This is a genomic window from Chryseobacterium antibioticum, assembly GCF_012927325.1.
Taxonomy (GTDB): domain Bacteria; phylum Bacteroidota; class Bacteroidia; order Flavobacteriales; family Weeksellaceae; genus Chryseobacterium; species Chryseobacterium antibioticum.
Genome location: NZ_JABBGI010000024.1, coordinates 1 through 57,671 on the forward strand (window position 1 = coordinate 1; position 57,671 = coordinate 57,671).

42 protein-coding genes and 1 pseudogene (1 of these 43 running past the window's edge) are annotated in these 57,671 nt (G+C 36.2%); 11 read left to right on the forward strand and 32 right to left on the reverse strand.

Annotated features, from left to right (window positions below; all coding sequences use genetic code 11):
* Positions 1–430 precede the first annotated feature (430 nt).
* The 7 genes from HHL23_RS16860 to HHL23_RS16890 form a co-directional block, all read right to left on the reverse strand.
* The gene (locus HHL23_RS16860) at positions 431–1,339 is read right to left on the reverse strand and encodes an AEC family transporter (RefSeq protein ID WP_169235958.1); all 909 of its coding nucleotides are present in this window, start codon (positions 1,337–1,339) and stop codon (positions 431–433) included.
* A gap of 107 nt (positions 1,340–1,446) precedes the next feature.
* Complete coding sequence (locus tag HHL23_RS16865) at positions 1,447–3,930, reverse strand: beta-mannosidase (RefSeq protein WP_169235959.1); 2,484 nt, start codon at positions 3,928–3,930, stop codon at positions 1,447–1,449.
* Complete coding sequence (locus tag HHL23_RS16870) at positions 3,923–4,309, reverse strand: GxxExxY protein (RefSeq protein WP_169235960.1); 387 nt, start codon at positions 4,307–4,309, stop codon at positions 3,923–3,925. The genes HHL23_RS16865 and HHL23_RS16870 overlap by 8 nt, the downstream gene beginning before the upstream one ends.
* Before the next feature lie 89 nt (positions 4,310–4,398).
* Positions 4,399–4,596, reverse strand: coding sequence for a hypothetical protein (locus HHL23_RS16875; RefSeq protein ID WP_169235961.1), 198 nt, complete (start codon positions 4,594–4,596; stop codon positions 4,399–4,401).
* A gap of 120 nt (positions 4,597–4,716) precedes the next feature.
* Entirely contained in the window at positions 4,717–5,379 is a 663-nt protein-coding gene (locus HHL23_RS16880; protein WP_169235962.1) for a copper homeostasis protein CutC, read from the reverse strand.
* A 34-nt stretch (positions 5,380–5,413) separates the two neighbouring features.
* Positions 5,414–6,406 carry an isoaspartyl peptidase/L-asparaginase family protein gene (locus tag HHL23_RS16885; RefSeq protein ID WP_169235963.1) on the reverse strand — a complete coding sequence of 331 codons (993 nt, stop codon included), beginning with the start codon at positions 6,404–6,406 and terminating at the stop codon, positions 5,414–5,416.
* Between the two features lie 197 nt (positions 6,407–6,603).
* Positions 6,604–8,814, reverse strand: a complete 2,211-nt coding sequence (locus tag HHL23_RS16890; RefSeq protein ID WP_228464814.1) for a glycoside hydrolase family 20 protein — start codon at positions 8,812–8,814, stop codon at positions 6,604–6,606.
* A 159-nt stretch (positions 8,815–8,973) separates the two neighbouring features.
* Between HHL23_RS16890 and HHL23_RS16895 the strand changes: the two genes are divergently transcribed.
* On the forward strand, positions 8,974–9,789 hold the full coding sequence (locus tag HHL23_RS16895; protein WP_169235965.1) for a DUF4197 domain-containing protein: 816 nt from the start codon (positions 8,974–8,976) through the stop codon (positions 9,787–9,789).
* Positions 9,790–9,968: 179 nt separating this feature from the next.
* On the opposite strand, the gene HHL23_RS16900 is transcribed toward HHL23_RS16895, so the two are convergent.
* Entirely contained in the window at positions 9,969–10,622 is a 654-nt protein-coding gene (locus tag HHL23_RS16900; RefSeq protein ID WP_169235966.1) for a CoA transferase subunit B, read from the reverse strand.
* 290 nt (positions 10,623–10,912) lie between these two features.
* Between HHL23_RS16900 and HHL23_RS16905 the strand changes: the two genes are divergently transcribed.
* Positions 10,913–12,718 carry an ABC transporter ATP-binding protein gene (locus HHL23_RS16905; protein WP_169235967.1) on the forward strand — a complete coding sequence of 602 codons (1,806 nt, stop codon included), beginning with the start codon at positions 10,913–10,915 and terminating at the stop codon, positions 12,716–12,718.
* A 184-nt stretch (positions 12,719–12,902) separates the two neighbouring features.
* Here HHL23_RS16905 and HHL23_RS16910 read toward each other — a convergent pair whose 3' ends face one another.
* The gene (locus HHL23_RS16910; protein WP_169235968.1) at positions 12,903–13,601 is read right to left on the reverse strand and encodes a CoA transferase subunit A; all 699 of its coding nucleotides are present in this window, start codon (positions 13,599–13,601) and stop codon (positions 12,903–12,905) included.
* A gap of 162 nt (positions 13,602–13,763) precedes the next feature.
* On the opposite strand from HHL23_RS16910, the gene HHL23_RS16915 reads away from it, so the two are divergent.
* Positions 13,764–14,255, forward strand: coding sequence for a DoxX family protein (locus tag HHL23_RS16915; protein ID WP_169235969.1), 492 nt, complete (start codon positions 13,764–13,766; stop codon positions 14,253–14,255).
* A gap of 284 nt (positions 14,256–14,539) precedes the next feature.
* Positions 14,540–16,063, forward strand: a complete 1,524-nt coding sequence (locus tag HHL23_RS16920; protein WP_169235970.1) for a toxin-antitoxin system YwqK family antitoxin — start codon at positions 14,540–14,542, stop codon at positions 16,061–16,063.
* 298 nt (positions 16,064–16,361) lie between these two features.
* Here the strand turns inward: HHL23_RS16920 and HHL23_RS16925 are convergent, their stop codons facing one another.
* Positions 16,362–19,100 (reverse strand): fibronectin type III domain-containing protein, encoded by a 2,739-nt coding sequence (locus HHL23_RS16925; RefSeq protein ID WP_169235971.1) that lies wholly within the window; start codon positions 19,098–19,100, stop codon positions 16,362–16,364.
* 291 nt (positions 19,101–19,391) lie between these two features.
* Between HHL23_RS16925 and rplS the strand changes: the two genes are divergently transcribed.
* On the forward strand, positions 19,392–19,748 hold the full coding sequence (rplS, locus tag HHL23_RS16930; protein WP_076505873.1) for a 50S ribosomal protein L19: 357 nt from the start codon (positions 19,392–19,394) through the stop codon (positions 19,746–19,748).
* Between the two features lie 412 nt (positions 19,749–20,160).
* Here rplS and HHL23_RS16935 read toward each other — a convergent pair whose 3' ends face one another.
* The 6 genes from HHL23_RS16935 to HHL23_RS16960 form a co-directional block, all read right to left on the reverse strand.
* Positions 20,161–21,156: an alpha/beta fold hydrolase gene (locus tag HHL23_RS16935; RefSeq protein ID WP_169235972.1), complete on the reverse strand. Its 996-nt coding sequence runs from the start codon at positions 21,154–21,156 to the stop codon at positions 20,161–20,163.
* An 82-nt stretch (positions 21,157–21,238) separates the two neighbouring features.
* Positions 21,239–22,219 (reverse strand): EamA family transporter, encoded by a 981-nt coding sequence (locus tag HHL23_RS16940; protein ID WP_169235973.1) that lies wholly within the window; start codon positions 22,217–22,219, stop codon positions 21,239–21,241.
* 127 nt (positions 22,220–22,346) lie between these two features.
* The gene (locus tag HHL23_RS16945; protein WP_169235974.1) at positions 22,347–24,950 is read right to left on the reverse strand and encodes a T9SS-dependent M36 family metallopeptidase; all 2,604 of its coding nucleotides are present in this window, start codon (positions 24,948–24,950) and stop codon (positions 22,347–22,349) included.
* Positions 24,951–25,234: 284 nt separating this feature from the next.
* Positions 25,235–27,034: a 30S ribosomal protein S1 gene (rpsA, locus tag HHL23_RS16950; protein WP_169235975.1), complete on the reverse strand. Its 1,800-nt coding sequence runs from the start codon at positions 27,032–27,034 to the stop codon at positions 25,235–25,237.
* A 159-nt stretch (positions 27,035–27,193) separates the two neighbouring features.
* Positions 27,194–29,767 (reverse strand): DEAD/DEAH box helicase family protein, encoded by a 2,574-nt coding sequence (locus HHL23_RS16955; protein ID WP_169235976.1) that lies wholly within the window; start codon positions 29,765–29,767, stop codon positions 27,194–27,196.
* A gap of 3 nt (positions 29,768–29,770) precedes the next feature.
* Positions 29,771–31,708 (reverse strand): DNA methyltransferase, encoded by a 1,938-nt coding sequence (locus HHL23_RS16960; RefSeq protein ID WP_169235977.1) that lies wholly within the window; start codon positions 31,706–31,708, stop codon positions 29,771–29,773.
* Positions 31,709–31,839: 131 nt separating this feature from the next.
* Between HHL23_RS16960 and HHL23_RS16965 the strand changes: the two genes are divergently transcribed.
* Positions 31,840–33,147, forward strand: a complete 1,308-nt coding sequence (locus HHL23_RS16965) for a DEAD/DEAH box helicase (protein ID WP_169235978.1) — start codon at positions 31,840–31,842, stop codon at positions 33,145–33,147.
* Between the two features lie 239 nt (positions 33,148–33,386).
* Here HHL23_RS16965 and HHL23_RS16970 read toward each other — a convergent pair whose 3' ends face one another.
* From HHL23_RS16970 to HHL23_RS16985, 4 genes and pseudogenes are all read right to left on the reverse strand, one after another.
* The gene (locus tag HHL23_RS16970; RefSeq protein ID WP_169235979.1) at positions 33,387–33,623 is read right to left on the reverse strand and encodes a hypothetical protein; all 237 of its coding nucleotides are present in this window, start codon (positions 33,621–33,623) and stop codon (positions 33,387–33,389) included.
* A gap of 252 nt (positions 33,624–33,875) precedes the next feature.
* A pseudogene (locus HHL23_RS16975) lies at positions 33,876–34,121 on the reverse strand (hypothetical protein); the annotation flags it as partial.
* A gap of 683 nt (positions 34,122–34,804) precedes the next feature.
* Positions 34,805–35,569, reverse strand: coding sequence for a sugar phosphate nucleotidyltransferase (locus tag HHL23_RS16980; protein ID WP_169235981.1), 765 nt, complete (start codon positions 35,567–35,569; stop codon positions 34,805–34,807).
* 43 nt (positions 35,570–35,612) lie between these two features.
* Positions 35,613–36,281 (reverse strand): LicD family protein, encoded by a 669-nt coding sequence (locus HHL23_RS16985; protein ID WP_169235982.1) that lies wholly within the window; start codon positions 36,279–36,281, stop codon positions 35,613–35,615.
* Between the two features lie 252 nt (positions 36,282–36,533).
* On the opposite strand from HHL23_RS16985, the gene HHL23_RS16990 reads away from it, so the two are divergent.
* Complete coding sequence (locus HHL23_RS16990; RefSeq protein WP_169235983.1) at positions 36,534–37,352, forward strand: GLPGLI family protein; 819 nt, start codon at positions 36,534–36,536, stop codon at positions 37,350–37,352.
* A gap of 324 nt (positions 37,353–37,676) precedes the next feature.
* Here the strand turns inward: HHL23_RS16990 and HHL23_RS16995 are convergent, their stop codons facing one another.
* Positions 37,677–38,570: an SMP-30/gluconolactonase/LRE family protein gene (locus tag HHL23_RS16995; protein ID WP_169235984.1), complete on the reverse strand. Its 894-nt coding sequence runs from the start codon at positions 38,568–38,570 to the stop codon at positions 37,677–37,679.
* A gap of 268 nt (positions 38,571–38,838) precedes the next feature.
* On the opposite strand from HHL23_RS16995, the gene ccoG reads away from it, so the two are divergent.
* Positions 38,839–40,281 carry a cytochrome c oxidase accessory protein CcoG gene (ccoG, locus tag HHL23_RS17000; RefSeq protein WP_169235985.1) on the forward strand — a complete coding sequence of 481 codons (1,443 nt, stop codon included), beginning with the start codon at positions 38,839–38,841 and terminating at the stop codon, positions 40,279–40,281.
* 127 nt (positions 40,282–40,408) lie between these two features.
* On the opposite strand, the gene HHL23_RS17005 is transcribed toward ccoG, so the two are convergent.
* The gene (locus HHL23_RS17005) at positions 40,409–41,290 is read right to left on the reverse strand and encodes an AraC family transcriptional regulator (RefSeq protein WP_169235986.1); all 882 of its coding nucleotides are present in this window, start codon (positions 41,288–41,290) and stop codon (positions 40,409–40,411) included.
* A 196-nt stretch (positions 41,291–41,486) separates the two neighbouring features.
* On the opposite strand from HHL23_RS17005, the gene HHL23_RS17010 reads away from it, so the two are divergent.
* Positions 41,487–41,831 (forward strand): MerR family transcriptional regulator, encoded by a 345-nt coding sequence (locus HHL23_RS17010; protein WP_073335058.1) that lies wholly within the window; start codon positions 41,487–41,489, stop codon positions 41,829–41,831.
* A gap of 198 nt (positions 41,832–42,029) precedes the next feature.
* On the forward strand, positions 42,030–43,304 hold the full coding sequence (locus HHL23_RS17015) for a helix-hairpin-helix domain-containing protein (protein WP_317174708.1): 1,275 nt from the start codon (positions 42,030–42,032) through the stop codon (positions 43,302–43,304).
* A gap of 80 nt (positions 43,305–43,384) precedes the next feature.
* On the opposite strand, the gene HHL23_RS17020 is transcribed toward HHL23_RS17015, so the two are convergent.
* The 7 genes from HHL23_RS17020 to HHL23_RS17050 all read right to left on the reverse strand — a co-directional run bounded on the left by HHL23_RS17020 (position 43,385) and on the right by HHL23_RS17050 (position 48,889).
* The gene (locus HHL23_RS17020) at positions 43,385–44,605 is read right to left on the reverse strand and encodes a YncE family protein (protein WP_169235987.1); all 1,221 of its coding nucleotides are present in this window, start codon (positions 44,603–44,605) and stop codon (positions 43,385–43,387) included.
* Between the two features lie 240 nt (positions 44,606–44,845).
* The gene (rluF, locus tag HHL23_RS17025; protein WP_169235988.1) at positions 44,846–45,568 is read right to left on the reverse strand and encodes a 23S rRNA pseudouridine(2604) synthase RluF; all 723 of its coding nucleotides are present in this window, start codon (positions 45,566–45,568) and stop codon (positions 44,846–44,848) included.
* Positions 45,569–45,630: 62 nt separating this feature from the next.
* Positions 45,631–46,329, reverse strand: coding sequence for a tRNA pseudouridine(55) synthase TruB (gene truB / locus HHL23_RS17030; protein WP_169235989.1), 699 nt, complete (start codon positions 46,327–46,329; stop codon positions 45,631–45,633).
* A complete protein-coding gene (locus HHL23_RS17035) occupies positions 46,329–46,778 on the reverse strand; it encodes a hypothetical protein (protein WP_169235990.1) in 450 nt (149 codons plus the stop codon). The genes truB and HHL23_RS17035 overlap by 1 nt, the downstream gene beginning before the upstream one ends.
* Positions 46,779–46,782: 4 nt before the next feature.
* The gene (locus HHL23_RS17040) at positions 46,783–47,601 is read right to left on the reverse strand and encodes an undecaprenyl-diphosphate phosphatase (RefSeq protein WP_169235991.1); all 819 of its coding nucleotides are present in this window, start codon (positions 47,599–47,601) and stop codon (positions 46,783–46,785) included.
* Between the two features lie 89 nt (positions 47,602–47,690).
* Entirely contained in the window at positions 47,691–47,987 is a 297-nt protein-coding gene (locus tag HHL23_RS17045) for a DUF3098 domain-containing protein (RefSeq protein ID WP_169235992.1), read from the reverse strand.
* 2 nt (positions 47,988–47,989) lie between these two features.
* Positions 47,990–48,889, reverse strand: coding sequence for a cell division protein FtsX (locus tag HHL23_RS17050; RefSeq protein ID WP_169235993.1), 900 nt, complete (start codon positions 48,887–48,889; stop codon positions 47,990–47,992).
* A 91-nt stretch (positions 48,890–48,980) separates the two neighbouring features.
* Here HHL23_RS17050 and rsmA point away from each other — a divergent pair, with 91 nt between their 5' ends.
* Positions 48,981–49,751, forward strand: coding sequence for a 16S rRNA (adenine(1518)-N(6)/adenine(1519)-N(6))-dimethyltransferase RsmA (gene rsmA, locus HHL23_RS17055; RefSeq protein WP_169235994.1), 771 nt, complete (start codon positions 48,981–48,983; stop codon positions 49,749–49,751).
* A gap of 69 nt (positions 49,752–49,820) precedes the next feature.
* On the opposite strand, the gene HHL23_RS17060 is transcribed toward rsmA, so the two are convergent.
* The 3 genes from HHL23_RS17060 to HHL23_RS17070 form a co-directional block, all read right to left on the reverse strand.
* Positions 49,821–52,202: a choice-of-anchor L domain-containing protein gene (locus HHL23_RS17060; RefSeq protein ID WP_169235995.1), complete on the reverse strand. Its 2,382-nt coding sequence runs from the start codon at positions 52,200–52,202 to the stop codon at positions 49,821–49,823.
* Between the two features lie 108 nt (positions 52,203–52,310).
* A complete protein-coding gene (locus HHL23_RS17065; protein ID WP_169235996.1) occupies positions 52,311–55,904 on the reverse strand; it encodes a choice-of-anchor L domain-containing protein in 3,594 nt (1,197 codons plus the stop codon).
* A gap of 172 nt (positions 55,905–56,076) precedes the next feature.
* Positions 56,077–57,671, reverse strand: the 3' portion of a protein-coding gene (locus HHL23_RS17070) for a choice-of-anchor L domain-containing protein (protein ID WP_169235997.1). Its footprint extends 766 nt past the window's final position; 1,595 of the gene's 2,361 nt are visible here — the last part of the coding sequence; its start codon lies beyond the right edge, outside the window; it ends in the stop codon at positions 56,077–56,079.

Genomic DNA, 57,671 nt, shown 5'->3' on the forward strand with positions numbered 1-57,671 from the left:
ATTCCTATAAGACCTCAGAGATCAAACAAAAGAAATATAGGTAAATATAGAGCAAGAGCTAAACCCATAGTCTCTAAAAATCAAAAGGATAGCTTGTGATATTTTACTAACTTAATGACATTGGGCTAAAGCCCGTTCCTATTGAATACAATTGTCTTGTTTACAAAATCTGGACATTAATATGTTGCTAACAATCCGCGAGAGGTTATTTCAAATGTAATACGATGCAGTTTTTTAACGCAAAGTCTGATATTTGGAGCTTTTGATTTTAAGGAAGGCAAAGGGTTCGGCTGCGCCGATGATGAAGATGTATGGATAAAATATTCGTTTAATCAAAGAAATGCTCATTGATTTTTCTCTTTGTTTAAGGTTTTAAAATTAACCTTTTCTTCGCTATGAATGACAGTATTCTATCTGTAGAGGATTAATTTTAGAAAAGCCATTCGGTGATGTGATACCAACCCGCAGAAGTGAGGAATCCTACAATAATACTGAAACCGATGATGAGATTGGTAAGCTTGGTATTGAGTCTGAACTGTTCTGCAATAATACTTGAGGTGACCACGGTAGGCATTGCGGCTTCAAACACAGTAATTTTTGCCACATCTCCTTTTATATTGAGAAGCAGTGCCAATCCCAAAACAATAGCCGGAGCTAAGATCAATTTATATAACATGGAAGCAGACATCTGTGGAATCAATTTTTTCCATCCGTTGAATTTCAACTGGAGCCCTACTGAGAATAATGCCAATGGACTTACCGTGGCGGCCAGTTTATCAAAAAACGGTTCTGCCGGCGTGAAATCAATAAACTGCGATAATACCAATGCTGCGATACATCCTACTAAGGGTGGAAAGGTAATCAGTCTTTTCAGAATAAATAAAGCGCTTATTTTTCCGGATCTGCTTCCGCCTTTCACCGCTGCAATGATTCCTAGCGTGGAAAGTGCAAAAAACATGGTCTGATCACAAATAATGGCAATGCTTAAAAGACTTTCGCCATAAAATGCACTGATCAGCGGAAAACCTATAAATGAAGTATTGCTATACCCGCTCGTCAGTTCCAATGTACTTCTGGAACGCCTTGAGTAGCCTTTGCTTTTGCTGTAAAACATCATAAAGAAGAAACAGAAAACAGAGATAAGAAAAGTAGCTGCAATCGGGAACAGCATTTCTGTTGTCCATTTAACTTTCGGCAGGTATTTAAAAGACACTGCGGGCAGCGCAAGATAAAGAATCCAAGTGTTGATCCCTTTATGAGCATCGGGATGGATAGATTTTGTTGCTTTGAATACCATTCCTGCGATAATACACACTGCAATCAGAACAAAATTTACCATACTATTTTAAAATATAATACGAAGTTACGGTTGATTTTTTAGTTGGAAGTAGAAAAATCAGCCTTTTTATATGCTAAGCTGAAAGGTTAATTTTTTGTATTTGTATTTTAATCTTGCATGGTATCCCAAAGGCTCATGACTTGTATGTTTTCCGCAGGTTTTGAAAGTTTGATCTTTTTTGAAGTATTCGGAAGGAGGTCAAAGAAATTATCACTACAGTGAGTATCTCCTATCAGATAAACATCTTTTGCTAACACATCTGTGGAAATTTCAATCTCATCTGTTGCGCTTCTTTTAATCTTAATATTCGGTTTTGTCAATTGCAAATCTTTAGGCCTGGAAAAGAAATGATGATTGACAGCAATGATTTTTCCCTTCTCATCTCTTAGAGTAAGCTGTAAAAAGACTTTACTTTTATCAGGTTCAGCTATTAAACTTTTAATTTCAACCGGATCAAATTTCAGAATACTTCCCAACGTTTTTTCTTTTGAAGTTGCTTTGGTTTCTTTTAAAACCTTTCCGTCAAAACTTATTGTTTTAATCTCTACATTAACACCATTAAAATTCTTCAATCCATCGTTAATGGCATAGAAATTTAGCATCCCCTCTTTTTCTTCAGTCAAAATAACCTGTTGCTCAAAGCTTCTTTTCATTTGATATTGAAGCGCCTTCCAGTTCCCTAAATAATCAATGGAAGACCAAGAAACGACCGGCCAACAGTCGTTCAGTTGCCAGTATAAGGTTCCCATATTATAGGGTTTTGCCCGGCGATGAGCCTCAACAGCAATTCTCATTCCACGGGCCTGCAGCAATTGAGAAATGTAATTGTATTTCACAAAATCCATGGGAAGCTTATAATCTCTCTTGATATACTCATTGATGATCTCCCAACCCCGTCCATGCTTTTCGTGAGCTTTGACCGTAGGATTCTGAAGATTCAGATCCGGGGTTCCGGAAAACATAGATTTCACAGCTTCCAGACTCGGCATTCCCTGAAAACCATATTCGGACATGAATCGGCCTACTTTTTCATTATAGATTTCAAAAGGCTGCTCTCCCCACCAGACACCCCAATAATGAGAATCTCCTTCTGTGAGGCTTTCTTTATGTCCCCAACCAATAGACGGCGAACTTGGCCAGTAGATATTTTTATCCGGAGTCAGGCTTTCCTGTAATGCATTTGGAATCACTTCATGAAACAGCTTTTTATAATCTTTCCAAACCTGCAGGGAATCATCTTTTGAATATTTGAACTGCTTCTGATATCCCCAGTTAACGATGGCTTCATCAACTTCATTATTTCCACACCACAAAGCAATGGAGGGATGATTCTGAAGTCTGTTGACCTGATCTTTTACTTCTTCTTTTACATTGTTTAAAAAAGCATCGTCAGCCGGATAAAAACTTCCCGCAAACATAAAATCCTGCCAGACTAAAATACCGTTTTCGTCGCAGGCTTTGTAGAATTCATCATCTTCATAGATACCACCACCCCAGACACGAATCATATTCATATTGGCGTCTTTGGCGTCCTTGATCAGTTTCCTGTATTTTTCTTTGGATGTTCTGGGTGAAAAACTGTCGGCAGGAATCCAGTTTGTTCCTTTTGCATACAAGGGGTTTCCATTAACTTTAAAATAGAAAGATTTTCCAGCTGCATCTTTTTCCTGAACGAGTTCGATCGTTCTAAGACCAACTTTTATATTCTTTTGGTCTAGAGCGTTATTACTTTTAAAAAGTTCAATTTTAAAATCATGAAGATTCGCCGCTCCCCATCCGTTGGGTTGCCAAAGTTTGAACCCACTCATATCATAAGGAACACGAATTGTATTCATTCCTTTTTTAAGAGAAATGGTCTTGGTCAATTGATTAATCTTCAAGCTATAATTTCCGGATTCCTGTGCATTAATTTCTATTTCAAAATTAAAGTCCAACACTTCTGAGGAAAAATGCTGATGGTATTTAACGTTCTCAATTTTTGCGAAATTCCAAAATTCCAACTGTATATCTTTCCCTATTCCAGCAGTCACGAGCCTTGGTCCCCAATCCCAGCCAAACTGATATTGAGCTTTTCTCACAAAACTCCTGGGCGATTCCGGCATGGTAAACGGAACTTTCTTGGCCAGTTCTTTTCCTTCTTCAACTACAGATTTGAATGTAATTTTCAGTTCGTTATCTCCTTCTTTCAGAAAGTATTTTACAGGAATTTCCCATTTCCGGAACATATTGTCTGTTTTCTTCAGCAGCTTTCCATTCAGATAGATCTCTGAGAAAGTATCAAGACCATTAAAAATCAGATCAATATGATTATTCCCCAGCTCTTTTGATGATACTTTAAAACTGGTTTTATATTCCCAATTCTCATTTTCTACCCACTGTACTTTTTTTTCATTTTCATCTTTGAAAGGGTCCGGAATAATTTTATTGTCCATCAGATCAAGATGAACGGTACCCGGAATTTTTGCAGACAGCCAGTTCTGTTCTTTCGTGTTTTTGAACTGCCATTTCTCCGAAGACAAACTTCGTTCTGTTATCTGTGCAGCCATAATCGTTTGGATAAAAAGGAAAGCTAGAAGGATAGATTTATTCATTAATAAGTTTGTTTACAATTCTGTGAATCCCGTATTTGATAAGCTCACTATTGAAATTGATAAGAAGTCCTAATTTAATATTGGTGAGTTTCAGATAGGTCAATACCTGGGAGTAGAAAACAGGATTCAGTTCTAGAACAGATTTTATTTCAACGATAACTTTATCTTCTATGATCAAGTCAATTTTATAGGCATTTTCTATAGTAATTTCTTTATACTTTAAAGGTAAAGAAATCTGTTGTTTTACATCCGTTCCCAGTTGTTTCAATTCATACGCCAAAGCTATTTCATAGGCGTTTTCCAATAATCCGATTCCAAGATTCCTGTGAACCTCTATGACGGCTCCTATTATTTTATAGGATAGTTCGTTCTCTGTCATTCATTTGTGTTTTATAATTAGATTACTTATTATTTTTTAACGCAAAGTTTTATTTGAATACTTCGTATTTTAAGTTTGCAAAGCCAGAATCAATTAGCATTGATTCGATTAAGCGAACGTTTGATCCATAAAGCTTCATCAGCGACGTAGTCGAATTCTTTGCTCTCCTCAAACTGAACATTTTCCAAATAAACCTTTGCGTTGAAAAACACTCTACATATTTTAGCGCAAAGATTTATTTTCAATACTGCATATTGTAAGTCTGCAAAGCCAGAATCAATTAGCATTGATTCGATTAAGCGAACGTTTGATCCATAAAGCTTCATCAGCGACGTAGTCGAATTCTTTGCCTTCCTCACAATTGAACGGTTCTCCAAATAAACCTTTGCGTTAAAAAAGTAAGTGCTTTATTTATTTTTCAAAGCAGCCACCTCATCTGCACTGGCAAAAGCTCCTCCATCCGTGATTGCTGAAGAATGAAAATAGCCTGCATTTGTACATTCCCTGATCTCTTCAATATTTGTTGACCGGAGACCGCCTCCAACCAGGATTTCGATCCTTCCATTGGAAAGTTCAACCAGCTTTTTCAAATTTTCTTTGCCTTCTGAAACATTAGATTTTTGACCTGAAGTAAGGATGGTCTTAAAACCACAGTCAATTACTTTTTCCAGCGAGCTTTCAAGATCGGCCGCTCTGTCAAAAGCGCGGTGAAAGGTACATGGAAAAGGATCTGCCAATTCAACCAGAGCTTTGTTTTGTTCTACATTCACTTCATCATTTTCGTCTAAGATTCCAAAAACAAAACCATCAACATTTAAAGATTTTAAAGAGATCAAATCTCTTTTCATTTGCTCAAATTCTGCTTCTGAATACGTAAAATCTCCTCCTCGTAGCCTGATCATCACAAAGATTGGAATATCTATTTTTGCTCTGATACTTTTTACCGTTTCAAAATCCGGAGTTGTTCCTCCTTCGCTTAATCCATCACACAATTCTATTCTGTCGGCTCCGTTTTCAAAAGCTATGATTGCTGATTCAGGATTAAAACACGCTATTTCTATTTTTGACATTTATTTTTTAATTGAGATTGTAAGAAAATTATGGTTATTTCAGGGCAAATTCCGGTTTTTCAAGACGGTTTCCTTTCTGATCATATACTGCAAAATTAAATCCGTCTTGAATACAATAAGAACCGTACTCGCCTTTTTTATTCAAAGCAATAAAACCAACCTGAATATCTTTAAGGTTTTTATTTCTTCTTTTAGTAATATTGACAATTCTTTCAACCGCTTCTTTGCAGGCTTGCTGAGGATTTCTGCCCTGTCTCATCAATTCAACCACAAGATGCGTTCCTACTGTGCGGATCACTTCCTCACCGTGGCCGGTAGCTGTGGCCGCTCCTACTTCATTGTCAACAAATAAACCGGCACCAATGATCGGGGAATCTCCTACTCTTCCATGCATTTTAAAAGCCATTCCGCTGGTGGTACAGGCTCCTGAAAGATTTCCCTGAGCATCAAGAGCAATCATTCCTATAGTATCATGATTTTCAATATTAGCAACAGGCTTGTACTCGCTGGTTTTCAGCCATTCTTTCCACTCTTTTTCTGATTCCGGAGTGAGAAGATTTTCTTTTTTAAATCCCTGCGATAATGCAAACTGAAGCGCTCCATCTCCCACCAACATCACGTGCGGTGTTTTTTCCATCACGGCTCTTGCCACAGAAATAGGATTTTTGACATGCTCTAAACATGCAACGGAACCAATATTATAATTTTCGTCCATAATACAGGCGTCAAGGGTTACCCTTCCATCTCTGTCCGGACGTCCGCCATAGCCTACACTTCTTTCAGTGGGATCCAATTCTACAAGACGGACTCCTTTTTCCACGGCATCAAGCGCTTTTCCTCCTTTTCCCAGAATGGCCCAGGCTTCTTCGTTGGCTTTCAGACCAAAATTCCAGGTGGAAAGAACGATAGGTTTCCCTATTATTTTATGGTGATCTGGCAGTTCTTTAGCCATCAGATCCAGTGGATTTACGGCAAGTGCCAGAGAAGCGGCAGCCGTTTTTTTAATGAAGTTTCGTCTACTTTGCATGTGGGATGTATTTGGCTTCCAAATTAGCAATTTTCCGGCTAGTAGAAAAGAAAAAAGACCATGGTAACGAGTCCGCGGTCTTTTTCTTATTTTTTAATAATTAGTGAGGTAGTTTACCTCTGAAATAGCCATACACCCAGGCATGACAAATTATGAGGAAAGAATATCATTTGTATAGTGTTTATTCAACTGTAAGATTAGTTTACGCCAATTTCATCAACAAAAAGCCAAGCTTTTGAGTCAGCTCCGGGATTTCCGGCAGGAATGATGCCTGCATTTTCTATTTTAAGCTTAATATATCTTGAGTTCTGGTTTCCTATGTTCAATTTTATTTTCCCTTTTGAGCTCTGGATCTCTTCTTTTCCGATTTCTTTGATCATTTTAAACTTCTGACCGTCGTCTGAAACAAAAATCTGTGCAGATTTCGCCAGATGAATCCAGCTTCCTTTGTTTTCTAAGGTATTAAAATAAACTTCTGAAAAGCCTGTCTTCTGCCCAAGATCAATGGTTGCTACAACATCTTTTCCCTGAAAGCCAAGCCATGTTTTGCCAAGCTGCCTTGTATTTCCAATAATTCCGTCCACTAAAGTAAAAGCTCCGCCGAAAGAATAGTTTTCACTTGGCTGTTGGTCTAATGTGATTTTTTTTCCTGTCGTTTTCGAAACTGTAAATTCCTGTGAAGAAACAGCACTTTTAAGCTTTCCGTTCTCAAAATAGACAGATTTAACCGTCATAGATTTAATAATATTGACAGGCCCCTGATAAGTTTTTGAGTTCAGAGAGGGTTCTGTTCCGTCTGTTGTATATCGGATTCCTTTCGGATCCTGTGATACCGTAAGTTCATAAGCAATGGCGCTGCTGGCAGGAATAACCTTTCCGGAGATATTGTAAATACTCCTGGCATAATTGACTCCCATTTTATCCAAAACCTTGAACTGACCAATTACTCTGCTTTCAAATTCTTTATAATTTTTAGGGTCTGCTGTTCCCCATCCCACTTCGGAAAGCGCCATTAGTCTTGGAAAAATCATGTATTGCACCTGCTTAAAATCTGTGATATATTCTGTCCACAAATTGGCCTGAACACCCAGTATATATTTTGCCTGTTCTGCGTTGAGTTCTACCGGAACAGGATCATAGGAATAGACTTTCTCTAAAGGGGTAAAACCTCCGAAAGCATTCGGTTCGGACTGCGGATCTCCCTGATAGTGGTCAAAATAACAGTAGGCACCAGGCGTCATCACTGCGAAATGCCCTGATTTTGTCGCTTCAATTCCTCCGTTTACGCCTGTCCAGCTCATAACAGCAGCATTTGGTGCGAGACCCCCTTCCAGAATTTCATCCCAGCCGATGATCTTTCTCCCTTGGCTATTGACATATTTTTCAATTCTGTGGATGAAATAGCTTTGCAAGCCATGCTCGTCTTTCAGATTATTTTTCTTAATGAGTTTCTGGCAGTGGGCGCATTCTTTCCATCTTGTTTTCGGGCATTCATCACCACCAATGTGAATGTACTGGGAAGGAAATAATGTCATAACCTCATCCAAAACGTTTTCCAGGAAGGTGAATGTTTCCTCTTTCGGGCAGAAAACATCATCAAAAACACCCCATTTTGTGGCGGATTCAAATGGTCCTTTTGTGCAGGCCAATTCCGGATATGCGGCTAAAGCGGCTAAAGCATGTCCCGGCATTTCAATTTCCGGAATAACGGTGATGTGTCTCTCCTGAGCATATTTAACGACATCTTTGATCTGCTCCTGAGTATAAAAATAGGGACCGTAAGGTTTTCCGTCGAATGTATTGTCTACGTAAGCTCCAATCATTGACTCTTTACGTTTTGAACCAATCCCGGTCAGTTTCGGATATTTTTTAATTTCAATTCTCCAGCCCTGATCATCCGTAAGGTGCCAATGGAAAGTATTCAGCTTGTACATGGCAAGATAATCGATGTACTGTTTAACCTCATCAACGTTGAAGAAATGGCGGCAAACATCCAGATGCATTCCGCGCCAGGCAAATTTTGGACTGTCTTTTATTTCCATAGCCGGAATAGCACCGTCTTCTTTATGTTCTTCAAATAGCTGAATCAAGGTTTGAAGGGCAAGAAAATAGCCCTGTTTGGTATCTGAACTTATGAAAATTTCTTTTGGAGAAATGTCAATAGAATAACTTTCTTTCTTCCCTTCAGGATTAACCGGAATTTTTGGCTGTGGAATCTGCATATACATTACATGGACTTTTTCCGTACTGCTGATGGATTGAAATTTAACCTGAGAACCCAATCGTTTTTTGAAATACTCTGTCTCTTCTTTCGGAAGTTTATCGTTCAGTATCAGGGTTTCAGGAATGATAAATTTACCTTCCTGCAGGGTTAAACTTTGAGGATAAGGAATTAAATTAGGTTTCATCTGAGCATTAAAAAAAGTGGAAAAAAGAGTTGAAAATATAAAGAGAAAACGTCGCATCTGAATATGATTAAGGTTTTAGCTAATATAATTATTTTCCAAAACTCTTTTACCTATTTAACTTATTAAATAATAAAACATCTAAATTTGTAAAAAAATACAATGAGAAAAAACATTTTACTAGCCGCAGGATTATTATTTTCAATTTCTTCACAGGCACAACTCTTAGATATCATTAAGTCTACTGTGAAAACTAAAACAGGTGTTGATCTTGATAATCCTTCGCAAACTAAAAGTTCTACAACCAAAACAACGACTACCACAACGACAGCTCCAGCCAAAACTTCTCCTATCAACCTGGGAAGTCTTACTTCAACACAGATTTCTTCGGGATTAAAAGAAGCTTTAAGCCTTGGGGTAACTGACGGGGTAAAGAAATTGGCTTTAACTGACGGATTCTTAAAAAATGAAGCGGTAAAAATTTTAATGCCTGAAAAATTAAGAAAAATCGATACCACACTTCGTTCTCTAGGAATGGGAAGTCTGGCTGATGAAGGGGTAAAGCTCTTAAACAGAGCTGCTGAAGATGCAGTGACGGAAGCTGCTCCTATTTTCACCAAAGCGATTACTTCCATGACGATTACGGATGCTAAAAATATTTTATTAAGCACAGATAATGCAGCCACCAATTATTTACAGACCAAGACGCAAAGTCAGCTGTTTACTGCCTTCCAGCCAAAAGTGAAAGCTTCATTAGGAAAAGTAGGTGCGGATACGGTGTGGAAAAATCTGATCTCCAAATACAATACATTTACGGGGCAGTCTGTAACGACCGATCTTAATGAATATGTTACAACAGAAACCATCAACGGTGTCTTTAAAATGGTGGCAGACAAAGAAAGCGGCATCAGAAATACGCCAGCGATGAGAACGACTTCTATTTTACAGAAGGTTTTTGGGGCGCAGGATGCGAAATAGATGTCAGATATGAGACACTAGATATTGGACTTACACAGTGGAGGTTTAAAATTTAGTTGAGATTAAAATACAAAAAAGGCTGTTTCAGAAACTGAAACGGCCTTTTTTATTTTATGTTTTGAAACAAAAATTATATGATATGCTTCGTGAACTTCGTTCGTAAAGTATCTTCAATTATATTAGAATTGCATTTCAGGAATTTCTCCCTCTATGATAAGATCTGCTTCTGTAGACTGTACAATATGTTCCACTGAAACGCCCGGCGCTCTTTCTACTAATTTGAATCCTTCAGGAGTTACGTCTAACACCGCCAGTTCGGTCACTACTCTTTTCACGCAGTTAACGCCAGTAAGCGGAAGTGTGCATTTTTTCAGGATTTTGCTTTCTCCAGCTTTGTTCACGTGCATCATGGCAACGATAATGTTTTCTGCGGAAGCTACCAGGTCCATTGCGCCTCCCATTCCTTTTACCATTTTCCCCGGAATTTTCCAGTTGGCGATATCCCCATTCTCTGAAACTTCCATAGCTCCAAGGATGGTAAGATCTACTTTCTGGCCGCGAATCATCCCGAAACTGAAGGCTGAGTCGAAAAACGAACCTCCAGGCAGAATAGTGATCGTCTGTTTTCCAGCATTGATGACATCTGCATCTTCTTCACCTTCGAAAGGAAAAGGTCCCATACCTAGAACTCCGTTTTCACTTTGGAATTCTACGGAAATACCTTCTGGAACGTAGTTGGCGACCAAAGTAGGGATTCCAATTCCCAGGTTTACATAGTAACGGTCTTTCAGTTCTTTTGAAATCCTTTTAGCAATTTGTTCTTTTGTAAGCATAATAAAAACTTAAACTGCAATTTAATTCTTTTCACTTGAATACAAAAGGGCTTTGTTATTGAAAATTATTAAGATCCCTCTGCTTTCTGGACAAAGCATTCCTTTGTCTGATAACGTCCCGAAACAAAGCATACAGGAAATATCCTTGTCAAGGTTTAAAACCTTGACAAGGATAACAGTCATTTCTAATCTCCGTTTCCAGCCGAATTATATTAATTTTCTTAACGCGAACTCAGGATAGTATTATAAGTCAAAATAATATCTCTAATTTTGCAACATTATTGATTAGAATGAAAATACTTTTAAAATACCTTAAACCTTACCAATGGTTGATCGCCTTTTCTTTGTTTTTGGCAACCATTAATCAGGTTTTTTCTTTATTTGCACCAGCCATTACAGGGAATATCCTGGACAAACTGGTTACGCATCCTAATTTTTTTGATAAGGAAAAACTCCTACCCAGAAATCTGAACCAATATTTATATGGAGAAGGAATTTACCATGGTGTTTTTTACTTTTTAGGATTACTTATTGGAACAGCAATGGTAAGCAGAATTGCTAAAGCTTTTCAGGATTATGCGGTAAGCGTCATCACTCAAAAATTTGGGGCGAAAATATTTACAGACGGCTTGAAACATTCAATGGCATTGCCTTATCAGGAATTTGAAGATCAAAGGAGTGGTGAAACACTGTCGATTTTAACGAAGGTTAGGGAAGATACTGTAAAATTCATTACCAGCTTTATTAATATCTTCTTTGGAATTTTAGTCAGTATTATTTTCGTTTCTGTGTATGCTATCCGCCTGCATTGGTCAATTATGCCTGTGTATATCTGCGGGATTTTCCTGATTGCCTTCATCACCAATTTATTGAGTAAAAGAATAAAAAGCATTCAGAAAAGCATTGTTTCCGAAACCACGGCTTTAGCCGGAAGTACTACAGAAAGTTTAAGGAATATCGAAATTGTTAAAAGTTTAGGATTAACCAATCAGGAAGTGATCCGTTTAAATAACAATACGTACAAGATTCTGGGACTTGAACTCAGAAAGGTGAAAAGCATCCGTTCTTTGAGCTTTATTCAGGGAACGATGGTCAATTTTCTTCAACAGATGATCACGATGACCTTATTGCTTTTGATTTTTAAAAATATTGTGACTCCGGGACAGTATCTGTCTTTGATGTTTTATGGTTTTTTCATTTTCGGACCGATGCAGGAAATCGGGAATATCATCATTTCGTACCGTGAGGCAGAAGCTTCTCTTTTTAATTTTGATAACTTAATGAAAAAAGAGGTGGAAGAAAAACCGCTTCATCCCAAACAAATTGGTGCTATTGAGGAACTGGAATTTAAACACGTTTCTTTTAAACATCAGTCTGCTCAATATAAAGCTTTAAATAATATCTCTTTTGATGTTAAAAATGGCGAAACTATTGCTTTTGTGGGGCCAAGTGGTTCGGGAAAAAGTACATTGGTAAAATTACTGGTTGGATTGTACAGACCTCAGGAGGGAAATATTTTTTACAATACGATTAATGGAAAAGAATTTGATTTTGATGAACTGAGAAATCAAATTGGCTTTGTCACACAGGATACTCAGCTTTTTGCAGGAACTATCAGGGAAAATCTTCTTTTTGTCAACCCTAACGCTACAGAATCAGATCTGGAAATTGCTTTACAGAAATCAAGCTGTACGGCATTGTTGGAAAGAGCGGAAAAAGGCATAGAAACTGTGATTGGTGAAGGTGGGCTGAAACTGAGTGGTGGAGAAAAGCAAAGAATTGCCATTGCCCGGGCGCTTTTAAGAAAACCTCACTTACTGATTTTTGATGAAGCGACTTCAGCTTTGGACAGTATTACTGAAGAAGAAATAACGTCTACTATTAAAGACATTTCAAAAGAAAAGGAACAAATCACCGTACTTATTGCACATCGTTTAAGTACGATCATGCATGCAGACCGAATTTATGTGCTTGAACGCGGGCAAGTGATAGAAATGGGATCTCACGATAATTTGATCGCCGAAAAAGGATTGTACTACGCCATGTGGCGACAACAAATCGGGGAAAGAAAAATGCTTATTTCACCGGATGCATAACACAAATAAAGCGCTGAAATATTTTCAGCGCTTTTGTTTATATTACTATTTTAGACACATAAGCTTTTTAACCCTAAAGATTAATTAAGAAAGTCGAAGATTTTCATCTTCTGTGAACTTCTATTTTCATTTTAATAAAATGATAAAGCTTTTCTACCTTTTGTGGTTAAAAATAGAATGTTTATTATTTTGTTCTCACTGTTCTCTGTTCAATTCTCTTTTCAAATTTTTCACCCTGGAAAATTCTCTGGATCATAATACCCGGAATATGGATCTCGTTAGGATCTAATTCTCCCGGTTCTACCAATTCTTCTACTTCAGCAATGGTAATTTTTGCAGCACCGGCCATAGGATGATTGAAATTCCTTGCAGAACCTTTAAAGATCAGGTTTCCGAGATGATCTCCTTTCCATGCTTTTACGATGGAATAATCTGCTTTGTATGCGTGTTCCAGGATGTGAGGTTTTCCGTCAAAATCTTTTACTTCTTTACCTTCTGCAATTTCAGTTCCGTAGCCTGCCGGGGTATAGAAAGCAGGAATTCCAGCCTGTGCCGCTCTGCATTTTTCTGCTAAAGTTCCTTGTGGTGTAAGTTCCACTTCAAGTTCTCCTGACAGCATCTGTCTTTCGAATTCCACATTTTCTCCTACATAGGAAGAGATCATTTTTTTGATCTGTCTTTTCTGAAGCAGCAGTCCCAATCCAAAATCATCAACCCCTGCATTGTTTGAAATACATGTTACCTCTTTCACATCGCTTTCTACCAAAGCATTAATTGAGTTTTCAGGGATACCGCACAGACCAAATCCGCCCAGCATTAAAGTCATTCCATCCTGAATACCTTCGATGGCTTCCTTTGCATTTTTTACTCTTTTATCTATCATGAAATATTAGATTTTTCTGTCCGTTAAATTTAATAAATTTTCTCATATTTACAGCACCCTGGAATCTATTTGAATTTTGCTCTGACTTTTTGCAGATTCTGCCCTCATAGTTCAGGTAAATCCTTTATAAACCTAAAAGTTTTAATCTGTAATACCTGCACCATGGAACAAAATGCTTTCAATAAAACCGGAGATCTTTTTTATGTCATCTGTAGAATAAGCATTGGGCTTTTCTTTTTGATCACGGGCCTCAACAAGCTTTTCCATCCTGTTTTTCAAGGCTATATGCTTAAAACCATCAGCAGTTTAGGCTTCTCCAATCCTCAGTTTATGGCTAATTTTGTTGCTTTTAATGAAGCGTTTTGGGGATTGCTATTATTATTGGGACTGTTAACCAGGTTCAGTTCACTGTCATTAATTGTCATTATGCTTGTTGCGTTAGTCACCAAAGATTTACATTCTATTCCCACTGAACTGGTTCCTCTTGATCCTTCCGTGGGTACCCGTCCTATGGATCATTTCACATGGCTTACCTATTTCTTTTTTCTTCCACAAGTACTGTTTATCATGTTATTGGGCATGTTTTCTCTTTATGGATACAAAGCTTTCGGGATCGATCAATTTATAAAAAAGAGTAAAACTCCTAAACATTAAAAACAGATCGACACCTATTTTACGTAAGGTTCAATTAGTAATAATTTTTTCTAAAAAATTCCGTGATTTTACGGAGCTTTTACGTTTTAAATCCACTTTATTTCTCAGTAAATTGACTTATCTTTGATCCGAAAAACCAATACTAACCACAATTTTATAAAAAGATTATTAGGAGTGGTCCACAGCTGTTTCCGGACCTACTTAGCCTACACCATATAACTATTCAATATCTTCAACCGTACTCTACATTTCAATTAGTAAACCATTTAAACTTTAATAAAGACATGAAAAAATTATTTACATCAGCAGTTCTTGCCCTGATCCTCAGCATCAGTGTCGGTGCACAGGAAAAAGTCTATTTTGATGAAAACTGGGAGAAAACTACTCAGGACAAAATGGAGTTCTATCGTGAAACTGAGAATAAAGGTAAGCTTACTTTGATTAAAGATTTTTATAAAAACGGAAAGCTACAGATGGAAGGTCTTGCTTCGAATGCTACGCCTGGTAGTGAGATTTACGAAGGAAAAGTAACCTGGTACAGCCCTGAAGGCAAAATTTTAAGCACAGGAACATTTTCAAATGGAAAACAGATAGGACCCGCCCAGACTTTTGATGAGAAAGGAAGGCCTTTGGAGGACCTTATTTACAAAGCAGACGGAACTTTTAAGGGAAAAATGTACACCTATAAGGATCCGGAGCTTTCTTCTTTCTACAACAGCATTACAATCTATGAGAATTCTGATACTTTCAAAACCATAGCCTATGATGAAGATATTAAAGGAATCCGCTATGAGATCACCACCGACAGCAAAGGAAAGTATGAAACGAAATATTACGGCGATAAAGGAAAACATATTGGCACCAGCAATACAGACAGTTCCGAGGATAATCTGGTGGTAGAATATTATTATAATCCGATGAGGGTATCCAAAATCGAGAAACAGAAGAGTGACGGGACGATAAAGGAGAGCGTGATTTATTCAAAAACCGGGAAAATTCTCCAGGAAGATAAGAAAAGCAAAAAAGACGGCTATAAAACGACCTACGATGAAACAGGTAAGAAAATAGGAAATCTGACCTATGTTTATGATAAGGAATCTAATTATTACAAGCCTCAGGACGGTGAAGATTATCAGTTCAACTATGACTTTTCGGGCTTCACGGCGATTGATGTTTATAAAAACGGTTCTGTAATTCTGAATAAATATTTTGATGACAACGGAAAATTATCTTCTGAAAAAGTTTTAAAAGATGACGTCGTACAGGAAATCAAGTATTATCATCCGGATGGAAGACTAAAGGGAACTTTAACTTATAAAGATGATATGCCTTACAGCGGAACTTTGTATGAAGAGCTTAATGAGCAGCAATATAAAGACGGTATTTTAGTACTTTCAAAATCTTTCAGAGAAGACGAAAAGATAAAATCCGAGAAAAAAATGAATACCAAGCAAACAGGATATGATTCTACTGTTTATGATGAAAAAGGAGCCGTTGTCTATACCTACAGTCAGCCTTTGGAAGAAGCGGAAGGTTTCACAGCGCAGATCGTACAGTATGCGAAAGGCAAACCAGGCAATAAGGCTGTGGTAAAAGACGGAGTTCTTCAGAGCGGAAAAATTAAATATAAAACGGAATCCGGATTAAAGGAAATGGAACGCAGTGGAAAATGGATCCTGTTAAAAGTTTATAATGCCGAAGGAAAACTTATTCAGGACTCAAAAATTCTTGCAGAGGCTGAACCACAGGATGTTTATAACGTTTTGAGTACAACGATACAGGAGGAAGATCTTCTGTATGAGTTTTAAAATATTTTTAAGTTTTAATAAAAAAATCGGCTGTTTGTAATGGCCGATTTTCGTTTTTTTCCTCCAAAAATTTAAAGTTCTCTATCTGTGAGCTTTTTTTGACGCAAAGAATGATTAATTATGCTGGAGATTTAAGAGAAACAAACAGGGAGCAACGAATTGATGCGATGAAGGATTTGTTTTGGACTTCACCAGATTTGTTCTTTTTATGATCTTCTTTTATGATTATATGATTAAATAGAATTGGCTGTCTTTTCAAGACAGCCAATTCTTTTATTGTTTTATACTACTCTATTTTTTACTGTATCACCAGTTTTAAAGTAAATAGTTTTCTTGTGTGAACTTTTACAAAGTATACTCCTTTCGGAAGATTTTCATTCACAAGGGAAAAACGTTGATTGTTGATGTTTTTTGATTCATACAACAGCTGTCCTGATGCAGATACCAGCTCGATTTTCTCAATCGGGTAATCACTCTTGATGAAGGTAGGCTCGCCCGGTTTTGTAGGATTCGGGTATAACACTACATTTTTCTCTGTACTCTTTGTCTCTTCGGTTCCCAGCGTTCCGGATGTCACCTGAAACTGCTTCCTGTTTGAAACTTCTGTGTATGAGTCGTTCGTAAACATCACCATATAATAATTCCCTGGCGTTGTAGGAAGCGCGGTTCCCTGGATCGTTTTGGTTCCCTGAGTAACCCCATCGAAATAAGTATAAGAAACAAAGTTATCATCTGGAGTCTGGATATTCTGGGGATAAATTCCCAGCCAGTCTTTGATAATCCCTGGAGAATCCGTCCATGAAGCTGTAATATTTTCACCTAATGTATAGACCGGCTTGTTGATCCATAGTTCTGTTACAATATCCCCTACTTTAAAGAATACCGGATCTCCGATTCCCGTATATCCATCTTCAAGAAGATACTGGGCATAATAATATCCTTTCGGAAGGCCTGTAAAATTCAAGGTTCCTGAAGGAGTCGACACATAGCTCCATTTGATAGAAGTATTCGTTCCCGGTGTCTGTCCCATTTTATAAATTCCAATCCAGTCTTTCACCAAATTCGGTCCGTTGCTGTAATTGATTACAACAGTTCCGCCTACAGGATAGGCATCCGCAGTAGCCTGCAGTTGTACTTTCGGGCCTACATAGAAGTTTTTTCTTCCAGTAATTTCAGTGTACCCTCCATTGGCGAAGAACCCTGCAAAATACTGTCCTTTATTAGCAAGACCATTCGTGAAAACAGCTGTTCCTGCCGTTTGCCCGTTCGTATAAAGGAAACTTTGAGAAGTGGTTGTAGCAGGCGTTTGTCCTTTTTTATAGATTCCTACCCAATCCTGCTGATTTCCAGGACCTCCTGTGTAAGTCGCGGTGATAGGTTCAGCTTGCGTATATTCGGTTTTATCTAATGTAAATGTAGGATTGGAAACCACACTTCCGGTCACCTCAAACTGTTTTACATCACTCCAGTCGCTCCATTCCAGGTTTCTGTCTCTGTAACGTACCTTTACATAATAGGTTCCGTTTGAAATAGAGTTTGCTGGAATCGTCGCTTTTGTAATATCAAGTCCCGCGTTTAAGTTTTTCGTTTTATCCGGTGTTCCGTTTCCTTCTTTTCCGAACCAGTTTTCATAGTCGCGGTAGAACTCTTTTTCAATGACAGAAAAATTGGCTGCTTTACTTATCTGAAACTGAGTGGTATTCAGGAGCTCTCCGTTTGATGAGGCAAAAGCACTTCCGTTCAAGGTCAGAGGTAAGGTTACCGATGTAGAAAAAGTATTGGTAACAGTCGGTTTTGAAGGCTTTGGTTGATTTTTATACCTGTGGAAAGTATCTACCAATTCATTGTATTTTCTATTATACACTCCTCCTATTGAATAGGATTCTATATCTACTTTTCCGGTCTGTACATCTACTTCCACAATCTGGTAAGTCCAGTCTGTAAGGGTTTTCTGTACATCATCAAAATCCTGCTCATTAGACATTCCCCAATACTGATCCCATGCCGTTCCTCCGGAAATGATCTGGTAATTTGGGGTATCTTTTAACTGCCCTCTGTGGTACAGGTGATGGTGAGCTCCAACATGCATTAAATATTTATTGGAAGTCGTCAGCAACGGTACTGCATTGTTTCTTACCCATGTAGAAATATCTCCTACATATTGTTCTGCCTGATACGGTCTGTGACTTAAAGAAATGATCCAGTCTACTGTAGGATCACCATTTGCTTCATTCAGGATCTGAGAAAGCCAGGTCTGTTGTGCAGTACCTGTATGTTCAGAGCTTAAGCTTACAAACAGAACGTTTCCTGCCTGCTGTGCATAATAGTTTTCATTTCCGGATGCAATATTTTTATATTTAATTTCATCAATATAGAAATGAGCATAATAAGAATTCATTCCAAGAGTTCCGTAAGTCTCATGGTTTCCCACCGTCGTCTGGATTGGAAGATAAGGTGACAGTTTAATGTTCTTTTTAAAATGAACATTCTCATAATGATCTAGTGTACCAACGTCTACCTGATCCCCCACCATAAAGGTAAGAGCAATATTATCCGAAGGGTCGGAATTGGCTCCAAACTTCTGCTTTAATTTTTTATAAGCATTTAAAGTAAGGGAATCGTATCTTGGTTCCGCTTTGATCTGGTTGTCGCCCATGATCAGGAATCGTATTTTCCCGTCTGTGGTAACAGGCTGCCCTGGCAGAGGAAGTGTTCTGAAATTATAAACCGAGGATTCGCTGGTTCCGGTCTTTATTTTATAATAGTATTTTGTGTTTGGCTGCAGTCCTGCAACCTTTGCGGTATGGTAATAATAGTTGTTGTTATACCCTGTATCGGAAAAAATGTTGGTTGTTCCGGTAACCGTCACGTTCAGACTGGTTGGAGAGGTTCCGTAGATTACGGTTGTTTCGTTGTCGAAAGCTGTTTTCCAGTTGACAATCATCGAATTTGGCGTCGGATTCTGCAGGTAGGGAAACAGAGCTTGCCCGAATGCCATCTGGACGGCAAAACAGAAAAAGAAGAAATAATGTTTCATAATAGTTTACTTTTGTATAGATTTATTTCGATTTGTAAATCAGGTCCTTAAAAAAACAATGACCTGATTTTTTAATTTCGGGCAAAAGTAGACTTCCTATATAAACTGTACCTGTTGGGAGTTTAAAAGAACTGTTAATTTTCAGGCAGATTCGGGGTGAAAAAATTATAGTTTTTAGTACATTAATTATTTGGTGGAATCAAAAACTATTTTGTATCTTTGCGACCTGTTATTCAACCTCTGACGAAGAACGTGTAAGTTGCTTAGCTTTAACATTTTATTTTATTAAAAATGGATTTATTAAAGTACGTACAAGATCAGTACATTACTAAAAAAGATTTCCCTGAATTCAAAGCAGGAGACACAATTACTGTGTATTACGAAATTAAAGAAGGACAAAAAACCAGAACTCAGTTCTTCAAAGGTACCGTTATTCAATTGAGAGGTACTGGAGCTACAAAAACATTCACAATCAGAAAAATGAGTGGTGATGTAGGTGTAGAAAGAGTATTCCCTATCAACATGCCTGCCCTTCAAAAAATTGAAGTTGACAGAAAAGGTAGAGTTAGAAGATCTAGAATTTATTATTTCAGAGACCTTAGAGGTAAAAAAGCTAGAATCAAAGACGCTGCTTACAAGAAAAAGTAATTCAGACAACAATACATACAAAAAGAGGCTATCTAATTCAGATAGTCTCTTTTTATTTTGATAAACAGTGGTGGCTTCGAGAGCCTTAAACCCTGTTTCCTATATTATTCAAAAAATTATTGTTAATCTCGTTCTTTTGTCTTGAAACAAAATGAACCAAAAGTTCAAGACTGGAATCTTTCACTAAAAATTAAAACTTACTCTTAAAATTCCCAAAACTCGCGCGGGTTTAAAATTGTTGTTTCAGTTCAATATTTCGTCCGCACTCAGACAGTGGGAATTTTTTAACGGATTAAGTTATAATTTTTTTAACGCTACAGCTTCCTATGTCAACTATAGACTACCTAATATTCAGTGAAGTACAACCGATTCAATATCAGTCGCGACCTTAGCCTTATAATTTATCTCAACATTACTTAATAAAATCATACAAAGTATTCCAAAATTTATCATAAACTTCTATGTGAGGAAGATGCCCTACATTTTCAAATTCAACTAATTTTGATCCAGCAATTTCATGTTGTGTCTTTTTACCCAGTTCCTGATACTGTCCCATTTTAGGCTGTAGCTCTTTAGGCGCTCTGTCCTTTCCTATTGCCGTTCTGTCTCTTGTTCCAATGATAAGCAGTGTAGGTACTTTTATATTTTTAAATTCATAACAGACAGGTTGGTTATAGATCATATCTGAGGTCAGGGCAGCATCCCAGGCTACCTGCGGATAATCTTTATGAAGCGTCCATCCGGCGATAAGGTCCAGCCAAGGTTGATATTCTTCTTTCCACTTATTATCGTAATAGAATTTCAGCTGATAGTTTTTGTAGGTTTCAGCCGTATTTTTCAGTTCCGACTGATATGCCTGATCTACGGTCTGATACGCTGCAAAAGTTTTATAATCTTCCAGTCCAATAGGATTTTCAAGAATCAGTTTCTGTACTTTTTCAGGATAAAGGAGTGTAAACCTGGTTGCTACCATTCCTCCCATGGAATGCCCCAATACGATTGTTTTATCAATCTGAAGCTTGTCCAATATAGCTTTTGTATTTTCAGCCAGCTGCGAAAAAGAGAACTGATAACTTTGAGGTTTTGAAGATTTTCCAAATCCTATCTGATCCGGAATAATCACTCTGAACCCCTTCTCTGAAAGGTCTTTCGCAGTCTTCTCCCAATAGGCTCCATTAAAATTTTTTCCATGGAGAAGCATGATGGTTTTTCCATTCGGCTTTTGGGGTTGTACATCCATATAAGCCATCTTCAGATCATTATTTTGAGACTTAAGATCTATATAATGGACTGCGTACGGATATTGATATTCGGACAGCATTGCATCCAGTGGCTTTACCTGTGAAAACAGTAACGTTGCTGCAGCTGATATCATGATCACTACCATTGTTTTTCTGAAATATTTCATGAAGATCTTTATTTTAAATATTAAAATTAAAAAAAACCGATCCAAAAGGAACGGTCTTTAATACTATTTATGATTATTTTTTTTAAGCTACTTCTACTACTTTCAGTTCTTTTTTTGCCGGAAGATTCATCAGAACAATGGCAAAAAGAATAAGAATGATTCCTCCCCACTGTACCAGCAAGACTTTTTCACCTAATAAAACGAAAGCCATCGTTACTGAAACCGGAAGTTCCAATGATGAAACAATACTTCCCAGCCCAAGTCCTGCATTCGGGAAACCTACATTAAATAAGATCGGCGGAATAATCGTTCCAAATAAAGCCAAAACAAATCCGTACGTCCAGAATATTGAATAATTAAATGAGTGAATATGCTCTGTATTTTCCGTAAAATTAAGGTATACTGACTTTAAACCGTCAAAATACATAGGTCCGATCTGAGCAAAAAACAGGAATGCAAATACCACCACTGCCCCACCACAAAGCATGACCATACTTTTCCTGAATACCGGCAGACGTGTAGCCAGTGTATTGGATGTAAACATGGTCATTGTATAGGACGCTGCAGCCATTAAGCCCCAAAAAATACCGTGCCAGTCAAGCTCTATATCCATATTGATCAGATTAGTAGCCAATATAGTACCTACCAGTACAATGATCACGGAGACTACTTTTCTTGCATTGGGTAATTTTCTTGTTATAAAACTTTCTACCACAACACTAAACCAAACAGACTGCATCAACAGGACAATCGCTATGGAAACATTGATATACTGAACCGCAATATAATAGAACAGACTCGTACACCCTAAAGATGTTCCTGCAATCATCAACATTCTCACTTCTTTAGCACTTGGAGACGAAAGTTTTTGTTTTGATGTGATCGTCTGAATGAAATTCAGGATCAGAAGTCCCACAATTCCCAGCAAAAACTGAGAAGTAGTGACTTCAGAGGTAGTATAACCATCCTGATAAGCCATTTTTACAAATGTAGCCAGCATTCCGTATATACTAGCCCCAATTCCTACGAATAAAACCCCCTTGAGTATATTTTTCTTCTTCATAATTTTTTTACAGCTTGCAAAGTTACGACATAATAATGGAAATATCCAGAGAGGTCAATATGATAGATAAATAAAATCGCCGCAAGCAAGCTTGCAGCGATTCTCAAAAAATTGATTTATGTAGTAATTATTTCTTAACGATTACTTTAGATGAAGCCTCGAAACCAAGGCCTTTTACTTTCACCATATAAGTTCCGTTTACTAATTTATTTGTAGAAACAGCTTTCTTGGCATCCGGAGAAATTTTATCTTCTGAAGAAACCATCTTTCCTGACATATCATAGATTTCTAAGCTTACTTTTCCAATAGTGCTGCTTGGGAAGTTGATGTAAAACTCATCTTTAGCAGGGTTTGGATAGATAGAGATCTTATTTTTAGCAGCCTGTACCTCTTCTGTTGACAATGCAGCACATCCTTCAGGAAGGGTAAAGCTTTCAGTCTGATCGTTGATGTTCGTCATAGATCCCGCTGTAGCACCTACTCCTAATCCTCTTTTTGCAAAAACTCTCCAGATCATACATTTATCCACTCCAGCTGTTGTTGCCAATTCAGCCTGAAGAATAGCATCTCTTCCATTAATAAAATTGGGATTACATACCTGAAGTTTCAGTGCGTTTGTTACCAATTGAAGCACTCTTGCACTTCCGCTGGTAGCGTTAGCTGTTACATCAGATGCATAGCCGTATTTTTCAACGTACTTCCAGTTTAGATCCCATAACATGCTAGCCCAGATGAATCCGATAGAGTGTGAATCAGGTACGATATTTCCACTCTGGTTTGTATACTCCATACCATTTGTATCCCCATAAGTATAATCATTAATGCCGAAATCTGGAGAATACTTTGCGGGTCTGATACCTCCGCCTGTTGGAGTTTGTCCCGCAGCATAAGTAGCCATACCCCTAGCAACTGAAGCATTATCTCCAGGTCTATTGGTTAGCATGAGAGCGAAAAAGTCTGACCATCCCTCTCCCATCTGTTCTTTACTTGAACTTGAGCTTAAGCAGGTATATCCGTTTCCTGTTAATCTGTTAGAAATCCCATGTCCATACTCATGAGTGATGATACCATTGTCAAAACTTCCATCTGGCGTTACAGCAGAAGCTGGATCATTTTTCAGTGTCACATTGACTGTTGTATTTGCAGCAAGCTGAGTTTTGATATATTCACCTTCAGGATTTAAGATAATTACTGACGGAATTGTAATCGTAGCATCAGCTCCTGACATCTGTGTAGGGAAATTTGTAGCTCCTACATTATTATATATAATAGCACCAATAGCTCCTGCATCCTGTGCATTTTTCACTTTCAATGTGAATGGACAGTTTGTACCACCTCTTTCCATCAATCCAATTTTCCCGGTAAGAGATCCTGCAGGAAGTGCTGTACAACCATCAATTACCGAAGCAAGCTGCACATTACCAGTAACTCCTACAGCATCTAATGCAGGTCCAAACTGAGCAGTCCCAATGGCTGGATTGCGGCCAGTTGCTACACCTGGGGTATTATAATAGAATAATTGATTCACTGTAGACCATAAATACATCTGCATAGTTGGTCTAGTTCCATCCATGGGTGTTGCAAAATTTGCATTATTACTACCACCACCATCTTGTGCTTCAGCTTTTACATAATCATTTCCAGCACCTCCATTTGTAAAATTATTCTGTTGGAAATTTCTGGCTGATTCGGTAAATCCAAATTTATAAAATACATCATGAATCCTATTATTTACATAAAATAAATTGGTAATCGAAGCATTTTGATTGCTAAAAGAATCTGCATGAATATTAAAAGGAAAGTCAAAATTCCGAGAAGCACCCCCATCTGCCGATATACCACTATTTAAGCCACCCGCATCTTCATATGCATGCACATTATTCCCTCTTGTAGAAGTATAGTGAGTAGTTCCGTCAGAATGCCATCCTTCTGGTGAAGATGCCAACATCCAAGGATTTGAAACAAGAGATCTATTACCGAATGTAGGAGCTTCTATAGGAAATGGAAATACATTGTACGAAGCATTGTCAGGTACTAAAAAAGCAGCTGCTTGGTTTAATAAATTGATAGGTCCTATAAGTTGATTCTTAGCTACACTTTCATGATCGTGAGAATAAGCACCGTGTTCAAAATTACATGATAAATTTAAATCAAGCTTACTGATAATCTCTCCTGTAGAAGCATTGACCAAGATATTCCAGTAGCTTTCAGATTTTGGTTCTCTTAAAGAATACTCATAGGCAAGTTTTAAATCACCTCTGTCTTCAACATATACCAGCCTTTGTTTTGCTGCACTTCCTGTTACAGGCTCAGATTCAGAAAAACCAATAATAGGCAGATTTGATATCTCATCTTTTCTTAAATCTTTTGCAATAGCCTGAAGTGCTTCACTTTTAGTAACTGTTGTATTTTTAGGAGCAGATACAGAATAATCTTTTACAAAGTTATCTGTGTAGTACACTATTTTGTTATCCCTGACAAGGGCTGTTCCTACAGAGCTGTACACCGGCAAACCGTTATACATCTGCTGAAACTTTACAACATCTCCGTTCATTGACTTTGAAGAATCAACATTGTCAATAACGAAACTGGTAAGATCGTTTTTCTTATATTCTCTCGTTTTGTTTTGAGAAATATAATCTTTAACTAACTTCTCGTTATCTTGTGAAAATAAACTAGAAGGAAACACTGCGAATGCAGCAAATAAAAGAGGTAGAGTTATCTTTTTCATTTTTACTAATAAAGGCGCTAATGTACAAATAATTCACAATTAATAAACTTTTTTAAGAAATTATTTATAAAAATAAAATATTTACATAAAAGAACTCTCATTACTGGGATTTTTATCATTTCTACAATTAAGCTATAGCAGATCATTTCATTATAAAAACTGTCCTGAGGTCCATTAATTAACTGATTACATTTTCGAAATTAATAAGGATAAAGAAATTTCAAAATCGGGCATAAAAAAAGCCGCTCAAATGAGCGGCTTAATATGATCTAATGGTTCAAAGATTATTTACCTTCTTCCATTTTTCTTTTCAATTCTGCTAATGCATCGATATCTCCAAGAGTTGATCTTTCTTCATTGTTTGAAGAAGAAGATGTATTATTAGATCTGTTGTTAGAAGATTCTCTTACGTTTTTCTTCTCTTCGTCTCTAAAGATACCAGTATGAGATACTACTACTCTTTTGAATTCTTTGTTGAATTCGATTACTTTGAACTGAGCATCTTCACCTTTCTTGATTTTAGATCCATCTTCTTTCTCTAATAATCTTGATGGGCAGAAAGCTTCTACTTCAACGTCTTCGAACTGTACAGAAGCTCCTTTATCGTGAACTTCTACAGCTTTACCAGCGTGGATAGTACCTTCAGCATATTTAGTTTCGAATTTATCCCAAGGGTTTTCAGTTAACTGCTTGTGACCTAAAGATAATCTTCTAGCCTGAGTGTCTAATTCAAGAACGGTAACGTCTAATTTATCACCTACTGCACAGAATTCTGATGGATGCTTGATTTTCTTAGTCCAAGAAAGATCAGAGATGTAGATTAATCCGTCGATACCTTCTTCTAACTCTACGAATACACCAAAGTTAGTAAAGTTTCTTACAGTTCCTACATGCTTAGATCCTAATGGATACTTAGTTTCGATATTTTCCCATGGATCTTTAGACAATTGCTTGATACCAAGAGAGATTTTTCTGTCTTCTCTATCTAAAGTTAACACTTCAGCTTCAACTTCATCACCTACTTTCACGAAATCACCTGCAGATCTTAAGTGAGTAGACCAAGACATTTCAGAAACGTGGATCAATCCTTCTACACCTGGAGCAATTTCTACAAATGCACCATAGTCAGCAAGAACTACTACTTTTCCTTTTACTTTGTCACCAACTTTCATGTCAGCAGAAAGAGCATCCCAAGGATGAGCTTCTAATTGCTTCATACCTAACTGGATTCTAGTTTTCTCGTCATCGAAATCAAGGATAACAACTTTTACAGTCTGTCCGTCTTCAAGGATTTCAGATGGGTGGTTCACTCTAGACCAAGAAAGGTCTGTAATGTGGATCAATCCATCAACACCTCCTAAGTCAATGAATACACCATAAGAAGTAATATTCTTAACAGTACCTTCAAGAACCTGACCTTTTTCAAGCTGAGCGATGATTTCTTTTTTCTGACCTTCGATATCTGCTTCGATCAATGCTTTGTGAGATACTACTACGTTTTTGAACTCAGGGTTGATTTTCACAACTTTGAACTCCATAGTTTTACCTACGAACTGATCGTAATCTTTAATTGGCTTAACATCAATTTGAGAACCTGGTAAGAATGCTTCGATTCCGTGAACGTCAACGATCATACCACCTTTAGTTCTAGACTTAACAAAACCGTTAACGATTTCTCCAGTTTCGTGAAGTTCGTTTACTCTATCCCAAGCTTTAAGCGTTCTAGCTTTTCTGTGAGATAATTGTAATTGTCCTGTTTTGTCTTCTCTTCTGTCTACCATTACTTCCACATCGTCACCTACTTTTAGGCCTGGGTTGTAACGGAATTCGTTAAGAGAAATAACACCTTCTGATTTGAAGTCGATGTCTACGATAGCTTCTTTATCAGTTAATCTTACAACTTTACCAGTGATAACGTCGTTATCATTTAAACTGCTAAGAGATCCGTTGTAGATTTCTTCTAAATCGCTTTTTTCTTTTCTTGCGTCTGCATCAAGACCTGATTCGAAAGAATCCCAATCAAATTGTTCTGGTGCTACGTTTTGGTTTAATAAAACCTCTGCTGAATTTGTCTCTTTTGACATTTTCTAATAAAATTTGTATTCCTTCTTTTTTAATGGTCTGAATGAATGTGGATCTAAAAAATACGGAAGTAATTAATTTTTAATAATTTACCTTATCAAACCTCTCACACAAAAGTGGGTGCAAAGATATGAAATTTATTTTAACTAAATACAATAATTTTACTTTTCAAATGTACTTTCTAAAACCTTCTTAAACTCATTTTCATTACCGTAATTATAGAAAGGAACTGCTGTAATTTTGTAGGTATCTGTATAAATTTTAATAGATTTTTGCTCGTTTCCTATGATCTTCAAAAAATCTTCCTTCCATTTGTCATATCCTATTAAGTGAGCTCCTTTAGGTTCAATAAATACTTGAAAAGTCAGCTGCTTATTGGCTCGTTCACTACAAAACAGTAAAAAATCCGGTTCAAATGCCCGACCGTATTTATCAAAAATTTTAATTTCTCTTTCATTCCGTATGAGATGAATATTTTCAAACTTATGACTGAAACCTTCAAAACGTCTCGAAAATAATGAAACAAATGCCTTTTCTTCAATAGTTCCAAAATTATCGTTGAAAGAAAACCAATCTTCTTTGTCTAAATTAACTCTAAATTTATCGCTCGTTTCTGATTGACTTTTTGCTCTTTCGCTGTATTTGTTTACCCTGATTTCTTTATCTCTGAAAACCTGCCGAATAGGTTGCGGATAATATTCTGAACCTTCATAATCCGTAGAATTATTTTTAATTTCAACTTCTATACTTTGCAAAAGTCCGTTCAATGCCTGAAGATAATCAAAATGTGAAATTTCCTGAAGACGGTTATAACTTCCTATGAACGTAATTTCTAAATTTCCTAAATATTCTTTACCTTCAATAAAATCTGAAAGTGAACGAAGATTTGGAAAGTAATGTGAAAGGTTATTGAAATAATAAAATGGATTCCGACTTAAGGCGTATCTGATAACGTGTTTTGGAATATCTTTAAGTTCAACATCTTGAGGCTTTATTGTTTCATCAAAAAAAACGGGACTTTCTGATTCAAAAAACACACTGGAAACTCTTCCGGAACCTGAAGAAAGCTGATATCGATAATTGGTTTTTGTAACGCCCAAATCCACAAACGATTTTACTTTATCAAAATTTTTGGGCAATTTTTTATTGGAAAAAACATACCCTTTTTTATATAATTCAGAATTTTTAAATATTGACTTTAAAGTCAGTTTTTTGGTTTCGAGATTGACATCGTCTTCATAAATTCCTGTTTCTACCAAAGCTTTTTTTAGTTCTGAAATATAACGGCTGTCTTCTTTGGTATGATAATAAAGTTCTTCCAGTATTTTTAAATCATTTGAAATGTCATCATCATATTTACGGACAAATTTATCTTCGCCTTCTTCCAGTGCAAAAGGATAATATCTCGCTCCGCGACCAATCAATTGAGCTTCCGAAAGTGTTGTTTTACCAGGATTTCCATCTTTTCCGTCACGGTCTTCGTATAACCTTACAATATCAAACAAGTTAAGAACATCCCAACCTTCGTTCAATTTTTGAACGGCAAATACAGCACGAATCGGGTTATTTTCATCTTCTAAAGTATTGAGTAAAATCTGATTTTTCTCTGCCTCAGAATCATTATTCGCACTCAGACAATTTTCTTCCCGGAAATTGGTATGAATTCGTTTTGCAATCTCATTCAATGAAATATTCTTAGTTTCAAAAAACTGAAAAGCCTTCTGAACAATGGGAACCGTAGACGTTTTCTTTATCTTCTCGATCATCAATTCAGATAAATCATCAATCAGTTTGTGGAAATTTTCTTTATTTTGTTCCGATTCTTTAATCGTTTTCTTTGCTTTAAAAAGAATAACAGGTTTTAAATTAATATTGTTAATCGTTGCCAATTCCTGACGGTATAAGTTAAGAATCAAAGCCTGAATGATGCGTTCTTTTTCATCATACAAGGAGCGGACAAGATTGATTTCTTTAGAAAATTTATCTGTTCTGAACTGCGAAAGATCATATTTATAAATTACTTTATCTTTATACTTATTGATAATTTCCCGACTTTCATAATCCAGAGTTGCCGTAAACTCCAAAAGGATATTGTCAAAATTCTGATGAAGGATTTTTAAAACGGTTTCCTCCCAACTTCCAAAAAGATTTCCAGCTTTTGTCCCACTGCTTAAGTGATGTGCCTCATCGGCAATCATTACTATTTTTTTATCTGCAAAATCTTCGTAAGTAACGCTATTTTCTTTGGTATTATTCAAATCGATATGCAGCTGTTGGATGGTTGTAAATTTGATATTGATATTCTCATGATCGGCTTCATCAAAATTATCAATCTGTTTCAGAAAGACTTCTTTTCCGTTGATGACCACTTTATCATTAAACAGATATTTAGACGTTTGCGGATTGAGAAAATTATCTTTCGTTTTCTGAATGATATTGTTGCTGTTCACAAAAAACAGAAAATTTCGGTATCCTTTTTCATACAACTGAAGCATCAAGCCTGCCATCACCAGAGTTTTTCCGCTTCCTGTTGCCATATTGTAAAGTAAATGGAGTGGTTTATTGGGTTTTCCAACAAAATTTTCTGAATGACAGAGAATAAAACGCTGAAATGCTTCCTGCTGATAAGGTCTTTGGCTAAATTTCAAATTATCTGAAATTTGTGTTGGAATTGTAACCTGAGATATGGCTCTTTTTCCGAATTCCTGTAAAAGTGTATCGTATAGAAATGCCATTTGTTATTTTTTTATTTGGTAAAAATCTTTTGTTACTTTATTTTCTTCCGGTGTACACTCAAAATTCCCGTCGTTAAGTGAAGAGAGATTGACATACAGTTGATTTTTGTTGAGCAGCTCGCAAAGATGTTGTTTTTGTTCCTTTAGATTTAATGCTTTAAAATCTTCGAGATATTGCTCTTGCTTTTTGATATCAATATTGTAATTAAGGAAGGATTTCGTTTTCATTTCTTCCCAGATTTGCAGAAGACTTTCAAAATTTTCTGCTTCTTCGATTTTCTCGATAAATATTTGGTTGTATTTTTTGAGTTCAAGGTAAATGAATGAACCGCCGCCTTGCCAGTTGACAGATTTGGAAATGCCACCTTGTTCACCTCTAATAACATTGTTTATCCTTATTGTACAATCATTATCACCATAATCAATTTGTTCAAGTCCAATATATTGCCTTTCCATTTTGTGGGCAACAGCTGCAGTTGTACCACTTCCTAAATGATAGTCCAACACTATATCATTTTTTGTTGTGCACAAATTAATTATTCGTTCTATTAACTTTTCTGGTTTTTTTCCATTTGGTAAATCAACTCCACCTTCTTTATTTAAATTAATCGTACTAATATCTAACCATAAATCACATAAATATTCGCTTATATAATCTTCTAAAAATAGCATTTGTTTACCCTCCCACCATATATATTCTATTCCTCTTGCAGAAGTAATTTTCGCAAGTTTTTTCTTTATATTTAATTTTTCAAAAGAACTATTATTCGTTCTATAAACTATTTTATTAGCATTACTTATTTTAAATTCCTTGTAATTATCATACGGTTTTTCCAAATTATTAATCTCAAAATACTTGTCAATAGACATAATTTCCCACTCCTCCACAGGTTTTGATTTATCAATAATAATCTTAGAATAATAATTTAAATATTTTTCAAGTTTTGAATTTTCTTCTTCATCTGATTTTTCAATTTTTATTGGGTTAATTTTGCTATTTCTACTTTTTGAATAAACTAAAATATGCTCAAAAACATTAGCAAGTCGTTTATCTACATGAGCCATTTTAACACCAGAACTTTCACTCATTTTAACTGAAATGCTATTTACTAAATTATTAGACCCAAATATTGAATCAGCCAAAATTTTCAAATGAGCATATCCGTCAGTTTTAATTTGAATAAATATAAATCCCTCATCTTTTAATAAACTTTTTGAGACTTCCAATCTATTTTTCATAAATGTTAGCCAAGTTGAAAGTTTAAAATTTGAATTATATTTAAAGCTATCTGTATCAACTGTATTATTAAAATAATAAGGCGGATCAATGTAAATAAGCTTTACTTTTCCCGCAAATTCTTTCTTTAGAGAATGCAATGCGAGAAGATTATTTCCTTTGATAATAAGGTTATCCGTAATCGTTCCGTTTTCATTTCTATTAAATTGGTCAAAACTCTTTTCACCATCTTTATCAAATAGCTTGGCATTGGTAAAAACTTTTGGATCAAGTAATTCGGTAATCTCGTCCTGCGCTAAAGTTTCATTAAAGAAAATTTCTTCTCTTTTATCCTCTTCACGGCTTTGCCCACCTTCCAAAACACAATCCTTAAATGGCCAAACCAAAGCTACTTCGTTGCGTTGTTTCATATATTTGCCATCAATCGATAAACCAATTTTATTCTTAAACTGAGTGTAGCTGTCGTTGAGATAATTTTTCTGTTCAAGAAATTGGATGAAAAGATTTTGGTTAAATATCAAAACATCTTTTACCTTAATGAAAAATTTTTCTTTCAAATCTGAATCGTCTAATAACAATCCAATCAGTTCTTCATCAAAATTTTGTGCTTTATTGAGTACCACCCATTTTTTAACTTCTCCATTATCGGAAACATAATTGGATTCTTTTTTAATTTGATTTTCAAGTGTTTGATATAGTTTCATGGCATAATATTTTAAAAAAATTTATGCCTCAAAAGTATTATCAATCAATAATGAAAAATTACGGAAAACCGTAGTTTAAATAAATATTGAATGAAATTTTAAGCAAAAACAAAATCACTTACCTTTGCAAAATGGAATTAGAATCAATTTATCAAAAACTGCAGATTCAGGATCTGAATCAGATGCAGAAATCTACATATAAAACTACTGAAAACAATACCGACGTTGTTTTACTATCTCCTACAGGTTCAGGAAAAACACTCGCTTTTTTATTTCCGGTTCTTAGAAATCTGAAAAAAGATGTTTCAGGAATTCAGGCACTCATTTTAGTTCCTGCAAGAGAATTGGCATTACAAATTGAGCAGGTTTTCAAATCTATGGGAACAGATTTTAAGGTTTCTGTATGCTACGGTGGTCACGATAAAAAAATTGAGGTCAATAATTTAATTGAAGCTCCGGCCGTTTTAATAGGAACTCCGGGAAGAGTAGCTTACCATTTAAGAAATGACAATTTTGATCCCAAAACGATCAAGACTTTAGTTTTGGATGAATTTGATAAAGCACTGGAATTAGGTTTTCATGAAGATATGGAATTTATTACCGGTTCTTTAAGAGGTCTTTCCCAAAGAATTCTGACGTCAGCGACAGCAATGGATGAAATTCCAAAGTTCACAGGATTGAAAAATGAGAAGATCATTGATTTCTTAAAGTTAGGGGATGCAAAACCAGATATTCAATTGCGAAAAGTAATGACGATTTCTGAAGAAAAGCTGGATACTTTATTTAATTTAATCTGTAAAATCGGTAATAAAAGAACATTGATTTTCTGTAATCACCGTGAGGCTGTAGACCGTATTTCTGACCTTCTGGCTGACAAAGGAATTGACAGGGAAACTTTCCATGGTGGTATGGAGCAGGATGAAAGAGAACGTGCCCTTCTGAAATTCAGAAATGATTCTGCAAGGATATTAATTACCACAGATCTTGCATCACGTGGTCTTGATGTTCCGGAAGTGGAATCTATTGTTCATTACCAGCTTCCCTCAAAAGAAGATGCCTTTATCCACAGAAACGGACGTACGGCAAGAATGAATGCCAAAGGTTTCGCTTACCTGATCATGACTGAGGAGGAAAATTTCCTATTCATTAAAAGCAATACACCGGAAGAAAGTGTTGCCGATTTTAATACAGTTCCCGAGAAAACACCTTTCCAAACGATCTATATCAGCGCAGGGAAAAAGGATAAGGTCAATAAAGTGGATATTGTGGGGTATCTTATTAAAAAAGGAGAACTACAGAAAGAAGATATCGGCATTATTGAAGTGAAAGACACTACTTCTTACGTTGCGGTTTCCAGAAATAAAGTGAGTTTTGTTTTGAAGAAATTAAGCACTGAAAAACTGAAGGGTAAGAAAGTGAAAATGGAAGTAGCCTATTAATTATAAGTAAACAATCGAAAACTACATAAAGTGAAAAATTATCCATTTATTGTATAAAAAATTAATTTTAATACTCTTTTAAGTAATAGTAAAATATTCCTATTTTCTACAAAAAAATCCTTACTAATTAGCAAGGATTTTTTTGTAAGTCTAATACTCTTCACAAAAATTACATCAAATTTCGTGTATCATCATTCTTGATAATCAAAATTTTCTGTAAATTCATTACTTTTTAATTATTAACAATTTTTTGTGAGGGTGTTATTAGGACCAACGCAAGAAATTGTTGGAGTACTACCGAACCAACCTGAATTAGATTCACATTTGCCTACACAATTTGTAATACTAACCTGCGAATGTGTACAATAAACATTACATGTTCTAGTATCATCCCCACCAAATACAGTTTTTAATTCTTCTCGTGAAAGCGTAGTTGCATGTTCAAGCATTTCTTGTGAAAATTTTAATTTTTTCATAATAGTTTATTTTGTTTGTTTAGTTTGACACAAAATTATAAATTATTTTTCCAGCTCTAATTTTAATTTTAATTAACAATAAACAATTCATTATGTAAGGCCTTTACGATCTTACTATTCTCTTTATTTGTTTTTAATGCAATTCTCAAAAAGTTTCATTTAGTCCAATTTTATCATTCAATAGCCTTGTGTATATTCCATACTTGTAAATTAGTCGAACAAAAAGATTTTCAGCACTTATACTAGTTTCTATTAAAAAAAGTTAGCTGAAGAGTCGTAGATTTTTACTGGCAGAGTTTTCATTTGCTCAAGAAATATATTTCGTTCCTGTAAATATTGCATTCTACACATATTATATTCTTCAATAAATTTTTCATCATTAAGGAGAGAACAGAAAACAGAAGCAAGTCCATTAATATTCCATAGGAAACCTTTTGTCAATAATTCGTTTTTCATTTTATATGGCAGAAATGAATATCCTACCCTTAAGCCCGATAATCCAAAATCTTTTTATAATGATCTGATTATTATAATATTTTCGTGAAAACTGGCATAATATTCTAAAGAAGTCTCTTCTTCAATAAAATCAAAAAAGCTTTCATCTATTATGGGTCACTGGTTGGATCTAAGACTCCTATGAATTGTTTTTTAATTCATTGATTGAAAGGGGTTTTCCCGAAGGATTGGATGGGTTTATTAAAATTATGTAGTCTGGGTTGCATTCACCAATAAATTCTAAAAAAGAATTAACTTTTATTCGAAATTCATCTGCTTTTGATACTGAATAATAAAACATTTCATTATCCACTTCTAAAACCTCATAATATATTGAAAATAAAGGTGTTGTTGTGATTATTTTTTTTATTTTTAATAGAGTTTAAAATGTTATAAATAATTTCTATAACCCCATTACCAACCAAAATTCTTTTATAATCAAGTCTTCTCCAAGAACCAATATACTTTGCTAAATGAGTATTAGATGGTGGATAATACATTAATGTTTCTTTATTTATTCTTGTTTGGAGCCATTTGTATACCAAATCTTGCGAATATGGATTAGACAAGTAGCAGGTTTATACCTAGGTTGCTTTCTATTTCTTGAATAGAAGGAGAATGTAATCCGTTTTCACTTTTTAATTCCTTTAATTTATTCTTAATTTCAACTTCTGATAATATCATTTTTATATATTAAGCTTAGGGTATATATTAGTAATTAAATAGTTAAGCTGTAAATCATCATCTACTTCTGTCCAAATATAATTTTCGTATTTACATACTTTATAATTAGATGGTAAATTTTCAAAAATATTATCATATTCATGTTGAAATGAGTTTGAGTCATCAAAAACCTTCTCGCAATAATCCCTAATTGCTTTAATTGAATCAGCAGATGTTTTAGTTATTCCTATATGTTCCCACAAAGTAGTTTTCTCCGAAAAACCAATAGAATTTATATCTTTTGATATGTGCTTTAAATAGCAGTCATTATTTTCTTTTATATAGCAAGCATCATAACGCTCAGGTGCTACATTGGTAGCAAAAATGGCATTTGTGTATGAGTTTGTAATATAAGAATAGAATTCATCATAATCATATATAATATCTGAATCTAAAATAATTACATTCTGATTTATATTATTTTCACTTGCTTTAATTAATTCTTGTAAAGCAAGATAAAGAGAAAACATTGAACCTGAAGTTTCAAATAAATCATTTTTAATCGTTTTAATGTTGACTGAAGTATCAAAATTAAATGAGTTAAAATAATTTTCATATTTAATAAACTCATAACCTATCACTATATATATATCCTTAATTTTTTTTGTTTTAATCAAGTTTCTTATAGAATAATAAATAAGAGGATGCTGTCCCACATTTAGTAGCCCTTTGGGTTTATTTATACTCAATCTTCTTCCAGATCCAGCAGCTAAAATTATTGCTATCATAAAAATTAATTGATTTTAATTTTCAATATATACCTAAACATTATTATGGGTTAAATATTTCAAAACGAGGAGACCTTCTTTCATGAAGTGGAGGAAGTATTAAATAGTCATCATAGTTTCTTTTTAAGTAGGCATCAAATCCTATCGGAATAAAAAAAGAAGAGTCTTCAAACTTTTGTAGAATTAATTCTTCGATTTCTTCAATTTTAAGATAAGACTTTCCTCCTGTTATATTCTTTTCAAAACCGTTAAATAAACATAGTGTTCCTTCAAAATTATAAAGATCATAAACAAAAATATCTAATGATATTCCTCTATTAAAACAATTCTCTTCTGAAGAGAACCTTTTAATAGTCTCATCAACATAACAACTATATTTATGTCTAAACTTCGCTTCTACAAAAACAGAAAATAATAAATATTCTGGATCTGTATCTTTTGTCTGAAAAAAAATATCAGAAGGTATTTCATCACATACTAATAAGAATTTTTCAAAATCTTCTCGTAACATTCCAACATCAGCTTCATAATCCCACGGAATAAATCCTTTATGCCTTATACTTCCTAGTAAAGTTCCATATTCCAACCAATAATTAATTTTATGCCTATCACATATTGAACTAAAGACTTTCAACATTCTCAAAACGACTGACTGAACTTGTAAAATATTACTATTGGCATCATCTATTTGGTCGGGAACAAATTCGGTCATATTGTACTTTTGTGTTTATGTATTTCTATTCTTAGAAATTCTATTGCTAAAATAATACAAAAGCCAAGAGCAAAAAAAACGTTTAGGAATGTTAATGAAAAGATAACATTTGAACTATTAAAAAATGAGTAATTTTATCTCATGTTAAGCATGGTAAGGGGGGGGCAAAGTTATCATGAATGCTAGTTTCCTCATAACCATTTATCCATTTAGGATTTAGATAGTCATTTTTTTATAATAAATATAATTTTTATGGAATTCAAAAAAATAACGTTACTTTTTTTACTACTTTCTCTAAATCTATTTTCTCAGCACAGTAAAATTTATTACGAACTAAAATATAAACAAGATTTATTACAAAAAGAGCCTCCTATTGAAGAAAAAATGATTCTAAAAATAGAAGATAACATAGCTTCTTTTTATCCTGATTTCTTTGAATCTGATACTATAATTCAACAAAATGGTTTGATAAAGATTAATGATTATGTAAGCCAAACTCTTCTACGAAAAATGGGAAATTCTAAAAACACCTATTTTATAAGTGAGGAAAGAATGAATTTTAAATTAGAATCTGATGATAAAATTAATTGGAAAATACTTGATAGCACAAAAATAGTTAAGCCCAATGTTGTTTTAAAAAAAGCAGTAGGGAAATTTGGAGGTAGAGAATGGATTGCTTGGTTTAATAGTGAAATTTCTATTCCTGAAGGACCGTATAAATTTAATCAATTACCTGGTTTGGTTTACGAGGTTTATGATAAAAAAAATGATTACCATTATACATTAATTGAAATAAAAAACATTAAAGGAAACCAAAAAAATGACACAATATTAAACTATTACAAGAATCCAAAACTTATTACATCAATCCAATACCAAAAATTATTGCTTAATAGATATGATAAAATAGGATCTGATTATTTAGATGAAGGGACAAGTTTTACTGATAACAAAACCGGTAATATCATTACTAAAGAAGAAATTTACAAGATTATAGCAGAGAAAAAAAAATATTTCCGAAGCACATATAATCCAATAGAACTAGATAAAGCAGTACATTACCCTGAATAGATTAGTTATAATAGCTATTTTTTGTAAAACCTTTTTAAACTTTTATTTTTCTAAGGAATAAAATAGAGAAGGTTAATAATGTAGGCTCATCCAATTGATACTCAATTTTCAAAACATATTAATAATACTTTTAACTTGGAGCAATTTTTGAGACAGATTTTAATAGAAAAATATAAAACTAATATTTAGTTTTTGTAAAAAAAAATAAAACAGAAAAACGAAAGGATGTCAATTGAAACCCCTTTGTTTATATATTAAAAATACAAGTAAGCCTGCTTTGGGCTTATTTTTTATATAAAAGTCTTTGTATTTCAGGCAATTACGTTATTTTACCCCTCTCACTTTAGTTCGTAAAGTATATACTGATTTTGAAGCCGTAATAAACAATACATTGTTATTTTCTCCTCCAAAAGTTACATTAGAGGTCCATTCTTCTTCAATAGGAATATGATAAAGCTTTTTCCCTTTAAGATTGAAAATATGCACGCCCTTACCGGTTAAATAAAGGTTTCCATGCTTATCCAATGTCATCCCGTCTGAACCCATTTCACAAAACAGTCTTCTTTCGGAAAGCTTTCCCTCACCAAGGATATCGTATACATAGGTTTTTCCGGCATCAATATCTGAAATATACAGTTTCTTAAATATCTCGCTTCCCACTATTCCGTTGGGCTGTACAAAAGTTTCCAGTTTAACGGTCTTACCTTCTTTAGTTCTGTAGTAGAGACTCTTGTGTGCGATTTCCTGTTTAAAATCTACCCAATAATCTCTTTTATACAAGGGATCTGTAAAATACATTCCACCGGATGAATCATTCCAGACATCATTAGGCCCATTGAATCTTTTTCCTTCAAAACCTTTTAGGATGACTTCTACTTTTTTATCTTTTGAAATTCTCCATATCTCTCCCTGATCATCGGAACAAGTAATCAGATTTCCGTCTTTATCGAAATGAGTACCGTTGGCTCTCCCAGTTTTTCCTAAAAACTCTATCACCTTATTGGTCTTCCAATCCCAGTAGTAGATCTTGTCATTAGGCTGGTCAGTAAAATAAACATTCCCCTGTTTATCCGAAGACGGTCCTTCTGTAAAAGTGAATTGGTCCGAAATCTTCTCCGGCTGTGCATCTTCATAAAACATTTTGTTGTAATTTACTGATTGACAGTTTAGCAATGCGAAAACCAAACCAACCATGCTTATTCTGCATATATTTTTCATTCTTCCCCTTTTAATGACGGCAAGTTACAATATCACCTTTAAGAATCAAATATATTTTCTCAGTTTGATCTATTAAAATCTAAAATAAGAAATGTCCCAATTGTACTATTTTTGAAGCAGATGGTATTAGTTAAAAAACAGTTTTATCCAGACCTTTGCCATGGTAAGATCAACACTCCTTTTTCCTTTTTGAAACTGACTGAAAAAACAGCTTGATCCGGCCTCAAATATCACATTAATACTTTTTTAACTTAACAAAAGTACCGCAATGAGTGCAGAATCAGGCAGCAGCAAATTTGTAGAAATAGAAAACGATACGTTTAGGAATTCGGTGGGAACCATGGATGAAACAGGAAAAAGAAAATGGGTCTTTCCACGAAAACCAAAAGGAAAATACACAAACTACAGGAATTATGCGAGTTATCTTATGCTTGCTATATTTTTCGGACTGCCATTTGTGAAAATCAACGGCAATCCTTTTCTTCTGATCAATGTGATCGACAGGAGGTTTTTTATTCTTGGACAACCTTTTTATCTTCAGGATTTCTTTATCCTGGCACTCGGAGCTGTTACATCTGTTATCTTCGTGATGCTTTTCACAGTAGTTTTCGGAAGAATATTCTGCGGGTGGCTCTGTCCGCAAACCCTTTTCATGGAAATGGTATTCCGAAAAATTGAATACTGGATCGAAGGTGACCGAAATAAACAAATGAAGCTGGACAGACAAGAATGGGACGCCGAAAAAATTAGAAAAAGGCTATTAAAATGGTCTGCGTTTGCATTCATTTCATTAACCATTGCCCACTTTATGTTCATGTACATCGTTGGTTACAAGGAAGTATTCCGAATCATGGCTGAAGGTCCTGAACATCATTCCATGAAATTCCTGGCCATGTTATTTTTCACGATGACCTTCTACTTTGTCTTCGCCTGGCTCCGCGAGCAGGTATGTACATTGGTATGCCCATACGGAAGACTTCAGGGGGTATTGATCGATAAACAGACCATTAATGTCTATTATGATTTCAAACGAGGAGAAGGTCGTTCAAAATGGAGAAATAATGAAGACCGTAAAGCAGAAGGAAAAGGAGACTGCATCGATTGCCACCAGTGTGTTGTGGTCTGTCCTACCGGTATTGATATCAGAAATGGGCAGCAATTAGAATGTGTAAACTGTACAGCCTGTATAGATGCCTGTGATGAGGTGATGGAAAAAGTAGGACTTCCAAAAGGACTGGTCCGTTATGCCACAGAAGCAGAAATTGAAAATCAGGAAACCTTCAAGTTCACCTCAAGAATGAAAGTTACAACCGTATTTCTTGCCCTGCTGATTGGATTTTTAGGTTTCTTAATGTATGACCGCGGCTCTATGGAGGCCAAATTCATCAAACCGGCCGGTTCCACGTTCTTTATTAAAGACGGTAAAATCACAAATACTTTTATTTATACCCTTTTAAACAAGTCGAACGAGAGAAAGATCCTGACCATCAAAGTACTGACTCCAGCCCATGCAGAAATCAATTATTTCGGTTCTGAAAAAATTATTCTGAAAGGGGACGAGATTCTGAAAGGAAACATCAATATTACCTTCCCCGAAGAAGATATTCAATTTTCCAAGCAGAATATGGTGATCGGCGTCTTCGACGAAAAGGGGGAAATGCTGGATTCATTTGACACGACGTTTGAGGGTCCGTTTAAACTTATGTTGTAGGAGTACGAAAGAATCAAGATGTTAGATATCAGATGGCAGATTTCAGATTTCAGACACTAGACGAGAGATTTGGCTTCGATAAACATCTATCTTCAGTCTTCCTTCTCCTATCTTTAAATATTAAATTTTAAGCCTTATATTTTCTCATAAACTGAGTAGGAGTCATTCCGGAGCTTTTCCGGAATACTCTTACAAAGTAGGAATATTCTTCATAACCAAGCCTGAAAGCAATCTCCACGAGACTTTCATCAAGATACATCAGCATCCTTTTAGCTTCCAGCACGACTCTTTCTGTAATAACATCGGTTGCTGTTTTCTGAATAACGGTCTGGGCAATTCTGTTCAGGTGCTTTGGAGTAATTCCTAATAAAGATGCATAATGAGAAATAGATTTTTGCTCAGTAAAGGACTGTTCTATCAGATTTTCAAAATCCTGATAATGTTTAAAATACGAGAGACTCGCAGAAGAAGAACGCATATCAATATCTTTTGAAAACAGCCTTGTAGCATTGATGAAAATCTGAGACATCATCGAGAGAATCAGTCCTTCTTTCATCACATTCTGAGACTGATGTTCTCTTCCCAGCTCCTGAAATAAGATGTCATTTTTTCTCAGCTCATCAATATCCAGCTGCAGTTTTCTTGGAAAAGATACAGATCCAAAAAAAGAAAAATTTCGGAGTTTCTGACTCACATAATGCATCTCATAAAATTCCTGTGAGCAAAAGAAAATATATCCGTTAATATCTTCAGAAAGTTCCCAGCTATGAATCTGTCCCGGAGACAGAAAGAAAAGACTTCCCTCGGAAACTTCATATTTCTGGAAGTCTATCTCATGAATTCCATTCCCTTTTGTGAAAAGAACAGCAGCATAAAAATCATGACGGTGTGGCTTTTCAATATGACGGTGCCCCACAGCCAGATGTTCTTTCATGGTATTGAAATAAAAATCTGATGTATTCCTGCCGGACTGGAAAAGCTCAATATGAAGGACGGAGATAGAATTCATTAATGATAATACGCAGAAGTAGTTATTGTATAAAAGTACTGTAAAAAGAGAGAAAAAACAAGCTTCATAAAAAGACAGATTTTTATCAATTCTTTATCCGGAAATTTTTGATATTATCCGGAAAACAGGAATAGAAGTTGTATAATTTGCATCCGAGGTTAAAAAATTTTTATCTTTGGCTTTTAGGATTTGTACAATGAAGATAAACTTAGCTGACAAACTGTATTACTCTATCGGAGAAGTTGCAAAAGCTTTTGATGTAAACACCTCACTTATACGATATTGGGAACAGGAGTTCCCTATCATTAAGCCTAAAAAGAATAAAAAAGGAAACCGCTACTTTACGCCTGAAGATATCAAGAACCTGCAGATGATTTACCATTTGGTAAAAGAAAAGGGCTATACACTGGATGGTGCAAGGATTGCTTTGACCACCAACAGTAAAATTTCTGAAACGGTTACCATTATTGACCGTCTTGAATTTATAAAAGCTGAACTTCAGAAACTGAAAGCTTCACTGGCTGACAAAGATTCAGAATAACTTTATTATATCATACAAAAGCATCTTTTAAAGGTGCTTTTCTCTTTTCCCGGATTCTCGCCTCTATTTCTGCAAATAATTCTATAAAAAAAGTATTCAAATGTAATTTTAAAATCATTTTAAAGAATTTGTTGTACAAAACAATTCCTTTGGCTTTTCATCATTGCTTTGATTTGTTTTTATTAATAAGTTTACTGTATGATGAGAAAAAATTATTACCAGAAACTGGCATTTATGGGGATGATGCTGATCGTCCTGTTGGCCTTCCAAAATTATACGAGCAGAGAAAAAGAAAATTTCCCTGAAATAAAATTTATTACTGAAAATTCAATTCCATTAAATCTAATGGAATTTGATCCGAACAATCTCGATGCAAAGCAATGGGAGAATTTAGGATTCTCCGAAAAACAGGTTTTTACCATTCTTAATTATAAAAAAATTATAGGCGGAAAATTTACGTCTAAAGCTCAATTCAAAAAATGCTATGCTGTTTCTCCCGAAAAATTCACAGAGCTGGAATCTTACATCCTGCTTCCTGAAACTGGCAAAGACCACCATTTTGAAAAGTTTGATACGTATGAAAAGAAAGAGATCCATATTTCCGGAAGATTCAATCCGGATAGACTTTCTGCTGCTGAATGGATCAGCATTGGTTTCAGTGAAAAACAGGCTGAAGCTATTTTGAAATATAAAAACTATTTGGGTGGAAGTTTCGTCAGCAAAGAGAAATTCAAAGAATGTTTTATTATTTCCTCAGACAATTACAGTAAGCTGGAGCCTTATTTAGTACTTCCGGTACAAACTCCTGACGACTTTAAAAACTATGGTAAAAATTATACTGCAAAATCAAAGATTCATTACCGTAATTTTGATCCCAACACTTTAGATCTGGATGGATGGAAGGGTTTAGGATTTTCTGAAAAACAGGCCAATACAATCGTTAATTACCGTGACCGAAATCTCAGAGGAAGTTTCAAATCACTTGAAGATATAAAGAAATGTTTTGTTATTTCTCCGGAAAAATTCGAAGAACTAAGTCCTTATATTAAACTCAATACCAATACAAACCTTATCCAAAAACAGGAAACCGATTTTTCAAAAGTTGATTTAAATATCATCACATTCAAGCAGTTGCTGGAATTTGGTTTGGATGAAAAAAGTGCCGGATCGATGATTGGCTTTAGAAAAAAACTGAGAGGTTTTGTCAATAAACAACAAATTTTAGATACCTATAATATTGATAAAAATTTGGTTCAAAAATTAATTTCTATTGCTCCGCTGGATGTTTCAAATGTTCCTAAGTATACTTTAACAGAAGCCCCTGAAGAATGGCTGAAAGATCACCCCTACTTCAAATATTCTGCTGATAAGATCATATTCTACCGCACTACCTATACGGATGATAAGAAAATTCTGAAGCTTTTAAAATTAAAGCCTGAATATGAGGAAAGAATGAAATTATATTTAAAATAACTGGAAACCATATAGTAAAAACTACCCAAAACAAGATCTGCTATTTTGGATAGTTTCTAATCTGCACATTATTTTAAGTTTTAGTGATGCATGTAGTTGCTGGGACCATTGGTTCCTTCAATTGATTCAGGTAGTATTCCATATTTGGTTCGTAAATCGACGGTACCTAATGTTTTCCCTGTCTGGATTTCAATAACACTAATGGTACCGGAATTTAAGTTAGGAATATCCAACAGGTTATTTTGTACTGCTACGACTTCTTTTCCTTTTTTGGTTTTAAAGAAAACCATATGATGGGCTCCTTTATCTGCAGTAAGAGTTTTTAAAAGTTTTAGTTGAGGAAGATTACTTATATCAAAAACCAAAACTTTTCCGGGATCTGCAAAACTTACATAAAGCTTGCTGTTATCATCGATGTACATTTCGAGTGCCCAGCCTAATCCTTGTGTACTTCCATCAAATATTTTACTAAAAGCATCATACTTCTTGGTGGTAGCATTGTATGGAGCAATCCAGATATCGCCACCCAGCATTGTCGTGGCAAGGGCATATTGTGGAAATTTTCCACGTAGCAATAGAACCTCGACAGGACTTGACATATCCGTTTGTGAGTCTGCTACCAGGTAAGTCTCTTTTAATTCGTAGGTATTTAGATCTAATAAAGTACAAGTATTTCCCATTCCAGTAGTAAGATCCGGGTGAATGGTTGAGGTGACCATCATTATTCCTTTTTCTTCATTAACAGAAATACCATGCGGGTACATAATAAATTGATTTGGATTGGTTTGAACCGGCGCTTTAATAGTTTTGATAAGCTGGTTGTTATCTGCGTTAAAAACACCTATACTACCATCTTTCGGTCCTCCTGCCCCTCCCATAAAAGTCATAAAATATCTTCCATCATTGGTAAAAAACAAATTTTCCCCTACTGTATTCTCACCTGTATCAATGGGTGTTGCATTAACTAATTTTGGCTGTCCATTTTTGTCTTTTTCCGTTTTTATCTGGTAGAGATAACTACCTCCTAAAGCAGTCGTAAATAATTTGTTTGCATTCTGATTATAATAAAGATGATGAGGCAGTACCCCAATGCCTAATTCAAGTTTGCTGCTAATATACCCAAAATTTGGGGCTTCAGGATCAAGCTCAATGACAGCTATTCCATCTGATAATCCTTTCAAGCTTCTATAGTCAATGTAAAAAGAAGAATCGTGCGGAAGATCCGAATTATGGTTATCATTTTGACAATTAGAAAATGTTATTAAAATAATAAGAGAAATTAGATTAATTTTTAATTTCATGGTTTTTAGTTTTAATAGTTATTATTATAAATATAATATATTTTCACTAACAAACTAATAATATTACACTAATGTGTGAATATTATTAAATGGTAACATTTTAAGTATTTTTTTCTATTTCTTTTCTTCAAATAGATTACTGGGAGATAGAAGTTCTAATTTGTTTAACAAAATAACAGATATAAAAAAGTAAGCAGGAAAATATTTCCTGCTTACTTTTTTATTATTAATAATATAATCTTAATCAATTGTTTTGATAGAATCAGAAAGGAGATTGTTAAGCGTATTAAATTCCTCCTCTGTAAGGTCACGCCATTTTCCTACCGGAAGATCCAGTTTGATATTCATAATACGGATACGTTTCAATTTTTTTACTTCGTAGCCGAGATATTCGCACATTCTTCGGATCTGTCTGTTCAGTCCCTGGGTAAGGATGATACGGAAAGTCATGTCATCAATCTTTTCTACCTCACATTTTTTAGTGACTGTATCCAGAATCGGAACTCCGTTTCTCATTTTCTCAAGGAATTTGGGAGAAAGTGGCTTATCTACCCGTACGATATATTCTTTTTCGTGATTATTTCTTGCACGAAGAATTTTGTTGACGATATCCCCATCACTAGTCAGCAGGATCAGTCCTTCGCTGGGTTTATCCAGTCTTCCGATGGGAAAAATTCTTTTCGGGTAGTTAATATAATCAACGATATTGTTTTTTTCGCGTTTGGTGTCTGTAGTGCAGACAATACCCATTGGCTTATTAAAAGCGATATAAACAGGCTTATCCTGCGGCTCACGGATAGGTTTCCCGTCAACTTCTACAACGTCTTCATCAGAAACTTTGGTCCCCATTTCAGGAATCTTCCCATTTATTGTTATTCTTCCTTCTTCCAAAAGTTTATCTGCAGCTCTTCTTGAGCAGTATCCTACTTCTGATAAATATTTATTGATACGCGTTTTTTCCATTAGTCTTCTCCGTAACCTGTATAATTTTTATTGCCTCTTGTGAGTAAAAATACGATTCTTTTTTATAAATTTTCGAATCTGTATTCATTCTCTAGAAAGTCAGTCGTCGCATTTTCAATGGTATAATCCCCAATTTTTGTTCGTCTAAGCTGTGTCAGATATGCACCTACTTCCAATTCCTGTCCGATGTCGTGAGCCAGACTTCTGATGTATGTTCCTTTTGAGCACCCCACTGTAAAGCTTACCAAAGGGAAATCAATTTTAATATCTTTAATATAGAAAATTGTCGTTTTTCTGGATTTCATTTCTACTTCTTCCCCTGCTCTTGCTAAATTATAAGCTCTCTGTCCGTCTATTTTTATCGCTGAATACACCGGAGGTTTCTGCTCTATTTCTCCAACGAATTTTTCCAGCACCTCATTAATCTGCTCTTCTGAAATATGAGCGATATCCTGTTGAAGGATCTCCGGTTTTTCCGTATCGTAGGATTCCGTCTGTACTCCTATTTTAATCTCGGTCCAGTATTCTTTCGGAGCATCCTGGATCTCAGGAATTTTCTTGGTAAATTTTCCGCAACAAACAATAAGAAGACCAGTCGCTCTTGGGTCTAAAGTTCCGGCATGTCCTATTTTAAATTTTTTAGGAAGATTAAACTCTCTTTTGAGTTTATATTTCATTTTATTAACGGCCTGAAAAGAAGTCCAGTCCAAAGGTTTGTCCAATAAAAACACATATCCTGATTGCAGTTCTTCAGCTGTCATTATTCTAAAATTTCGGTGATACTTACTAAGCTAGCCAGCTTATTGACCTTCTGTTTGCATTCAGGACCATTTTCAACATTGATAAAACATTTTTTATCTCCGATGAAGTAATATATATTTTTAAAAGGATATACAGAACTATTCGGAACAATGTTCACCGTATAATTCACAGGCAAATTAAATTTATAGCTTGTTTTATCGACCGCTGTAATTTTTTGACTGTAACATTTTCCTTCCTTGCTATAGTCTATAAAAGGTTTGTGATCCAGCTTTTCGTCCGGTACAAGTTCTTTGCAGATGAGTAAATCTTCGGTGGGGTTTTTCTCCTTCACCTCCACAAAAAATTCTATCCTTTCTCCGCTATTATTTTTCACAAACAGTGTATGTGCCGGTGAACAGGAAACGATGAAGCTTGAAAAAGCCAATATCTTTAAAATATTAATTTTCATACTCTTATTTAAAGAAATAGAAATAAATCAAAAGAGCAATCCCAACAAAAATACGGTACCAGCCCCAAGGTCTGAAGCCATACTTGTTCAAAACTCCTATGAATGCTTTAATAGCTATTAATGCTACAATAAATGCAACAATATTCCCAATCACGAAAATCATAATGTGATCATTGGATGCCATGATCATTTCATATCCTTTTTGAGGGTTTCCGGTTTCTTTTCCCCATGTTTTCAGGAAAACAGAATATACCGTTACCGCGAGCATGGTAGGAACTGCCAGGAAGAATGAAAACTCTGCAGCCGCTTTTCTGGTAAGCCCCTGTGACATTCCTCCTATGATAGAGGCCGCACTACGGCTGGTTCCGGGCATCATCGCAAGACATTGCCAGAATCCTATGGTAACGGCGCTTTTTATGGACACTCCTTTTTCATCATCAATTCTGGGATTCTTAAACCATTTGTCAGCGAAAAGCAAAACCACGCCCCCCAATACCAAAACTGAAGAAATAGCAATCTGGTTTCCTAAAACAGCTTCAATTTTATCATCAAACAGATACCCTAAAACCAAGGCTGGAATTACGGCAAAAGCCAGTTTATAATAAAACCGGATATTTTTCAGATCAAAGAATTTTTTCCAGTAAGCTACCACAACGGATAAAATAGCACCGAACTGAATGGATACCTGGAACATTTTCAGAAATTCATCATCTTTAAGCCCCATCAGGTTGGCGGCAAATCCCATGTGCGCGGTAGAAGAAATCGGAAGATACTCTGTAAGTCCTTCAATAATAGCAATAATGATCGCTTTAATTAGATCCATAATATTGTTAAAATTAAAAGATTAAGAGACTTTGAAATTTAGAATATCCTAAATCTCTCCATCTCTTAATCTTTAAATAAGGTTTAAATTTATTTTCTTTTTAAAATAGCATACACTTCTATAACAAAGCCTATCACTATGAACAGTGGTGCAATTCTGATCCTGCGAATGGAAAAAATACCGTCATTCCATGCATTGGGATCAAATTTACCGTCTACTGTATTAGCATCCGGGCCCATCATCAGCAGGAATCCCACGACGATAAACGCCAGCCCTATCAGCATCCACTTGAAGTTCTGCTGTCCGAAATAGAAGGTGTTTTCCTGCGCTACTTCGGTTTCTTTGCCAAATTCTGATGCGGCCAATTTATTTGTTTTTTTGCTCATTATTAAGAGTAATATAGATCGTCAACGTTTGATTTTAAGAATCTCCATGTAGCGAAAATGGTACTTAAGACAGAAATAAAAACCCCTACTCCAAGTACCAGAACAATCAGCCAGAAATACTGGTTGTTATCCTGTACGAAAGCGGAACCAATCTGGCTTGTAAAATAATACCATACTCCACCCAGCGCCAGAAGACCGATCGTAGATCCGATAGCACCCAGAATAATAGCCTCGATGATAAACGGCTTAAGGATAAACCTTCTTTTTGCCCCTACCAGCTGCATGGTTTTGATGATAAACCTTTTGGAGAAAATTTTCAGCCTGATGGAGTTATTGATCAATACTACCGCCAGGATCAGGAAGAGAATAGAGAATCCAAGGATCCATTTCAAAATTCTGCTCAGGTTGTTGTACACATCCACCATTAAAGTACTGTCGTTTTTAACATCCACAATACCCGGAACAGATTTTATAATCTTGATCGCTCCGTCAATTTTGGCTGGGTCTACATATTCAGGCTTTAATGCCACTTCAATAGAAGAAGGGAAGATGTTTTCTTCAAAAAGCGCATCGCTGTCTATCCCCATCGTTTTCTTGGCTTCTATTGCAGCCATGTCTCTGGTGATGTAAGTCGCTTTTTTTACAGGAGCTAACGTCTGTACCTTTTTAAAAGTTTCTTCCTCTAGTTTTGCAATCTTTGCAGAATCTTTTGCATCAAAGTTCTCATCAAAGTAAGCGTTTACAACCAACTGTTCTTTGATATAGTCAGAATACTTTTGGGCATTGATTAAAATAAGCCCCATTAATCCTAACAAAAATAAAACTAATGCGATACTTATTACTACTGTAATATTGCTGGACCGAAGCCTTTTCTTATTAAACTCATCTACAGATTTAGCCATTAATATTAAAATTTTTGGCTAAATTAGAAAAAAACTTCCGAAATTTGGGACGAAATAAAGAAAATCATTGTTAATAAAATCATAAAAAACGTTGAGTGTAAAAGCAAAAAAGCATCTTGGACAGCACTTTCTGACAGATGAAAATATCGCGAGAAAAATCGTGGAAGGTCTTAGCTATGAAGACTATAAAAATGTCATGGAAGTAGGTCCCGGAATGGGGGTCCTTACCAAATATCTTCTCGAAAAGGAACAGACTATCTACCTTGCAGAGATTGATACAGAATCTATTGAATACCTGAAAAAGAATTATTCAAAGATCATAGAAAATGCCTTTGTAGGAGATTTTCTGAAACAGGACTTTAATTTTATCAATGGAGAAGAGATTGCCATCATTGGTAATTTTCCGTATAATATTTCTTCCCAGATCCTGTTTAAGATCGTTGATTATTATCAGCAGGTCCCTGAAATGGTTGGAATGTTCCAAAAGGAAGTTGCCGAAAGAACGGCCGCTGTACCCAGGACTAAAGATTACGGTATTCTATCAGTCCTGATTCAGGCTTATTATGATGTGACGTATCTGTTCACAGTTCATGAAAATGTTTTCAATCCGCCTCCGAAGGTAAAATCAGGAGTCATCCGACTGACAAGAAACCCAAAGGAAGGTCTGGCCGGAAATGAAGTTCTTTTTAAACAGATTGTAAAAGCAGGGTTTAACCAGAGAAGAAAAAAACTTTCAAATTCACTGAAGGTGCTGAACATTCCTGAAGCTTTAAAAACTCACGAATTCCTAGACAAAAGAGCAGAAGAACTCAGTGTTCTGGATTTTATCGGTTTTGCCAATCTCTGGAAGCAAAATCAATAGGATTAATTAAAAAAATAAAAAGCCTTTCAAGTGAACTTGAAAGGCTTTTTTATGGATGCTTTTATCTTTTTATTCCCTGTTCTTAAGCATGATCCATCCGGACCAGTTCATCTGAATTTTTGATTTAGGGTATTCAAAATTAAATTTATACCAGTAAGTAGCTGTAGGCAGTTTCTTTCCTCCTACTGTTCCATCCCATACGGGTTTTTCTTTTGAGAATCTGAACATTTCCACACCATATCTGTCATAAACGGATCCGGTAAAGTTTTTGAATTCTCCAAGAGCCTTAAGGTCCAGAACATCATTAACACCATCATCATTTGGTGTAATGATATTATTGATCTGTAATGTATAGAAATCAAATGTTCCTACACAATGAGTTCCTACCCTTCTTACCAGTACGGTATAATTTGTATTGTCTAAAAGACTTGTGAAAACATTAGACGGCTGCCAGGTGATTCCGTTATCTATAGAATACTCTAACGTACTTGGAGTATTGTTCATCGGAGGATTTTCGGCAATAATAGTCACCATTTTTTTAGCACTTTCATAATTTACGGCAGTCACGAAAGGTGTAGCTGCACCTCCCACTTTTACAGTAAAGATTTTTTTACAGAACCCGTTATCGATTTCTACTGTATAAATACCCCAGCTATCAACCGATATAGTCTGCGTTGTAGCTCCTGTACTCCATAAATATTTATAATTAGGGCCCGCGCCTGCATCCAGAGTAATACGGTCACCCAGACACATTTCTATATCTTTTAACGGAGAAGTGATTTCCGGTGTCACCTCTACTTTTATAGTAGCAGGGTTTAATGAACGGCATCCTTTTGTTCCTACAGCATAAACAGTGAATGTTGTAGTTTGATACAAGGTTATAGTCTGTGTATTTCCAGTACCTGAGAAATTGCTCCATTGGTAAGTTACACCTCCTTCAGCGGTCAACGTTACACTTTCTCCCGGACATATTTTTATTCTTGAAGATTTTAGACCAGCTGTAGGTGTAGTTTCTTTGAGTAGCTTTAATTCTATCATTTTGCTACAGAATCCCCCATTGGAAACTACCGTGTAAAGGATTTGCCCGTCTGTACCATTATAATTTAAAATATTTTGAATATAGTTGTTATTTTGAGCCACTGCATCTGCCTGATTTACATAGAATCTGAATACAGCTCCCGGTGTCGGACTGATAGATGGCATGGCATTCGTCAGGTCAAAGGTAGTAATATCCGGTGTCGTACAGAGTAACAGTGTGGCATCCTGTGCCTGCGGAGTCGTTCCTCCATGAATTTCTATGGTTGCTTTCCCCGGACAAGGATTTCCGGGAACACTTACTTCTATGGTATATGTTCCTGGCTGTACAGCAGTAATACTGTTTGTGGTAGCACCCGGAACAGGAGCTCCGTTCAGGAACCATTGATATAATAAATTAGGATCGCTTACTGATGCTGTGATCACCTGTGGTACATTATCACAAACATTAATATCAGAAGGTAGTGTGGCACCACTAGGGTCTAAAAGTTCTACCCCTATATTAAATGATCCACCTTCCAGAAATACAGCTGAATCGTAGGAATGGTCTTCAAAGCTACCAGGAGCAAAATCAGCGACTACCATTTTAAAGTGGTATTCCTGACCTGCTATTACTGTGGCTGTGGCTGTAAGAGGAATGGTTCTTCCTTCAAAATTGGTTTCAATATTAGTTGGATTATAACCTGCGAAAAACTGTTCGTTGACAGCAGCACAACCTCCAAAAGTTCCCGGGATTAGTGGATGGATATTGGTGATACTTACAGGGCCTGCACCACCCGGAAGTACTGCCATATTCTGGTATGGACCTCCTGATGTAGGTCTTAGGAGAATAGCAAATGCATCTGCATAGCTACATGGAAATGAACCTGTATATTCTTCTGATGCCAGTATATAATTAAATTTGATCTGGCTGGTGGTAGGAACAAAATCGAATTCCAAAAGAACACCATCCGTAAGCGTTCCGGTAGACCCTACAGCCTGAGCCAGATCAGAATCCGTTCCGCCGCCGTTATTGTCACCCAGAAGTCCTTCGGAGCTGTTTCCTCCTCTTCTTGCTTTTCCTGTAGAAAGTACGATTCCGTCTTTGAAAGGGAAATTGGTGGTTGCCTTATGGAAATACCCCCATGATCTGTCAGCATCTGTCACCGCATGGTTAGGAGTTATCTTTACGTTGGTTACAGTAGGAGTTACACAAGTATTTGTTCCTGAAGAGATCAGGACATCTTTTACCAGCTGCGTAATGCTATAGGCAGATTCTGCATATCCAGGAGCGTTAATATCAATAAAGCTACCCGCTTTTTGAGTAGCTGATCCGGAAGCTTTTTCTTTGGGAGGCTTACGGGGCCCGTTTATTTGAGAATATGAAAAGGTCGAAATGACTAAGAAAAATAAAAAAAATAAGAGATTTCTTCGCATAATACTTTTGTTTCAACAAATTTAATTTATTTTCAAATATATCATCTATTTTTTACCTTTTTTTTAACATTAAAAAAACAAACCTTCCAAATATGGAAGGTTTGTCTGTTAGTTCCTGTTTTTTAGCAATATCCAACCTGAACGCTGTTCGAGCTTTTTACTTGCCGGATTTTCCCACTGTACTTTATACCAGTATGTGCCAGTAGCCAGATTCATCCCTTTTAAAGATCCCCTCCAGATAGCATCCGTTTTTGTTGCCTTGAAGAGTTCAGCTCCGTACCGGTCAAAGATTGATGCTGCAAAATTATTATATCCTCTAAGTCCTGAGAAATCTATCGTATCATTCACTCCATCCATATTGGGAGTGATCGCATTGCTGATCACAAAGGTGAAGTAATCTAATGAATTACCACATTTTGCATCTTTAACCTTTACCATCAGATGGTAGTTGGTATTATTTAAAACATTATAGAATATATTGGATGCCTGCCATACCACACCACCATCTATAGAATATTCTAAAACGCCTCCCGTAGGATTGCTGGTTGTAATAGTAAGCACATGATTATCATAGACTACATTCGTGAACTGTGGCAGATCCGGATTTAATAATTTCGCAGTGAAAACCTTAGAACAAACACCATTACTGATGGTAACCGAATATGTCCCAATAACATTGGTGGATATGGTTTGGGTAGTTGCTCCCGTACTCCAGAGATAGGTGTAATTTAGACCTGCCCCAGCATCTAAAATACCTGTATCTCCTGCACAGACATATACATCCTGTAATGTAGATACAATGGCTGGTACCACTTCGATGATCACTTTTGCTGGTAAAACAGAGCTACAGCCGTTGCCTCCAAGGGCAAAAACTGAGTATTCTGTAGTCCCTGTCGGAGAAACCACCTGAGTATTTCCGTTACCAGGTAAGCCTACCCAGTTATAGGTAAATCCTCCGGTAGCAGTAAGCGTAACAGACTCTCCTGCGCATATCTTTGTTTTTGATGCAGCTATACCTGCAGTGGGCGGTCCAACTAAAACAGTAACTGTGGCTGGAGTTGCGGAAATACAGCCGTTAGCACTTACTGCAAAAACTGTGTATACTGTATTTGTCGTTGGAGAAACTACCTGGGTATTTCCGTTTCCAGGTAAACCTACCCAGTTATAGGTTACACCTCCGGAAGCTGTCAATGTTACTGATTCTCCTACACATATTCTAGGTTGTGAGGAGACAACAGTAGCTGTTGGCAGGGCCGTATTTTGTGTTACCGTAACGGCAGCTGTGTACGTACATGTCAAATTTCCAGGCTGAGATACATTAGAAACTGTAAGGGTATAAACTCCTCCTGCATTAACTACAGGATTAAGTGTATTGGCCCCTGATACAATATTTCCACCTCCTGTTGCTGCCCAGGTAATGGTAGATCCTGCCGGCACTACAGATGCTGAGGCATTTAATGTAGTTTGAGGGGTTGTACAGGTAATTTGCTGTGGTGCAGCTATAGTAAGAGTTGTTTCGGCTGTTCTCAACAATTGAAGTGAAACCACATAGTGACATCCTCCGTTTTTCACCAAAACATAAATAGTCTGATTTCCTGGCGGAGCATATGCGGTAGGCGTTGCAATAAAATTAGCATTCCCTGCAAGAGCATCAGCCTGAAGAACATAATAAGTAAAAGTAACACCGGCACCGGCAGCAGTAATCTGACTCTGGGCGGTTGTTAAATCATAGGTAAGTCCGGGCGCATAGCATTTGTGCAGTACTGCATTCTGTACAGTGATCGGTTGTGAAACTTCAATAGTTATTGTTGCCGGGTTCTGAGATACGCATCCATTGGCTCCTACAGCAGTGACTGTATAAGTCGTGGTCGCAGTGGGAGATACGGTCTGTGTATTTCCTGTTCCCGGAAGAGCAGTCCAATTGTAAGTAGTACCTCCTGATGCTGTTAAAACAACTGATTCACCGTTACAAATCTGTATTTTGCTTGCCGTAAGCCCTGTAACAGGTGGAGCGCTGTCTCCTGTAACGGTCACATTGGCAACAGAGGTACAGATAACAGTTCCTGGCTGATAAGTATTTGATATTGTTAAGGTATAAGTTCCGGGAGCATTAATAACCGGAGTTAATGTATTTCCTCCTGAGACGATATTTCCTCCGGTAGTGGTCCAGCTAAAGACAGATCCTGTAGGATATACAGAAGCTGAAGCATCTAAAGTTGCCTGTGAACTGGCACAGGTCAATACAGGTGGTGGCAAAATAGACGCAGTTACCTGAGGTGCTTTAATCAGTTGTAATTGGGCCACCTTGGAACAGAAACCATTTTTTACCAGAACATATACCGTCTGTCCTCCCGGACTTGAGTATGTTGCCGGATTGGGAATGGTATTTGTATTTCCGGCAAGTGCATCTGCCTGATTCACATAATATGAAAACGTTGCACCCGGGGTTGTACTTATAGAAGACTGTGCTGAAGGTAAATTAAAATTTGTATTTCCTGCCGCATAACAGGCTGTTAAGGTTGCATTCTGTACGGTAGGAGAAGTTCCACCCACTACTGTAATTGTTCCTATTCCGGGACATGTATTCCCCTGAATAAATACCTGAACGCTATATACTCCAGGCTGTGTGGCCGTATAACTTGGTCCCGTTTGGCCAGGGATAGGATTATTATTTAAAAACCATTGATAGGTAACGTTAGGAACCTGTACTGAAGCTGTAAATGTCTGAGAGGCATTGTCACACATATTGACAGAGGAAGGAAGCTGCACTCCTGCAGGATCCAAAATTTTCACACCAATATCAAATGAACCTGCTTCCAGAAATACTGCTGAGTCGTAATTTCTATCACTAAAGTCAGCTAAAACCATTTTAAAGTGATAAGTCTGACCTGGAATTACGGTAGCTTTAGCAGTTAGAGGGACTGTACGTCCATCAAAGTTAGTTTCAATCAATGGGTTATTGATTCCTGCAAAATAAGACGGGTTAACCGCTCCACAGCCTCCGGGAATTGCCGGGTGGATATTGGTCACACTTACTGGTCCCGCCCCTCCAGGAAGTACGGCCAGATTGGTGTAGGTAGGATCACTTGCTTTTTTTAACAGTAAGGCAAATCCGTCTGATTTGGTACATGCAAACTGGAACCCAGGTGCGTATTCTTTGGATGCAAATAGGTATCTAAATGTAACTTCCGTAGAAGCTGGTACAAAATCAAATTCAATGTAGGTGGCATCTCTCAAGTCAGCAAAGTTAATACCCAAAGCGGTGGCTAAATCTGTATCTCCTAAAGTATTGATACCATCATTTAAAAGTCCCTGATAGGTATTCCCAGCTTTTGCTGCATATCCTGTTGAAAGAATAATTCCTTTTTCAAATGGAAAACCCGTGGTTCCTTTATTGAAAAATCCCCAGCTTCTTCCGGCATCATTAACCGCTAAGTTAGGGGAAACGTTGACGTTGCTTACGTTGGAGGTAGAACAAGCTCCTCCGGATATCAGTACATCTTTTACAAGTTGCGTAACGCTGTAGTTAGACTCCGGATAATTGGGGGTATTTACATCTATAAACTGACCCGCTTTCATAGAAATTGCATTAGCCTTTTTTGCAGCTATCGTAGCTCTGTCTATGTTTTGAGCAAAAACAAAACTACCTATCAGTGCAAAAAATGACGCCAAAAATAAATTTCCAATCCTCCTATTTAACATTTTATAGTATTTTAAACAAAAATACTATTTTTTTTGATTGAAACTTAATTTAACACAATTTACATTATCATCCATACAAGTTTATTTATTCTGCAATATAAATTCGCTTTATTTAAAGATAATAAAAAAGGCTGGCAATTATGCCGGCCCTTCTGTATATTACATCAAAAGATTATTCGAGGTTTTTAAGAAGAATCCATCCTGTTTTCACGGCTGTCTCTTTACTGGCAGGATCCTGATAAGTGACCTGATACCAGTAAGATGAGGTTGGCAAACGTTTTCCCTGGAAAAAGCCATCCCAATACGGTCTGGTTTTTCCGGCTTTGAATACCTCTCTTCCGTAGCGGTCAAAAACAAGACCTTTGAAGTCTTTATAACTGCTTACTCCGCTAAAATCAATAATATCATTAACATTATCTCCGTTTGGCGTGATCACATTCTTCATGACGAACGTAAAATATTCCAGGAATCCTACACAACTGGTGTTCTTTACTTTAACACGGATTGATATGACTGTATTTTTAGGAACATTCGAAAATACATTGGAAGCCTGCCATGTAAAGCCATTGTCTACAGAATATTCCAATGTTCCGTTACTAGGATTGCTTGCCGTAAGAACCATAGTTCCATTATTGTTATAGTCAACTTTTATAATCTGAGGTACTCCGGCACGTATGACCTGAGTCTTAAATTCTTTGAAACATACTCCATTGCTTATCATTACGGTATATTCCCCCGGAGTTCCTACAGTAATTGCCTGGGAAGTCTCGCCTGTATTCCATTGGTAAGTATACCCGGGACCGGATCCGGCATCTAAAAGGATCATATCCCCTTCACAGATCTGTCCTCCTTTCAATGAAGACACAATAGCTGGTACTACATCAATCGTAATGGTTGCAGGTTGCAGAGATCTGCATCCTTGTGCTCCGATCGCATATACTGTATAAGTGGTCGTCTGAGTCGGGCTTACCGTCCTAATTCCTACGGTGCTGGAAGTATCTCCCCACTGATAGGTTACCCCGCCGGAAGCCGTTAATATAAGAGATTCTCCTTCACAGATTCTCAATCTCGGTGCATTAAGCTGAGCAACAGGAGTTTCTTCTCTCCTCAAGGTCAGCGTTACAATCTTACTACAGAATGCTCCGTTTGAAACTAATACATATATAACCTGTCCGTCTGTACCATTATAATTGGTGGTGTTTGTAATGAAGCTGTTATTTTGCGCCTGCGCATCAGCCTGATTTGCATAAAAACGGAATACAGCTCCAGGTGTTGTACTTATCTGCGGTTTTGCAGTTTCCAAATTAAACGTATTCAAAGTAGGAGTAGCACAGAGTTTCAGTGTTGCATTTTGAGCAACAGGAGAAGTTCCCCCTATGATGGTAATGCTGGCTTTCTGACATTCTGTTCCGCCTACAAACGTCTTTACTTCATATACTCCCGGTGAATTGGCTATATACACCGCATTTGTTGCAAAAGGGATAAATACTCCATCCTTATACCATTTATAGGTCATTCCAGGAACGGCAGATACCTGAGCTTTTAAAGTCTGTGGTGTATTATCACACATATTCAAAGTTGCTCCCAGAGGATTTCCGTTACTGTCAACGATGGTCATTCCGATGTCAAATGATCCACCCTGCAAAAAAACTGCAGAATCATAACTATTATCCACCGCATCTGCCATCACCATTTTAAAATGATAGGTCTGGCCCGGAACAACTGTAGCTACTGCCGTAAGAGGAATGGTTCTTCCTATGAAATTGG

Excerpts from the sequence above, each read along its gene's own strand:
- HHL23_RS17035 (WP_169235990.1), bottom strand. The coding sequence starts at position 46,778 with ATGAAAATTAATATTTTAAAGATATTGGCTTTTTCAAGCTTCATCGTT.
- HHL23_RS16990 (WP_169235983.1), top strand. The coding sequence starts at position 36,534 with ATGGAATTCAAAAAAATAACGTTACTTTTTTTACTACTTTCTCTAAAT.
- HHL23_RS16870 (WP_169235960.1), bottom strand. The coding sequence starts at position 4,309 with ATGACAGAGAACGAACTATCCTATAAAATAATAGGAGCCGTCATAGAG.
- HHL23_RS16900 (WP_169235966.1), bottom strand. The coding sequence starts at position 10,622 with ATGCTTACAAAAGAACAAATTGCTAAAAGGATTTCAAAAGAACTGAAA.
- HHL23_RS16945 (WP_169235974.1), bottom strand. The coding sequence starts at position 24,950 with ATGAAAAAGATAACTCTACCTCTTTTATTTGCTGCATTCGCAGTGTTT.
- HHL23_RS16880 (WP_169235962.1), bottom strand. The coding sequence starts at position 5,379 with ATGTCAAAAATAGAAATAGCGTGTTTTAATCCTGAATCAGCAATCATA.
- HHL23_RS16915 (WP_169235969.1), top strand. The coding sequence starts at position 13,764 with ATGGAACAAAATGCTTTCAATAAAACCGGAGATCTTTTTTATGTCATC.
- HHL23_RS16935 (WP_169235972.1), bottom strand. The coding sequence starts at position 21,156 with ATGAAATATTTCAGAAAAACAATGGTAGTGATCATGATATCAGCTGCA.
- HHL23_RS16895 (WP_169235965.1), top strand. The coding sequence starts at position 8,974 with ATGAGAAAAAACATTTTACTAGCCGCAGGATTATTATTTTCAATTTCT.
- rluF (WP_169235988.1), bottom strand. The coding sequence starts at position 45,568 with ATGGAAAAAACGCGTATCAATAAATATTTATCAGAAGTAGGATACTGC.
- HHL23_RS16890 (WP_228464814.1), bottom strand. The coding sequence starts at position 8,814 with ATGAAACCTAATTTAATTCCTTATCCTCAAAGTTTAACCCTGCAGGAA.
- HHL23_RS17010 (WP_073335058.1), top strand. The coding sequence starts at position 41,487 with ATGAAGATAAACTTAGCTGACAAACTGTATTACTCTATCGGAGAAGTT.
- HHL23_RS16980 (WP_169235981.1), bottom strand. The coding sequence starts at position 35,569 with ATGATAGCAATAATTTTAGCTGCTGGATCTGGAAGAAGATTGAGTATA.
- HHL23_RS17065 (WP_169235996.1), bottom strand. The coding sequence starts at position 55,904 with ATGTTAAATAGGAGGATTGGAAATTTATTTTTGGCGTCATTTTTTGCA.
- HHL23_RS17045 (WP_169235992.1), bottom strand. The coding sequence starts at position 47,987 with ATGAGCAAAAAAACAAATAAATTGGCCGCATCAGAATTTGGCAAAGAA.
- HHL23_RS16920 (WP_169235970.1), top strand. The coding sequence starts at position 14,540 with ATGAAAAAATTATTTACATCAGCAGTTCTTGCCCTGATCCTCAGCATC.
- HHL23_RS16875 (WP_169235961.1), bottom strand. The coding sequence starts at position 4,596 with ATGCTAATTGATTCTGGCTTTGCAGACTTACAATATGCAGTATTGAAA.
- HHL23_RS17020 (WP_169235987.1), bottom strand. The coding sequence starts at position 44,605 with ATGAAATTAAAAATTAATCTAATTTCTCTTATTATTTTAATAACATTT.
- truB (WP_169235989.1), bottom strand. The coding sequence starts at position 46,329 with ATGACAGCTGAAGAACTGCAATCAGGATATGTGTTTTTATTGGACAAA.
- HHL23_RS17050 (WP_169235993.1), bottom strand. The coding sequence starts at position 48,889 with ATGGCTAAATCTGTAGATGAGTTTAATAAGAAAAGGCTTCGGTCCAGC.
- ccoG (WP_169235985.1), top strand. The coding sequence starts at position 38,839 with ATGAGTGCAGAATCAGGCAGCAGCAAATTTGTAGAAATAGAAAACGAT.
- HHL23_RS16860 (WP_169235958.1), bottom strand. The coding sequence starts at position 1,339 with ATGGTAAATTTTGTTCTGATTGCAGTGTGTATTATCGCAGGAATGGTA.
- HHL23_RS17005 (WP_169235986.1), bottom strand. The coding sequence starts at position 41,290 with ATGAATTCTATCTCCGTCCTTCATATTGAGCTTTTCCAGTCCGGCAGG.
- HHL23_RS16995 (WP_169235984.1), bottom strand. The coding sequence starts at position 38,570 with ATGAAAAATATATGCAGAATAAGCATGGTTGGTTTGGTTTTCGCATTG.
- HHL23_RS16955 (WP_169235976.1), bottom strand. The coding sequence starts at position 29,767 with ATGGCATTTCTATACGATACACTTTTACAGGAATTCGGAAAAAGAGCC.
- HHL23_RS16965 (WP_169235978.1), top strand. The coding sequence starts at position 31,840 with ATGGAATTAGAATCAATTTATCAAAAACTGCAGATTCAGGATCTGAAT.
- HHL23_RS16925 (WP_169235971.1), bottom strand. The coding sequence starts at position 19,100 with ATGAAACATTATTTCTTCTTTTTCTGTTTTGCCGTCCAGATGGCATTC.
- HHL23_RS16960 (WP_169235977.1), bottom strand. The coding sequence starts at position 31,708 with ATGAAACTATATCAAACACTTGAAAATCAAATTAAAAAAGAATCCAAT.
- HHL23_RS17040 (WP_169235991.1), bottom strand. The coding sequence starts at position 47,601 with ATGGATCTAATTAAAGCGATCATTATTGCTATTATTGAAGGACTTACA.
- HHL23_RS16970 (WP_169235979.1), bottom strand. The coding sequence starts at position 33,623 with ATGAAAAAATTAAAATTTTCACAAGAAATGCTTGAACATGCAACTACG.
- rpsA (WP_169235975.1), bottom strand. The coding sequence starts at position 27,034 with ATGTCAAAAGAGACAAATTCAGCAGAGGTTTTATTAAACCAAAACGTA.
- HHL23_RS16885 (WP_169235963.1), bottom strand. The coding sequence starts at position 6,406 with ATGCAAAGTAGACGAAACTTCATTAAAAAAACGGCTGCCGCTTCTCTG.
- rplS (WP_076505873.1), top strand. The coding sequence starts at position 19,392 with ATGGATTTATTAAAGTACGTACAAGATCAGTACATTACTAAAAAAGAT.
- HHL23_RS17015 (WP_317174708.1), top strand. The coding sequence starts at position 42,030 with ATGATGAGAAAAAATTATTACCAGAAACTGGCATTTATGGGGATGATG.
- HHL23_RS16985 (WP_169235982.1), bottom strand. The coding sequence starts at position 36,281 with ATGACCGAATTTGTTCCCGACCAAATAGATGATGCCAATAGTAATATT.
- HHL23_RS16940 (WP_169235973.1), bottom strand. The coding sequence starts at position 22,219 with ATGAAGAAGAAAAATATACTCAAGGGGGTTTTATTCGTAGGAATTGGG.
- HHL23_RS17060 (WP_169235995.1), bottom strand. The coding sequence starts at position 52,202 with ATGCGAAGAAATCTCTTATTTTTTTTATTTTTCTTAGTCATTTCGACC.
- HHL23_RS16905 (WP_169235967.1), top strand. The coding sequence starts at position 10,913 with ATGAAAATACTTTTAAAATACCTTAAACCTTACCAATGGTTGATCGCC.
- HHL23_RS16910 (WP_169235968.1), bottom strand. The coding sequence starts at position 13,601 with ATGATAGATAAAAGAGTAAAAAATGCAAAGGAAGCCATCGAAGGTATT.
- HHL23_RS16865 (WP_169235959.1), bottom strand. The coding sequence starts at position 3,930 with ATGAATAAATCTATCCTTCTAGCTTTCCTTTTTATCCAAACGATTATG.